Source organism: Alcanivorax sediminis, from assembly GCF_009601165.1.
Lineage (GTDB): Bacteria > Pseudomonadota > Gammaproteobacteria > Pseudomonadales > Alcanivoracaceae > Alcanivorax > Alcanivorax sediminis.
The window spans coordinates 2,580,185-2,637,617 of the sequence record NZ_WIRE01000001.1 but is presented as its reverse complement, the minus strand read 5'-3'; the positions used below and the strand labels follow the sequence as shown (position 1 = coordinate 2,637,617).

The following is a 57,433-nucleotide window of genomic DNA, read 5'->3' as shown; positions in this document are numbered from 1 at the left end:
CTGGAAAGAGGCGAATTGGTGCGCGTGCTGCCTCACTGGGCGCTTCACCGGGATATTATCCATGTGGTGTTTCCATCTCGGCGGGGCGTGTTGCCCGCAGTCAGAACGTTGATTGATAGTCTGGTGGAGTTCTATGAGTCCTTCGATGAGGAGTGAAAGACCGTCGGGCGAAGGGGGGACACCTTGCGGTTGCTGTACTCAAAGAGGACAAAACCAGACTTGGCCCGGAACACACCTCGGGGCCATCCTGGGTGAGGATGAATCGCATAAGCATCCTGTGGATCTGCTGATATTCATGGGAATACTCAATTTAACATAATATACATTATGCATGGTTGTATATGTGGTAGTGGTGAGGCAGATTTTCATCCTCACCCTTGTCTCCTGCACAGTCTATGGCACTATCAGTTCATACCAAGGATTGGCCAAGGCGTCTTATGCCTCTTTATCTCAAGTACCTCATCACGGCGGCCATCGTTGTGGCTGTTTCTGAAATTGCCAGGCACAGCGATCGTGCTGGAGCCTTGATCGCGTCACTGCCCATGGTCACTTTGCTCGCCATGTTCTGGCTGTATATGGATAACCAGCCGCAGGACAAGATCGCCAATCATGCCTGGTACACCTTCTGGTACGTGATCCCGACGCTGCCGATGTTTGCTCTATTTCCGATGATGATCAGTCGCTGGGGCTTCTGGCTCGCCATGGCTGGCGCCGTTCTTCTGACGATTGTCTGCTTTTTGGTCTTTGCACTGGTCGTACGTTCGTTTGGTATCAGCCTAATGTAAGGCTTCCGCCGGTAATCAGTTGGCTGGGACAATTTGTCCACATGAAACCTGCGGGTTTGTTGTCGCTATTTGGCTTATAGCTAAATAGTATAGCGATATGTTCATATGCCCCTGATAACTTCGGCAATCAGGGAGAGCGCCCTATAACGATCAAGGTACGAACAGCTCACAGAAACCCTTGATCTGTATCAAAAAGAGCCAGTGACGTGCCTGCTAGAGTCGCGGGCAGAATCAACCGGAAGGAAACGCACATGGAAAACGCTGTTGCTTCGCCGCCCTACAACTACAGGGTTGTCCGGCAATTCACCATCATGTCGGTGGTGTGGGGTATTGTCGGGATGCTGGTCGGCGTCATCATTGCCGCTCAGTTGGCCTGGCCTGCCCTGAATTTTGAAATTCCCTGGCTCACATTTGGTCGCCTGCGACCGCTGCACACCAATGCGGTTATTTTCGCTTTTGGTGGCTGCGCGCTGATGGGCACGTCTTACTATGTGGTGCAGCGTACCTGTAACGCCGTACTGGCTTTCCCCAAGCTCGCCGCCTTTACCTTCTGGGGCTGGCAGGCGGTCATCGTGGCCGCGGCCATTTCTCTGCCGCTGGGTTTCACCAGCGCCAAGGAATATGCCGAGCTGGAATGGCCCATTGATATCCTGATTACCCTCGTGTGGGTGGCTTACGCCATTGTGTTCTTTGCCACCATCGCGCGTCGCAAGCAGCCCCATATTTACGTGGCCAACTGGTTCTACGGTGCCTTTATCATTGCGATCGCGCTGCTGCACGTGGTGAACAACCTGGAAATTCCGGTTTCCGCCATGAAGTCCTACTCGGTCTACTCTGGCGCCATCGATGCCATGGTGCAGTGGTGGTACGGCCATAACGCAGTGGGCTTTTTCCTGACTGCTGGCTTCCTCGGGATGATGTACTACTACATTCCGGTCCAGGCCCAGCGTCCGGTGTATTCCTACCGGTTGTCCATTGTGCATTTCTGGGCGCTGATTGCCGTGTACATGTGGGCTGGCCCGCATCACCTGCACTACTCTTCCCTGCCTGACTGGGCTCAATCAGTGGGCATGGTGTTCTCTATTGTTCTGCTGGCGCCCAGCTGGGGTGGCATGATCAACGGGATGATGACCCTGTCTGGTGCCTGGCACAAACTGCGCACCGATCCGATCATCCGGTTCATGATCGTGGCTCTGTCCTTCTATGGCATGAGCACTTTCGAAGGCCCGATGATGTCAATCAAGACGGTGAACGCACTCAGCCATAATACCGACTGGACCATTGGCCACGTGCATTCCGGCGCGCTGGGCTGGGTGGCAATGATCACCATTGGTGCCATCTATGTGATGATTCCGCGCCTGTTCGAGCGCAAGCAGATGTACTCGATCAGCTGGATCAACACCCATTTCTGGCTGAGCACCATCGGCACCGTGCTCTACATCGCGTCCATGTGGGTGTCCGGCATCATGCAGGGCCTGATGTGGCGTGCGGTGAATACTGACGGCACCCTCACCTATAACTTCGTTCAGGAACTGGTTGAGCGTCATCCGTTCTATGTGATTCGTCTGCTGGGCGGGGTTATCTTCCTGGCGGGCATGGTGCTGATGGCGGTCAACGTCTACAAGACCATTCGTGGCAGCCGCGATGTGAGCGGTGCCGACAATGTGATGCAGGCTGCCTGAGGAGAACGACATGTCCAATGCCCATGAAAGAGTGGAAAAAAATGTCGGCCTCATGATCGTGCTGACGTTGATCGCGGTAAGTTTTGGTGGCCTGGCAGAGATTGTGCCGCTGTTCTGGCAGAAAGCCACAACCGAACCGCTGGAAACCCTGCGCCCCTATACCGCGCTGGAAATGGAAGGCCGGGATATTTATATCCGTGAAGGCTGTCATGTGTGTCACACCCAGATGGTGCGCCCGCTACGAGCAGAAACCGAGCGTTACGGTGCCTACTCTGTGGCCGGTGAAGATGTCTGGGAGCACCCGTTCCTGTGGGGCTCCAAGCGGACTGGCCCGGATCTGGCCCGTGTCGGCATCCGTCCGATTACCGAACAGTGGCATCGCGAGCACCTTCGCGATCCTCGTCAGGTGGTGCCTGAATCCAACATGCCCGCCTACCCCTGGCTGGAAACCACGCCGGTGAACTGGAAGCACACCGAGCGCAAGTTGCGGGTGTTCAAGGACATGTTCGGCGTACCTTACAGCGAAGATGACCTGAACCAGCAAATGGCCAAGATTGAAGGCGAGTGGGCTGATGCCACTGAAGAAGATGCCCTGGTTGCCTACCTGCTGTCGCTGGGTCAGGAACGCAAGGAGGCCATCCAATGAGCTACCACGCCTTGTTGACACTGGTGTTCTTCGTGACGTTCATCGTCATGGTGGGCTGGGTGTATCGCCCCAGCCGCAAGCAGGATTATGAAAAGCTGGGTGAGATTGCAATGGAAAAAGATCGCAATCACCAAGGGGGTGAGCAATGAGCGATTTCTGGAGTTGGTTCATTATCGTGATTGTTGCCATCAACCTGCTGGGTTGTGCCGGTTTGCTGCTGTGGAACAAGCAGATCTCCCCGGAGGAGGCAGCAAAGGAAACCACTGGCCATAGCTTTGACGGCATCGTCGAGCGCAACTCTCCCCTGCCCCGCTGGTGGCTGGGGTTGTTCATCGGCACGCTGATTTTTGCCTGTGTCTATCTGGCTTTGTACCCGGGGCTGGGCAAGTTTGAAGGTGTCCTGGGCTGGACCAGTGCCAACCAGTACGACAGTGAAGTTTCCTTGATGGAGCGCCAGACCGGTCCGCTGTTTGATCAGTATGCCCAGGTCCCTGTTGAAGAACTGATCAATTATCCAGAAGCGCTGGCGGTAGGTGGCCGACTGTTTGCCAACAACTGTGCCATTTGCCACGGTTCAGATGCCCGCGGAGCCAAGGGGTACCCGAATCTGGCGGATGATGACTGGCTATATGGCGGAGAGCCGGCCCAGATCGTCACCAGTATTACTGCTGGCCGCAAGGGCATGATGCCCCCCATGGCGGCAGCGATTGGTAACACTGACGAAGCGGTGCGGGATATGGCGATTTATGTACAGAGCCTGAGCCGTCCGGATCTTGCCAAGGATGCGGCCAAGTCTGCTGCCATTGAGCGTGCCAAGCCCAAGTTCATGATGTGTGCGGCCTGCCATGGCCCGGATGGCAAGGGTAACCAGATGTTGGGAGCGCCGAACCTGACCGATGCCGTTTGGCTCTACGGTCCCAGGATTGAGGATATTGAACACACCCTCCGCCAGGGGCGTAGCGGTAACATGCCCGCGCACGAATCCCTGCTCTCTCCGGAGCGGATTCACGTAATCGCCTCCTACGTGTACAGCCTCTCACAACCTGCTCAGCAATAGCGCAGGTAGGACAATCTGCCGCAGTGCCAGCGAGGCTGCACTGCGGCAGAATTGTTAGATATCACGTCCTTGGAGGTCAGCCATGTCAGACCCTCGTCGCATCGAGGTCAACGACGCCAGCCCCGACGGTGCCGTCAGTCTCTATAGCAAGCGGGAACGGATCCAGGTCAAGGCCACGTCTGGACGCTTTCAGACCATTCGCAACATCACCATCCTCAGCACGATGGGTGTTTACCTGTTGTTGCCGTGGCTGCGCTGGGATGGCCAGCAGGCCGTGTTGTTTGATCTGCCTGGTCGGCAATTTCGTATCTTCGGCATGACCTTCTGGCCGCAGGACTTTCTGTTCCTTTCCTGGTCGTTGATCATTGCCGCCTTTGCCTTGTTCTTCTTTACCGTACTGGCGGGGCGTGTGTACTGCGGTTATGTGTGCCCGCAAACCACCTGGACCCGTTTTTTTCAGTGGATTGAGCACTGGCTGGAGGGTGATCGGCATAGCCGCCTGAAGATGGATGCGGCACCCTGGACAGCCAGCAAGATCCTGCGCCGTGGTTCCAAGCATGTGCTTTGGCTGCTATTGGCATTTCTCACCGGCCTGACGTTCGTTGGCTATTTCTCGCCGATTACCGATTTGTCTGCCCGGATCCTGACATTTGGCTGGGGGGGCTGGGAATTGTTCTGGGTAGGCTTCTTCACCGTGGCCACCTATGGCAATGCCGGCTTTATGCGTGAGCAGGTGTGCCTGTACATGTGTCCCTATGCCCGCTTCCAGAGTGTGATGTTCGACCGCAACACCTTGATCGTGTCCTACGACGAGGAAAGAGGCGAACCTCGCGGCAAAGGTGCCAAGAAAAAACAGGCCGATACGGAGAATCCTTTAGGTGACTGTATCGACTGTGGCATGTGCGTCCAGGTCTGCCCCACTGGCATCGATATCCGTGACGGCCTGCAATATGAGTGCATTACCTGTGCCGCCTGTATTGATGCCTGCGACGATGTAATGGATCACATCAATAAACCCCGTGGCCTGATTCGCTACACCACGGAAAATGCGCTGGAGCACAAGCCTTCCAGCGTTATTCGGCCTCGCCTGATCGGATACGGGGCGGCGTTACTGGTGATGGGCACTCTGTTCATGGCCAGCCTGTATGGCCGGGTGCCACTGCAGGTGGATGTGCTGCGCGATCGCAACCAGCTGTATCGCACCACCAGCGCGGGCAACATCGAGAATATTTACCGGTTGGTGATTCTCAACAAGAGCCAACAGGCACAGCGTTATGAGCTGATTCTGGATGGCCCGGAAGGTTTGAGTATGGAAACCAACAAAACCTTCACGCTGCAGGGCGGCCAGACACTGAATCTGCCCGTCACGGTCAGTTACGATCCTTATGTGAATGAAGTCCCCTCCTCCACTATCTGGTTCACTGTCAGATCGCTGGATGACCCTGATCTGGAGAAGCGCCATGAATCACGATTCATCGCACCTGGACGGTGATGAAAAGGCCTGGTATCGCCATCCTTTCCTTTGGATGGCGATCCTGCTGCCTGCCACTGCGGTGGTTGCCGGCCTGATCACCCTCTATATCGCCATTGTGAACGCCGACGACCCGGTGGTGGATGAGTGGTACAAGGAAGGCAAGGCCATCAACCGTTCTGCAGAACAGGAGCAGCTGGCGGCAAGACTGGGTATTCGCCTTGAACTGTCACAGGTGGGTGCCGGGGTGCAGGCTCGCCTGCTGGCCGATACCGCGATTCCCATGCCCTCTTCCATCAAGGTGGCCATGCGTCATCCCACGCTGGCAGACCGGGATGTGGTGATTGAGCTGGTTAACCTGGAAGACAATCAGTACCGCGGGGACGGTGTTCTACCCCAGGATGGTCGTCGCAATGTCACCGTGACTGCTGAGGGGAATCACTGGCGTTTGTACCAGACCATCTTCACCGATAGTGACAATCTGCACCTGGGAGCCGTACCGGCTTCATGACCGACTCCTGCTGGCACTGTGGCAACCCTGCTCCATCCGGAGCGTTTGAGGCGCGCACCCCAGAAGGCGCGCGTGATGCGTGCTGTCCTGGATGTGCAGCAGCCATAGAAACCATCTACGGTCTTGGGCTGGATGATTATTACAGCGTCAGGGAAAGCGAAGCGCCTGTGCCGGATGAAACCCGTACGGCCCTCAACCGCGCACTGTTCCGCGTTCCGGAACTGGTGGCTCCGCACATCAGCGATATTCCTGGCGGGCAGCGTCTCAAGTTACAGCTGGGTGGCCTGACCTGTGCTGCCTGTAGCTGGCTCATCGAGAAAGCCGTTCGTGAACAGCCCGGTGTAACTGCGGTGTCGGTCAACCTGGCCGGAATGACTCTGTTGGTGGATTTCGATGGCAAGGCGGATGCCGAAGCCACCGCTGAGCGGGTGCTTCGCCTCGGCTATACCGTCACCCTGCCAGGAGACCCTTCGCAAACCCAACAGCAAAAACGCGAACAGCGCCAGCTGGTAGGCCGACTGGCCCTGGCAGGTTTGGGTGCCATGCAGGCCATGATGTACGCCACCGCACTTTACATCGGAGCTTTCGATGGCAAGGACGCGGTGTATGAATGGGTCTTTCGCATCGCCAGCCTGTTGGTGGCTACGCCGGTGGTGTTCTATGCGGGCTGGCCATTTTTTCAGGGAGCCTGGCTTGGCCTGAGGCGCGCGAGACTCACCATGGATGTGCCTATCGCATTGGCTCTGTTGCTCGCCTGGGGCGGGAGCCTGGTGGTGATGGCCACCGGTGGGCGACATGTCTATTTCGATTCCGCGGCCATGTTTGTGTTCTTTCTTCTGACCAGCCGCTGGCTTGAACAACGGCAGCGGCGTGCCATTCATGAGAGCTATCAACAATTGGGCGATACCCTGCCCCAGGCGGTTCGACGTATTGATGATGGTGGCCTGCCGGTCTGGATCAGTGTCCGGCAGGTGCAACCGGGCGATCAGCTGCAGTTGATTCAGGGTGATACGGTACCGGTGGATGCCGTTGTCGTGAATGGCGAAGCAGCGCTGGACGAATCGGCTTTCACGGGGGAATCCCTGCCGGTGCGCAGAAGCCTGGGAGATAGCATCCATGCCGGCACCCGCGTAGCCGAAGGGGGGCTGGTAGTAGAAGCCAGTGGTACGGTGTCGAGTAGCCTGATGGCGCAAATTGGCGAGCAGGTGGATCGTGCCCAGCAGGAACGTATGGAGGTAGTCAGAGACTGGCAACAGGTTGCCCCGCTGTTTACGGCTGGGGTGCTGGTGCTGGCGGCCTTCACCATGGCGTGGCACTGGTCATCGGGTCCCGCCGTTGCATTCGAGCATACGTTGGCCGTGTTGGTGGTGACGTGTCCATGCGCCTTGGCGCTGGCGGTACCGCTTACCCTTTCCGCCACCCTCGGGGCGGCACTCAAGAATGGTGTGCTGGTCGCCTCACCGAGGCAGTTACTCAAGCTGCCGACGGTGAAAGGTGCCATTTTCGACAAGACCGGTACGCTGACCACGGGGCAATTCTCCATAGTAGAAATCCGTAAATCAGTCACGACGGGGTGCGCGCTTTCAGAGGACGAGCTTCTCGCCATAGCCGCTGCACTGGAGTGGCAGAACCCTCACCCTTTGGCCCGTGCTTTTCAGCATGTGGTGCGTGATGCTGCGGTGCACGATGTCGTCACCACACGGTCCGGGGCAGAGGGAGTGCGTCATCATCAGCAGTGGCGCATCGGTGGTGATCCTGAGAGTGCTCGCGACGGCACCACCTGTCTCGCTCTTTATGCAGATAATCAACTGCAGCTTCAGCTTTTGCTGGAGGATACCCTTCGTGAGGAATCGGAAAGGGTTGTCAGTCGGCTGCGTGACCAGGGCATCATCAGCCGAATGGCCACGGGTGACAACGCCGGTGCTGCCAGCAAGATTGCGGCACTGGCCGGGATTGGGGAATGGCAGGCCGGTATGACACCGGATGACAAACAACGCTGGGTGGAAACACTGGAGCAGAGCGCGCCGCAGATGATCGTGGGTGATGGCATCAACGATGCCAACGCCATGCTCGCTGCGTCGGTGTCTGTGGCGACGGCCAATGCGACCAGTCTTACCCAGCGTGCAGCCGGTCTGTACCTGCTGCATGACCGCCTGGATGCCACTCCTGCCCTGCCCGCCCTGGCTCGGCGTTGCCAATCGCTGATTCGTCAGAACCTGAGTTGGGCGCTACTTTATAACGTGATTGCTGTACCGTTCGCCGTGGCAGGATGGATTCCTCCCTGGGCAGCGGCCATCGGCATGTCTGCCAGCTCTCTGTTGGTTACTTTTAACGCATCCCGGATAAGTCGATGGAAATTGTCATCCTCCTCATCCCGTTGGCGCTGATTTTTTTAGGCGGAGCCATCGCTTTCCTGTTCTGGGCCTTGCGTAAGGATCAGTTCGAAGATCTGGATAATGCTTCCTGGCGAGTCGTCTTTGATGACCGTGAGCAGCGCCGTGACCGAGGAAAACGCCGGCCAGACCCATCGGCTCAAAGCGACAGCCAACCCAGGGCGGACAGGCAAAACCATGATGAACCCTGAATCCTTGCTGGCCCTGCTAGCCAGCAGCGCCATCATCGCGGCGACCGGCAGTATCCACTGTGTGGGGATGTGTGGCGGTATCAGTAGTGCGCTGACTTTTGCGGTTCCGGAGCATCAACGCCAGGGGGCCGCGCTGTGGTGGTGGCAAGCGGTTCTCGGGCTGGGGCGGGTGACCACATATACGCTGCTCGGCCTCCTTGCAGGTAGCCTTGGCAACAAACTGCTCGGTTGGCTTCCCGGTCCTTCCATGGCGTTCGGACTGGCGCTTTCCGGTGTCCTGATGCTACTGCTGGCAATGCATTTATCTGGTAAGGGTGGCCTTCTTGCTCATCTGGAGCGGCTTGGCCAGGGACTTTGGCGAACCCTCCAGCCCCTCACACGAAAGCTCATGCCGCTGGATCATCCGCTAAAGGCCTGGTTACTTGGCATGCTATGGGGCTTTCTGCCTTGTGGTTTGGTCTATACCGCGTTGGCCCTGGCTGCAACCAGTGGTGAGGCATTCACCGGGGGCGCGGTTATGGCCGTGTTTGGTGCCATCACGGTTATTCCGGTAGCCACCACGGGGGTCGTGGCGTCACAGTTGCAGGCTTTTCGAGGGCCAAAAGCCCGCAAAATAGCCGTTGGACTGACTCTGGTGCTGGCGGTGCTGTTCCTGTTCATGGCGTGGCAGATGGCAAACGGTGAAGGCCATGCCATGCATCAGCATGCTGCCAAGCTGGAGCCCACCCTGGGGAATGACGCACTCCCCCAGGGCCATTCTGAGACTCATCACCATGACCATTGATCCATATCAAGGTTGGTGCTGGTTGGCAGCGTGATAATCCTCCCATCTTTGTGGGAGGAACAATTGTGGTCGAATGGAATGAATCACTGATCCATCAGTACGGCGGCCCCGGGCCCCGGTACACCTCCTATCCGACCGCCCCCAACTTCCACTCCGGTATTACCGAGGATGATCTGGTCGCCGCCGTGCAAGAAGGCAACGCCGCACGGCGGCCCCTGTCACTGTATTTCCATATCCCGTTCTGCAGCACGGTTTGTTACTACTGTGGCTGCAATCGCATTATCACCGCCAACCGCGCTCGGGCTGGAGAATACCTCAAGCACTTGAAGCATGAGATTCGCATGCGCTCGGCCATGATCGATGATCGACGTCAGGTGACCCAGATTCACTGGGGGGGTGGTACTCCGACCTATCTCAGCGATGCACAAATGACCGAGCTGGTTTACGACATGGCCCGGCACTTCAACTTGCGTGAGGATGACCGGGGTGACTATGCCATCGAGATTGATCCGAGAACTGTAGATCGTTCGCGGTTGGGGCTGCTGCGGGGGCTGGGGTTCAATCGTGTCAGCCTGGGAGTCCAGGATCTGGACCCCGGCGTTCAGGAGGCGGTAAACCGAATCCAGTCCTGGGAAATGATCCGAGACACCATGCACTGGGCAAGAGATTTCGGTTTCCGCTCCATCAATCTGGATCTGATCAGTGGGCTGCCACGCCAGTCAGAAGCCTCCATGATGCGCACCCTGGACAAGATCATTACGCTGAAACCGGAACGAATCTCGCTGTATAACTACGCGCACTTGCCAGACCGCTTCAAGGTACAACGACAGATCAACAGTCATGAACTGCCCTCCCCGGAGGAGAAAGTAAGGATGTATGTCCGGGCTGGTGAGATGTTGCAAAGTGCCGGCTATCGCTTCATTGGCATGGATCACTTCGCTCTGGAGACCGATGAAATGGCAGTGGCGCAGAAGAATGGGCTACTGCACCGGAATTTTCAGGGATACAGTCTGCATGGTGATGCAGACCTGATCGCCATGGGGGTTAGCGCCATTAGTCAGATTGGCGATTTATACGTCCAGAACGAGAAAGGCATCGAGCAGTGGCAAACCCGGGTCGAAAATGGCCAGATCCCTATTGAAAAAGGCTATCTGCTAACTTCGGATGATCGCATTCGCCAAGATGTCATCATGCGCTTGCTGTGCGACCTTCATCTGGATATCCCCGCCTTTGAGCAGCGTTGGGGCGTCAATTTTGCTGAAACCTTTGCCGACGCGCTCCAGCGCTGGGCTTTTTTCGCCGATCAGGGCCTGGTGACCCTGTCGGCGGATCATTTGAAAATCACCGATCAGGGCCGGCTGGTCAGCCGGGCCCTGGTGCAGCCTTTTGATCAATACATGACTGAGAAGCCGACAGTAAAATATAGCCGTATTCTCTGAGTGATTATTGACGCTGTTGGACTACACTGACAGTGTCTTTACGCAGCGTAAGATTTGGGAGTTACCCCGTGTCACAGCATGTTTCCTGTAGCGAATGCAGCCTTAGTCCGGTTTGTCTGCCTCTGGCTGTTGCCCCCGCCCAGCTGGACCAGCTGGACAATATTATTCACCGAGGCCGCCCGCTAAAGCGTGGCGAGCACCTGTTCCGTGCTTCGGACAGCTTTGAGGCGGTCTATGCCGTGCGATCCGGTGCCATCAAGACCTATGTGCTGAGTGATCAGGGGGATGAGCAGGTCACTGGTTTTTACCTGCCCGGGGAAGTGCTTGGCATGGATGGGATCAGTACCGCTCATCACATTTCCAATGCCAAAGCGCTTGAAACGGCCACAGTCTGTGAAATCCCCTTCTCGCAGCTGGAAGCGTTGTCGCAGAAAATTCCGTCTTTACAGCATCATTTTTTCAGTCTGATGAGTAATGAAATTCGGGCTGATCGTGAGCTACACATGCTGCTCAGCAAGAAGAATGCGGATGACCGAGTGGCATCCCTGCTACTTTCGCTGTCGGCTCGTCATCAGCGCCGAGGCCTGAGTCACCGTGCTTTTCGACTGCCCATGTCTCGCTATGACATTGCCAACTACCTTGGCCTGGCGGTTGAAACAGTGAGTCGCATTTTCACTCGTTTCCAGCAAAACGGCTGGTTGCGAGCAGAAGGCCGTGAGGTAGAGATTCTCGATCGTGGCAAACTGTGTGGTCATGATCCTGCCCTGGAGGATTCCCTGTGACACAGCCTGTCATGGTCGTGCTGGATACCGATCTCAAGTCGCCTCAGCCCGCTTTTGAGAAGGCCAAGCAGTTGGCCGCCGCCCGTGGCACCTCGCTCGTTATTGCCGTTAACGGTTATTGCTCCGCCATGGTGCGTGCGGTGGGTTATGACAAGCAGAGACTGGAGGCCGCCACGACCCAAATTCGTCATGCCTGGGAGAAGAGGATCGCGTCACTGGCCCACGGCATGACCTGCAGCGCGCACGTGCTGTGGGAAAAGCGTGAAATCGATGCGCTGCGCGACATCATCCTCCAATTCAACCCCGCCGTGCTGGTGGTGCACACCAGTGCCGAGAGTGGTTTGAAGCGACACTTGTTCACCCCGCGTGACTGGCAGCTGATCCGCAAGGCGCCATGTGATGTGCTTTGTATCCACAGCCAACCCTGGCAGAACCCGCCTTCTCTACTACTGGCGGTGGACCCTGAGACGGGCAAGGATGAGGTTGACTCATTGTCGGTGAAAGTCACCGCGCAGGCGCAGGCGATAGCGCAGCAGCTGGATGGCTCGCTGAAAGTCTGCCATGTCATGGATGCGGTAGACGACAGCCTGGTGCTGCTCATGGGGGAAGCCCTGTCCGAGTTCAGTGGCAGCCTTGAAGATATCAAGGAGAGCCAGAAAGCGGTATTCAAGCGGTTCGCCAGTGGCCAGGGTTTTGCCTCTGATCAATTGGTCATGCTTGAGGGGGCTGTGGCCCCTACCCTGTCCCACTACTGCAAAGATAACGACGTAGATTTGCTGATTGTCGGTACCGTGCACCGAAAGCTGCCAGAACGGCTGCTACTGGGAGCCACTGCCGAAGCCGTTATAACCCGGGCCAGCTGTGATGTGCTGGTGGTTAAGCCTGATGATTTTCAGACCCCCTGGAAATCCTGATTACGGAGAAGACCATGTCAGAGAAAAAGGACTTTGTAGATTCTGTCCGTCAGAAACTGGAAGACTGGGATTATCAGCGTGACCGCCTGGCGGCTCGCATTGGCGATCTCAGCCACGAGTGGCGAGAGGAAGCCGAAGAGAAGCTGTCGGAATTCAATGAACAGCGGAAAGAGTTTGAAGCCAAGCTGGAAGACCTGGAGTCCCGCAGCGAAGATGCCTGGCAGGACATCAAGGATGGTCTCGAAATTGCCTGGGATGGCCTCAAAACCGGTCTTCTGGCGGCCAGAAGCGAGTTTGAAAACAAGGACAAGGATAACTAATCGGTATTGAGTTGCGAGTGTTGAAACGCAAAGCCTGGTCAATGTCGGATTTTGCGTTTCCTGCTTGCACTCGTCCGCCTGCCTATTGTTCTCCTCTTCTGAATACCGGCTTGTCTGCCGTGGATTCGTCTTCGCAGTAGCGATAGCCCGCCACATCGAAATTCACCAGTTTTGCAGGGTCTTTAATCCCCTTCTTCAGAATCCAGGCGGCCATTAACCCTCGCGCTTTCTTCGCGTAAAAACTGATTACCTTGAACTTGCAGTTTTTCTCGTCCTGGAATACAGGCTCGATGATGCGGCCGTGTATATCTTTGGCTTTCACAGATTTGAAGTATTCATTAGAGGCGAGATTGACCAGGACATCCGTTTTCAATGCTTTCATATCCGCATTGAGCTGATCAGTGATAGTGTGGCCCCAGAATGCATAGAGATCCTTTCCTCGATCATTGTCGAGCTTGGTGCCCATTTCCAGGCGGTACGGCTGCATAAGATCGAGTGGGCGTAATACACCATAGAGGCCTGAGAGCATGCGGAAATGACTCTGCGCCCGCTCTAACTGGGAGTCGGTAAACGTTTCGATCTCAAGGCCAGTGTAGACATCGCCCTTGAACGCAAACGCTGCCGGGCGAGCATTTTTTTTGTTGAAGGGGCGCTGCCATTGAGCGAACCGCTCCACATTCAGGTGCGCGATTTTGTCACTGACCTTCATCAGGCTGGCCACATCCGCCGGTGATAGCTGGCGCGCCCGATCGATGAGAACCTCGCTGTCATCGAGCATGCGAGGCTGCGTGGTTTTCAAGGTGGGCAAAGGGCTTTCATAATCCAGCGTTTTGGCCGGGGAAACTACGATCAGCATGATGTTCTCCTTTACATGTCGCTGTGGGATTATATGAATCAAAGCAGCGCAGGTCTGCACATGAGGAGGTGAAATGCGCCTATTGCTGTTATTAACGATGTTGATCGCCGTGGTCACGCTGTTGCTTGCCAGTTGGCAGCGAGGCAAGCGAGTGTTTGCGGTCACCGCGACAATCGTCGCCATAGTGTCGTCCGTGGTGATATACGGGGTTGTCAATCCAGGCAAGCGTGATCAGGTCACCCTCCCGCCGGAGGGCATCCGCGTGGAAGTGGCTGACATGGTGAGCTCCGAATCGGGGGTGCGATTCACCGGGACGATATTTAATGACAGTGACCTGGATCTGGCAGGCATTACCCTGCAGGCAAGCGCCTTTGCCTGCAGCAATGGCGCCTCAGGAGCAAGCGATTGCGACGTTATTGATCAGCAACAGCAGTTACTCCAGCTCTTCATCCCTGCGGGCAGGCATTACTCTTTCGCATTGGTTGCGCGGCATCCGGAGGCCGGCAAGAAGCCGGATAAGTGGGATATTACCCCCCTGTCGAAACTGGCCTACCCCTCTCTCTGATTGGCCCGGACTGGCAAGATGGCGTGATAATGGTCACAATTCGCCTTCCTGACACCCTGGAGTCGTTATGGCGTCCTTGATACCAGGCCAGGCCACACCCATTGGTTCCCATGCCTGGCGAGTGCTGGCTCGTAATCCCGGCATGATGACCGGACCTGGCACCAACAGTTATCTGTATGGCAAGGACAGCCTCACAGTGATTGATCCCGGCCCTGTGGATCATGATCACCTGCAGGCATTGCTCCATGCTGCCGAGGGTCTGGCTAAGCCCATTACCCAGGTGATTGTCACCCATACTCATCGCGATCATTCTCCCGGTGCACTAGCGCTGGTTGCAGCTACCGGGGCCCGCTGCCTTGGCCCTTTTGTGCCCGATGACGGGCTCCAGGATGAAAGCTGGCAGGCGGATACCCTGCTTACCGAGGGTGACATCATTGATTGCGGTGGCGCCCGCCTGGAAGTCATCGAGACGCCAGGACACGTTTCCAATCACCTGTGTTTTCTCACCGAAGATGGACTACTGTTCACAGGCGACCACTTGATCCAGGGTTCCACCGTGGTTATTGCTCCACCCTCTGGCTCAATGGGCGCCTACTTTGCATCGCTGCGAAAGCTGCAGAACCGCGGCATTACCATGATGGCACCCGGCCACGGTGATGTGATCGAAGATCCGGAAAAAGCCCTCAGCCACACCTTGGCCCACCGGCAAAAGCGCGAAGACAAAGTGCTTGAAAACCTGACAACCGCCCCAGAAGGCCTGAAAGAGCTGGTCAAAACCGTCTACGACGACGTCCCCACCTTCCTTCACGGCGTCGCCGAATTCTCCCTCCTCGCCCACCTGATCAAACTGGCCGAAGACGGCAAAGCCAACGAATCAGAGACCGGCTGGCACAGAAGCGAGTAACGAGCAGCGAGTTTCGAAAAGCCAAACCCCGCAGCTGCGGGGTTTTTACCTTTGACCTTAGCTACTAACTATTAATTGCCCTTTAAAGCCACCCTTTGCGCTTGAAATACCAGTACGGCGCGATACCAGAGAGGATCATCAAGCCGATGGCCATGGGGTAGCCAAACTCGAAGCTCAGTTCCGGCATGACCCGGAAGTTCATCCCATAGATACTGGCGATCATGGTTGGCGGCAGGAATACCACGGCGGCAATGGAAAAAATCTTGATGATCTGGTTCTGCTGGATGTTGATGAAACCCTGGGCAGCATCCATCAGGAAGTTGATCTTGTCGAACAGGAAGGTGGTGTGGGATAGCAGTGTGTCGATGTCGTGCTGGATTTCTGCACAGGTGCGTCGGCGGTATTTGTCGGAACGGACGTAGCGCTGGATGAAGGATATGGCTCGCTGGGTATCCATCAGGCACAGGCGGATCTTTCCATTGGTGTCCTCCAGCCGGGCCAGCCGTTCGATATCCTGATCCAGTTCACCATTCTCCTCTTCCAGTACGCTGTAGCCCACCTGCTCCAGGTCGCGGTGTACATCTTCGATCGCGTCGGCCAGGTTTTCGACCTTCTGATCAAGGATGCTGAGAAGGATATCCATGGGTTGGGAAACCTTTACCCAGCCGCGGCGAATGCGCATGCGCATCAGCCGGAAATCGGCCATGCGTACATCATCGCGGAACGAAATCAATCGTTCTTCCTGAACCACGAAGGCGACAGTGGAAGTGCGGGAGCGGCCGTCGGACTGATGCAGAAACAGGGAGTGAACATGCAAACCATGCTCATCACTGAAATAACGCGCTGAAGATTCAATTTCTTCTTTGTCATCAGCGGGCAGCGTGTCTTCAAAGAAGGATTCAACCTGACTCAGTTCCTGCTCGTCGGGTTCCACCACATCGACCCAGGTTGCCTCCTGCGGGTGGCCCGCAGCGATACCCTCGCCAGCGTTTTCCTTCTCCCTGAGCACGCCATTTTCAATGGCGAAAAGATGAAGCATGATGGTCCTTCCTTGTCGAACCAGTAAGGCCGACCTTGATATTCTTTGGTTACTGATGATGACTGCCAATCACGAGCCTTGCCAACCCGAAATTGTTACTTTGGATCAGGGTGCTGTGCTGACCTTGTGGCAGAGCGCATTGCCGCCAGAGTGGGCATGTAATCTGTTTGCGGAGCTTCGTGACTCCTTGAGATGGCATCAACCTCAGGTCCAGGTATTTGGCCGAAAACATCTCACCCCAAGGCTGACAACCTGGCAAGGTGAGCCAGGCATTTCCTACCGGTACTCCGGCCTGACGGAAACCGCGGAGGGTTGGCCGGAGGTGCTGAAGCCGGTACTGCATCAAGTGGAGAGCCTGACAGGACATCGCTTCAACAGTGTGCTGGGTAACTATTACAGGAGTGGTGCAGACAGCATGGGGTACCACAGTGATGATGAGCCCGAACTGGGGCCGGAGCCCTGGATTGCTTCACTCAGTCTTGGGGCCAGTCGTGATTTCGTGTTTCGCCGACGTGAAGGAGACCGGAGCCAGTGCGCTCGGCTGGTTTTACCGGATAATTCCCTGTTGCTCATGAGTCCCCAGGTTCAGGCACGTTTCCAGCACGCCCTGCCCCGTCGCGCTCGCGTGCAGGAGGGTCGGATCAACCTCACCTTTCGGCTGATACATCAGCCCCAGAACGCGTAGCTGACCAGAATCGCGGTCACCAGCCCCGCCGCATCAGCGGCCAGGCCACACCACAGTGCATATCGAAAGTCCCGTATTCCAACACTGCCGAAATAGACCGCAAGCACATAAAAGGTGGTTTCCGTAGAGCCCTGCATAACGGCGGCCATGCGGCCGGCCAGAGAGTCGACTCCCTGGGTCTGCATGACATCTATCATGGCGGCACGTGCACCGGAGCCACTGAGCGGTTTCATCAGGGCCACCGGCAACGCTTCCACAAATCGGGTATCCATGCCGACGGATGTGGCCATGGCCCGCAGGGCAGACAAGCATAATTCGAGCACACCGCCGGCACGGAGCATGGCGATGGCCGCCAGCATGGCCACCAGGTACGGAATGATCCTGACAGCAGTAGTAAACCCCTCCTTGGCGCCCTCAACAAACACATCGTAGCTGTCCACGCGGGTTCGCCAGGCAGCGATAAAGAAGACGGCCAGCACCAGCAGCAAGATGCCATTGCCAAGCAGGCTGGAGAGCGTATTGGCCACATCCGGTGGTGACAACCAGACGACCAGTCCAAGGGCTGAAAGCAGTGCCAGCCAGCCACCCGCCACCAGCAGTATCAAGGGCTGAAAAAGCGGGATCTTCTGAATTCGACTGGTTATCCACACGCCCACAAAGGTGGATATGGTGGTCGCCATCAGTAATGGCAGGTATACCGCTGCCGGATCCGCAGCACCCTGCTGAGCACGAAACAGTAGTACCGTCACGGGCACCAGAGTGACAGAGGATGTGTTGAGCACCAGAAACATGATCTGGCTATCTGTGGCTGTTCGTGGTGCCGGATTGCCGGTTTGCAGGGCCTCCATGGCCTTGAGGCCCAGTGGCGTCGCGGCATTGTCGAGCCCGAGCATGTTGGCAGCCAGATTCATGGTGACGGGCGCTGTTGCCGCCTGATTTTGTTTCAGCCCTGGCATCAGACGGCTCAACAAGGGGGTTAACCACAGGGAAATCCTGTCAGCCAGACGGCTGGCTTCAGCCAGTCTGAACAGACCGCTCCACAGGGCAAGAACCCCGATCAGCCCCAGCGAAACTTCAACAGCCAGGTCAGCTGCGGCCCACAGGGCATTGACTAATCGGCCCGGTGCCTCCATGTCTCCCATAACAAGCTGAACACAGGCGCCGGCGACACCCGCGAGGAAAAACAGGCTAAAGAGTCTGTGCAAACCTTCCCCCTTGCGCTAGGGTTTACATGTAACTATATGAAATTTAGGTAGTTGGTGGTTCCTGATCTGTCAAACCGGGAACACCGCTGACAAAGCCGGGTCTATGATAATAGCTGTGTTGGTCATGACTAGCTGTTTCCCGGTCACAAAAAGGCAATCCATTGAGAAAACGCATGTCATTAGTCCGAAAGATGTTTCCTGCTGCGCTGTCGGTTCTTTTGCTGGGTGGCGCCCTTCAGGTCACCGGCAGCCTTCGTGCTGCACCGGAGATTGAAGGGGCCCTCAAGCCGACCAGTGAGCAAACTGATGCGGCCGAGGAAATTTCGGACAAGCTCAAATACCACTACCGCAAGCTGGAATTCAATGATGCGTTATCCAGTCGGGTGCTTGACCAGTACCTGAAGGACCTGGATCCCAATCGCCTTTACTTCGTTGCCAGCGACATCAAGGAATTCGATCGCTATCGCAAGCTGCTCGATAATCAGTTGAGTGATGGCGAACTGGAGGCCGGTTACACCATTTTTAACCGTTTCCAGACCCGTATCGAAGAACGCCTGAATGCCATGCTGGAAATGGTGAACACTGATCTTTCCGAGCTCAAGTTTGATGGTGATGAAAGTGTGCGTGTTGACCGCGAAGAGGCGGACTGGGCCGCAGATGAAGATGAGCTGAATGCCATTTGGGAACGTCAGTTCAAAAATGCCGTTCTGACCATGCGTCTCAACGATACGGACGACAAGGACATTCAGACCCGACTGACCCGTCGCTATGAAAGCCAGCTGAAGCGCATCAAGCAGAACACCCCTGAGGATGTGTTCCAGGTCTACATCAACGCTCTCACACAGACCTTTGATCCGCATACGACCTACTTTACACCGCACAATTCCGAGAACTTCGATATCAGCATGAGTCGTTCCCTGGAAGGCATTGGCGCAGTGCTGCAGTACGAAGATGGCTATACCAAGGTCGTGCGCCTTGTGCCTGGTGGACCAGCGGCCAAGGGTGGGCAGCTGAAGCCCGCTGATCGTATTGTGGGGGTTTCCCAGAATGAAGATACTCCTGCTCCGGTGATCGGCCTGCGTCTCGATGAGGTGGTCGACCAGATTCGTGGGCCGAAAGGTACCAAGGTCAATCTGGAAATCATTCCTGCCGGAAGCAATAGCGAACACGACACCCGCATTATCAGTATTGTGCGCAACAAGGTGGTACTGGAAGAACAGGCAGCGAAAAAGGATATCATCGAAATCCAGCGTCATGGCGAGACCCGCAAGCTGGGCATTATCGAAATACCGGCGTTCTATCTGGACTTCGCCGCCTTCCACCGTGGCGATCCGGACTACACCAGCACCACCAGTGATGTGGCCAAGCTACTGGTTGAGCTGCGTAAAGAGAATATCGATGGTCTGGTGATCGACCTGCGCAACAATGGTGGCGGCTCTCTGCTGGAAGTGAACAAGCTCGTCAGCCTGTTCATCAATCGCGGACCGACGGTTCAGGTGCGCGAATCCAGTGGCCGGGTCAGTGTCGAGGCGGACAAGTTCCCCGGAGTTCTGTACGCGGGCCCCATGGCGGTGATTGTTAACCGTTACAGCGCTTCCGCTTCCGAGATCTTTGCTGGTGCCATGCAGGATTACGGTCGTGCGCTGATCGTGGGCGACCAGACCTACGGCAAGGGTACCGTTCAGACCTTGCTGGATCTGAACCACGGCAAGCTGAAGATGACCAATGCCAAATTCTATCGGGTGTCCGGCTCCAGCAACCAGAACCTGGGTATTGTGCCTGATGTGGACATGCCGTCCCTGATCGACAAGGCAGATGTGGGGGAAAGCTCCCTGCCTAATGCCATGCCCTGGGACGAGATCGATTCTGCAAGCTATCAGCGCGTGAGCGACATGGTGCCCTACCTGCCCATGCTTCGTGAGCGCCATGATAGCCGCATCAAGCAGGATCCCGAATTCGTCTATGTGGAATCCCTGCGTGCCTTGCTCGATCATAACCGCAACATGGAAGAGCTCTCCCTGAATATGGAAAAGCGGGCCTCCATGCAGAAAGATTTCGATGAGCGGCGTCTGGCCATTGAGAACAACCGACGCAAGGCACGGGCGGAAGAGCCCCTGTCAGATATCAAGGCGCTGCGTGACCTTGAAGAACAGCGCGCCCTAGACCCCCAAAGCCATGATGAGGCCATGGATGAAGACCCCTATGTACGAGAGACAGGCGAGATACTGGTGGATCTGATTGACCTGATTACCGACCATCAGGTGGCGCGTAAGGGCTGATACTTTCTGCGCGCCAAAAAAACGCCGGCACTACGCCGGCGTTTTTTTATGTCCATTTTCTTCTCAGGCCAATGACTTGAACCCCCAGCGAGCGGGATTCCCGCCCAGCCCTGCCTGGAGAGTACGGCGCCCCAGCTTGTGATTGAAACCCTCCAGCGCCCGTTTCGCCGGGTCCGGTAGCATTCTCATACTGATGCTGGCCGCACTGATCGCGGTTTTTACCACATGTACCGCTGAACTTGAGGAAACGGAGCTGTGGATGTTGAGATCATCCGCGACGCTGTCGCCAATCAGGTAGCGGCTGAAGGCCAGCAGAACGTCGTAAGGCAGATTAAATGGTGGCTTGCCTGCCATATCCTTCAGGAGCGCTTTGGCCAAAGACTCACTGTCCGGCGTCGGATCATAGAGGTGCGAGGTGAGCTGAAGCGCCAATATTTCCTGCTCCTCCAGAGTGGTGGTAAGCAGGGCCTCATCGACACCCAGTAAATAGCCCGCATAGCGCCAGAAATAATGCATGGATTCGTGTTCGCGGCGACTGATACGGACCCCCAGGCGCTTCAGGCCACGCACCACCATGAAGTCGAATTCAAGAATGGTCCCTGCCATGTCCTCCTGGTTAATGGGCATGTCGTACTTGGCCTCATCCCAGCGTGGATTGTTACGCAGAAATTGGCGTACAGCCGCATGAAGCAGTCGCACCTCCATAATGGTCCGGTGCCCCAGTCCGCCCGGTTTCAGCCCGTCATCACCGACGATATTGTGCAGCATCTGCCCGGTTTCATAGATCCTTCGGGAAACATCTTTCTGAAGCCGGCCGGTGGCCACCAGTACCTGGGAGGGTTTGTTGTGTGCATAGCCTTCTACAAGGCTGGAGCACATCAGCACCAGCCCCTGCAGCGCGCCGTTACGGCGATACATCCGCCGCCCCAACTCCATCTCCTCAAAGTCCACCCAGGAAGGCACCGTGTAACAGTGATCAAGGAAGGCCTGAAAGTCTCCGCCCTCCTCTTTGGCCCTGCGCTCTACTTCTTCAAGGAGCCCCGAAGGGCGAGTGAACTTGATTTGTGCGGCGCAGCGGTCGGCCAGCGGATCCTGAATGCGACGCCAACGGTCCAAATTGGCATGGGAGTAACGGTCCCACAAGATACGTTCTTGCGGGTTTTGCGGGCCTTTCTGATAACGGGAAAGCTCCTGCGGCGTGGCCATGGGTTACCTCACAACTTTTGTTTTTATCAGAACCGATGAGTTCTGAATCAAAGGTAAGGCCCGCAGCCAAGGTGGTCAATACACGAATATGTGCTTTATGTTACCCCTTCAATCAGGGTGTTTATCAGCCATTGAGGCGCATCCAGAGGCAGGTCATGGCCAGCCTGGGGGTGGACCTTGAGGGGCAGCTGCCACGCTTCTGCCATACGACGGGAACAGCTGGGGCTAACCAGTCTGTCCCCTCCCCCACAGATGATCATGGCAGGCACAGAGCCAGGCAAGCTTGCCGGGGCATGAAAACGCATGGCGGCAAGAAGCTGTCGCAGGCTGTTTGTCAGGCTCACAGGCTGTAGCCTGGCATATTCCACCCATTTGTCAGCCAGTTGATGGAGGTAAGCCTGGTCGTGAAGGTTGGAGGTGATTTCCAGAATGGCTCTTTCCTTGCGAACAGGATCCCTGACCAGGATGGCCTCCCGAATCAGTCGGACGTAGTTCGCAGGCCTCAGCCGCTGCCAGAATGGACTGAACCGGCTTGAAGAGGAGTTGATCAACGCGGCAAAAGCCACTTCATTTGGCGCCTGGGAAAGCCATTGGACCGCGGTCATGGCGCCAAGGGAAAGGGCGACCAGATGATAAGGCCCATTATGCCCCTGTGATTTGAGTTGTTCTCTTGCATGAATCACCATGCCGCCGATGCAGGTGGGACTGGGCTGATCATGGAAAATCCCGTTACCGGGCAAATCCAGTGTGACAACGGTGTCGTTGGGCAGCGCAGCCTGCATTTTTGCTGGAAAGTCTTCCCAGTGCTTCTGCTCACGGACCAGGCCACGAAGCAATACCCAGGTTCTTGCCATTCTTTTCTATCCTTCCCGTTGTGGTATCCCGACTGTAACCCCGGCGGTTTGGACAATGACCGGGTGAGGTTTACCCGCTAGAATGCCACCGGCACTCAGGATGGCAAATGGAGTTTCCTCGCCAATGACACGAAAAACGGTAAAACGGGTAAAAACTGGCTCAGTTGAGCGCCGCTTCTCCATGGCGAAAGCGGGCTTTATGGCCGGGGCCAAGTACGCCACGGCCAGCGCGGGTACATTTTTTACCAGCAAGGACAAACGTGAAGAGCGGCGCAAGGAAATTCTCTCCGCCCGGGCTCAGGAGCTCGTCGAAGAGCTCGGCAAGCTGAAAGGGTCTGTTGTCAAAATTGGCCAGATGATGGCGCTCTTTGGAGAGCACTTCCTGCCTGAGGAAGTCACTACGGCACTGCATACTCTGGAAAATCAGACCACCGCGCTCGAGTGGTCGTCAATCCAAAAGCATCTCCAGCTACAGCTGGGCGAGGTCAAACTCGCAGAGCTGGAAGTAGATCCCATTCCTCTGGGTGCTGCGTCTCTCGCCCAGGTACATCGTGCTACTCGCAAGTCTGACGGGCGCCAGCTGGTGTTGAAGATCCAGTATCCCGGCGTGGCGGATGCCATCGACTCGGATATGCGTGCACTGGTTCGGCTACTTAAGCTGAGTCGGATGGTGCCGATTACCGAGCAGTTCAACATGTGGCTTGCTGAGGTCCAGGAAATGCTCCGTCGAGAAGTCGACTATGACCTGGAGGCACACACCACCCGTCACTTCCGCAACATTCTTGCCGATGACCCGCGCTTTGTGGTCCCGGAAATCATTCCCGAATACTCCAGCCACAACATCATGTGCATGACCTTTGAGGAAGGTATCGGGGTGAGTGACCCCGCTGTGCTTGGGCTGTCACAGACTCGGCGTAACTTCATTGGGCGAGCCATCATGGAATTGTGCTGCCGTGAAGTATTTGAGTGGAACAAGATGCAAACTGATCCTAATTTCGGCAACTATTTGCTGAGAATTGGTTCAGAGCCGGAACAGGATCAGATTGTGCTGCTGGATTTCGGCGCCATTCGTGATTTTGATAACGAGGTGCTTGGCCCCGGCCGCGAAATGATTCGCGCCTCCTATCATCACGATCGCGATCGACTCGTCCGAGCCTTGAGCGCGCTGGACTTTCTCGCCCGTGGTACCCCAAAACGGATTCTCGATGATTTCGCCGCCCTATGCTTCGAGGCTGTTGAGGTGCTGCAGGATCCGGAACGCTTCCCCCCGCCGTCCAACCTGCTCAATGAGCAGCTGGAATATCGCTGGGGTCAAAGTGACCTCCCCTCCCGCATCATGAGCAAGGCAGGCAAGAATGCCCTTTCTGTGCACTTTGATGTGCCGCCGAAGGAGTTTATCTTCCTGTTCCGGAAGTTGCTCGGGGCTTACACCTTCCTGCACGTTATCGATGCGGAAGTAAGGGGAAACACGATCCTTGATCCATTCATCCAAATGCAGGAGCAGGAGGATATCCTGCTGGTTGATCAGAAAACAATCAGCCCGGTGGATTGACGGGCAGCGTTCATCAGCCCACGATAGCCGCAACCTGAGGGATGAGGGGCACAAGATGCCCCTCTTCCATGTCTTTTTCTGTCATATCAGGCCACAACAGTGACTGAAAAGCGTAATCAGGTGTAATCAGCCTGTTACCCGCTTATCGGTACGATAACCATTTGTCATTTGCCAAGCTGGTAGGTGCGCAATATGGTTAGCACCCTGCTGAGGCCCTGCACCCTTGTCTGACATCTTGTCAGCTGGCTGCGGGCCTTACTTTACGCGGCTTTCAGGGAATTGGGTTGCCCTTCATTCCTCTCAGAAAGTCGATTATTTGCGAACCACATACGGGGGTAACGCAGGTGATTATCGGTGTTCCCAAAGAAATTTGCCCTGGCGAGCAGCGCGTTGCTTTAACGCCTGCCAATGTCAGTGCACTTCTGAAAAAACAAGGTGTCGAGATCAAGGTCGAGCGTGGCGCTGGCGAAATCGCTGGCTACCCGGACAGCGCTTTTGAAGCTGCCGGTGCCAAACTGGTTGATCGTGACGAGATTTTCTCTTCTTCCCAGGTTGTTCTTCAGGTTCAAACGCCAGGCAGCAACACCGCTAACGGCAATGAGGACCTGGACAAGCTGTCAGAGGGCCAGACCCTGATCGGTATGACCGATCCGCTGGCTAACCCGCAATTTGCCCAGGCACTGGCTGAGAAGAAGGTGTCTGGTCTTGCGCTTGAGCTGGTACCGCGTATTACCCGCGCCCAGGCGATGGACGTTTTGTCTTCCATGGCCATGATTGCCGGTTACAAGTGTGTACTGCTGGCTGCCACCGAGTCCCAGCGCATGTTCCCCATGAACATGACCGCTGCAGGCACCCTGAACGCCTCTCGCGTTTTCATCATGGGTGCGGGCGTGGCAGGTCTTCAGGCTTGTGCGACGGCCAAGCGTCTTGGCGCGGTGGTTGAAGCCTATGACGTTCGCCCGGCGGCTCGTGAGCAGATCCTGTCTGTTGGCGCCAAGCCGGTGGAGCTGGATCTGGACACCGGCGAAGCGGAAGGTTCTGGTGGTTACGCCAAGGCACAGGGTGAGGATTTCCTCAAGCGTCAGCGTGAATTGATGACCGAAGTCGTCAAGGAAATGGACGTGATCATCACCACTGCTGCTGTTCCTGGTGCCAAGAGCCCGATTCTGGTTACCGAAGACATGGTCAAGGCCATGAAGCCCGGTTCCATCATTGTGGATCTGGCTGCCGAGCGTGGTGGTAACTGTGAAATCACTGAAGCTGGTAAAACCGTGGTCAAGCATGGCGTTACCATCATGGGTCCTGAAAACGTCCCCTCTTCTGTGGCATTCCATGCCAGCCAGATGTTCGGCAAGAACATGGAAAACCTCCTCAACCTGCTGCTCGACGACAACGGCGACCTGCAGCTGGACTTTGAAGATGAGATCGTTGCCGAAACCGTGATCAGTCACGGTGGCGATGTTCCCCAGGCCCGTTTGCGCGATTTGCTGGGTCTGCCTGCTCTGGCCAAGCCTGAGCCTGCTGCTGAAGAAGCGGCTGATGCAGACAGCAAGGAGGAAAACTAATGGATTTCGTAGCTCAACTCACTTTGTTCGTGCTGGCGATTTTCCTCGGTGTGGAGCTGATTACCAAGGTTCCGCCGACCCTGCACACCCCGCTGATGTCTGGCTCCAATGCTATCTCCGGCATCACTGTCGTGGGCGCGCTCATCGCAGCCGGTTCTGATTCTGGTCTGCTGATCAATGTGCTGGGCTTTGCCGCGGTGGTTCTGGCCACCATTAACGTGATTGGGGGCTTCATGGTCACCAATCGAATGCTGGCAATGTTCAAGAGGAAGTAATTCATGCACGTTTCCCAGAACTGGATTGATATCGCCTACTTGATTGCCGCTGTTCTGTTTGTTGTCGGCATCAAAGGCCTGACCAAGCCTAAAACTGCGGTCCGAGGCAACCTGCTGGCTGCTGCCGGTATGGGTGTGGCTGCTGTCGTGACCCTGCTTAACGAGCACATCGTTACCTATGAAATCATCATCGCCGGCGTCGTTGTCGGTGGCCTGATTGGCGCCATCATGGCCAAGAAGGTTCAGATGACGTCCATGCCGCAGATGATTGCCCTGCTGAATGGTTTTGGTGGTGGTGCTTCTTTCGCCGTTGCCTCTGCGGAATTCTTCCGTGGCTCAGCCAATGACACTGTGTCCATCATCGCCACAGGTGCTGCTGTACTGATTGGTTCGGTTACCCTGACTGGCTCTCTGGTGGCCTTCGCCAAGCTGCAGGAACTCATCGATGGCAAGCCCATGGGCTTCCCGGGCATGAAGGTGGTTAATGCCATCCTGTTCGTTGGTTCCCTGGCTGGTATTGGCTACCTGGTGGTTAACCCTGGCAACGAAGCTGTCTTCTGGGGCCTGGTGGCTGCTGCCATGCTACTTGGCCTGTTGCTGGTACTGCCTATCGGTGGTGCTGACATGCCGGTGGTGATCGCCCTGCTGAACTCCTATTCCGGTGTGGCTGCTTCTGCCGCTGGTTTTGTGATGGGCAATAGCGCCCTGATCATCACAGGTTCGCTGGTTGGTGCTTCTGGCCTGATTTTGACCAGCATCATGTGTAAAGCCATGAACCGTTCTCTCACCAACGTCCTGTTCGGTGTGATGGCGGAAGCTGGCGAAGCCATGGACGAAGACGAAGTCTACGCTGGCAAGGTGAAGTCCACCTCTGCTGAAGAAGTGGCCATGCTGCTGGAAACAGCTCAGCGCGTAGTCATCGTCCCGGGCTTTGGTCTGGCTATGGCTCAGGCGCAGCACGCAGTACGTGACATGGCTGACACCATGGAAGCCATGGGTATCGAAGTGGAATACGCTATCCACCCGGTTGCCGGCCGTATGCCTGGTCACATGAACGTTCTTTTGGCTGAGGCTGAAGTGCCCTACGAGCAGCTCAAGGACATGGATCAGATCAACCCCACCTTCGAGCAGACGGATGTGGCGATCGTGCTGGGTGCCAACGACGTAACCAACCCGATGGCCCGTGAAGACAAAGGCAGCCCGATTTACGGCATGCCGATTCTGAACGTGGACAAGGCCAAGACCGTTGTTGTGGTCAAGCGCTCCCTGAGCTCCGGTTTTGCCGGCCTGCCCAACCCGCTGTTCGCCAAGGACAACACCCTGATGTTGTTCGGTGATGGTAAGGGTGCTGTGCTGGATATCACCACTGCCCTGAAAGAAGGCTGATTGCTGGCCTGAAGAAAAGGGAGCCCGCCGGGCTCCTTTTTTTTGCCTCCCAATACCGCAATGCCTGCAGTCAGACGCCGAATGCACTCTGCCCTGCCCCAAATCGTTACTCTCATCACCCCGCAGGAGAGCCGGCCTGCAGGCGATCAAAGCCTTGGCGAGTGGCATGTTTCGGGTTACGAGTATCGAGTATCGAAATGCAAGCTGACAAAACCCTGATTCACCAAGGGGTTGAATTTCGAAACTCGCAACTCGCTTCTTTACCTGCCCTGGCGAAGATCGGCGCAGCCAGGTATCAGGTGCCCCGGCATTAGACAGCGGCCATAAAAAAGCCCCGGTCTCTTTCGAGCCGGGGCTTTTCTTCGTCTGACAGTCTACTTCATGGTGTAAACCAGACCAACCGAGAAGGTGTGATCGGTCTCTTTGGTGCCTGCCGGCACTTTAGATTCATGCTCCAGCAAGTGACGCAGACGGAGCGCAAAATGCGAGTTGATGGCCGTGGTCAGACTGGTTTCGGCACGGCTGCTGCTGCCACCGTCATCACCAATCTCACTGGATGCATCTTCCCGAAACACCGTGTTTTCGCTGATTTTCAGATCATACTTCAAAGCGACACGAACAATGCCACTCTCTTCGGAGTCGTCGCAGCTGAAGTAGGTGTCCTGTGGTTCAAGACACTTCACCCGATAACCCGGACCTGCTTCGAGATCCAGGGTTTGTTTGTCGGATTCAATCCAGCGTCGACCAAGACCGATAGCGTAACTGGCCTGATAGTGATTGCCGGAAAAGGCATCTTTCTCGTAGGTCGCCACATTGAACAGATAATTGGCGGAATTTTCACCCAACTTGCGATCCAGCTTGTAGGAAGAAAAATATTTTTCTTCGGTGCGGCTGTATTGCTCGGTATCGGGATCCTCTTCCTTCTCGTTATTGGCTTCAGCCTTGAAGGTATGACGCCAGTAACTACTGTCACGGCTGGCATTGACGTTACTGTTGACCGAGTCCGAATTGGTATTGCCTCGCTTGAACAGCAAGCCCACACCGATATCACCGGTCCACTTGGCCGCTTCTTCACTGGCTCCCTCTTCGGCTGCCGCTGACAGCGCCGGCAAGCCGGCGGCAATCAGCATGGCAGCGAAGTATGTGCTGCGCATTGACTTCTCCTTGCTAGATCTTTGCATTGCAGATGACTGTCACTTATTCGCTTTTGTCCAGATGCACGTCCATCTGCGGGAACGGAATGCCAATACCCGCCTCATCAAAGCGACGTTTGACAGTCTCGGTGGTTCCCCAGAAAACACCCCAATAATCAGCACTGTTCACCCAGGGGCGGCACAACAGGTTTACTGAACTGTCCGCCAGCTCGGCTACGGCGATCACGGGAGCCGGATCCTTCAATACCCGCTCATCCTCGGCCAGGATTTCCTCGAGGATCTTTTTCACCTGGGAAAGGTCCGCATCGTAGGCAACACCAAACACCATATCCACACGGCGGGTAGGCATTTCGGAATAATTCACGATGTTGCTACCCATGATGGCACCGTTAGGTACGGTAATGACCTTGTTGTCAGGGGTATTCATGATGGTGGCGAAAATCTTGATTTCCTTCACCGTGCCTGCAGCACCGCCTGCCTCAACATAGTGGCCAACACGGAATGGCTTGAACAGAATCAGCATGACCCCGGCTGCAAAGTTCCCCAGGGAATCCTTGAGGGCCAGGCCAACAGCCAGGCCGGCGGCACCCAGAATGGCAACCAGGGAGGTGGTTTCGACACCCAGTTGATCCAGAGCGGCAATGATGACAAAGGCGAACAGGATGATGTGAACGATGTTGCCAATGAACTTGGCCACAGTAGCGTCGATACGCTTGTCCATCATGCGGTTAACGCCCTGGGCGATTTTAGAAACAATCCACTTACCGATGATAAAGATGACCACCGCCGCCACGATATTCCATGCGTAGGGCATCAGGTTTTCGTTGGCAAATGATTGAATTTGTTCGAGATATTGATCCATTAAACGTACTCCTCATCCAGTGAGCGCGAATTATGCCTTGATTTGCGTGAACCCCAAGTGGAAAGGCGATTTCTGGCCGTCAATTTTACAAAGGTTTCACCTGCACGAGAGTGCAACCATGACCACCGGGGTTGTAATGCCCGCATATGATGCTTGCTTGAACGGTAGTTGGCCAGTAAACGACAGGCTAAATAACCGTTTTATAACAGTTATTCCATGCATTGTTGGGTATCTGCATGTGCCACCGGTATAATGCTCGCCCTCACATTTGTTGTCCCTGTCGGAGCTTTTCATGACCTCAAGCCTGCGCGCCAAGCTTACTGCCCAGCTGCAAGAACGTATTCTGATTCTTGATGGCGGGATGGGCACCATGATTCAGCGCTGCAAATTCACTGAAGAAGACTATCGCGGCACCCAGTTCGCGGACTGGGCCTCGGACCTGAAGGGTAACAACGACCTGCTATGCATTACCCAGCCAGACCGGATAAAGGCGCTTCATAAGGGCTATCTCGACGCTGGCGCGGACATCATCGAGACCAATTCTTTCAATGCCACTTCCATCGCCATGGCTGACTACGACATGCAGCATCTGGCGCGGGACATCAATGTGGCCGCAGCCCGGATGGCGCGCGAGGCTGCGGATGAGGCTTCCACACCGGAAAAGCCCCGTTATGTAGCGGGAGTACTTGGCCCGACCAACCGGACAGCCAGCATCAGCCCGGACGTCAATGATCCCGGCTACCGGAACACCAACTTCGATGCGCTGGTAGCTGCGTATCTTGAGGCGCTGGATGGCCTTGTGGAAGGCGGTATCGACCTGGTGCTGATCGAAACCATCTTCGATACCCTCAACGCCAAGGCAGCGGTGTTCGCTGTAGACCAGTACTGCTACGAGAACAAACTTGAGCTGCCGGTCATGATCTCCGGCACCATCACGGATGCCTCTGGCCGTACCCTTACTGGTCAGACTACCGAGGCCTTCTATAACTCCCTTCGCCATGCCCGGCCGATCAGCTTTGGCCTCAACTGTGCACTGGGGCCCATGGAGCTTCGCCCCTACATCGAAGAGCTCTCGCGTATCTCCGAGACCTTTGTCTCTGCGCATCCCAATGCTGGTCTGCCCAATGAAATGGGTGAGTACGATCTGGATCCGGCCACCATGGCCAAGGAGATCCGTGGGTGGGCAGAAAAAGGCTTCCTGAACATCATTGGCGGGTGCTGCGGCACCACTCCTGAGCATATTGCCGCAATGGCTGAAGCCGTAGAGGGGCTTGCTCCCCGAGTGCTGCCGGATATTGAAGTGGCTTGCCGCCTGTCCGGCCTTGAGCCCTGCACCATCGCCAAGGACTCCCTGTTCGTGAACGTTGGGGAGCGGACCAATGTGACCGGGTCCAAGCGCTTTTTGCGACTGATCAAGGAAGAAGAATACGATCAGGCGCTGGACGTGGCCCGGGACCAGGTGGAAAACGGCGCCCAGATCATCGACATCAACATGGATGAGGGGATGCTGGAGTCCGCCGAGTGCATGGTGAAGTTTCTCAATCTGGTGGCTTCAGAGCCGGAGATTGCCAAGGTGCCGATCATGATTGACTCCTCCAAGTGGGAGGTGATCGAGGCTGGCCTGAAGTGCATCCAGGGCAAGGGCGTGGTGAATTCCATTTCCATGAAGGAAGGCGAGGAAGCCTTCCTGCACCAGGCGCGGTTGCTACGTCGCTACGGTGCTGCCGTTATCGTCATGGCATTTGATGAAGAAGGCCAGGCAGAAACCCGTGAACGAAAGGTAGAGATCTGTACCCGCGCCTACAAGCTGTTGACAGAAGAAGTGGATTTCCCGCCGGAAGACATCATCTTCGACCCCAACATCTTTGCCATCGCCACCGGTATTGAAGAGCACGACAACTATGCCGTGGACTTCATTGAGGCTGTGGCGGATATCAAGCGCACCCTCCCCCACGCCATGATTTCCGGGGGTGTGTCCAACGTGAGCTTCTCGTTCCGCGGCAACGACACTGTCCGGGAAGCCATCCACGCAGTGTTCCTCTACTACGCCATCAAGAACGGCATGGACATGGGAATCGTGAACCCCACCATGCTGGCGGTGTACTCCGACATCCCTGAAGAATTACGGAATGCCGTAGAGGATGTGGTGCTCAACCGTCGTGAAGATGGTACTGAACGACTGCTGGATCTTGCCGAGAAGTATCGCGGCAGCGGCGGTGAGAAAGCCAAGAAGGAAGATCTTGCCTGGCGTGAATGGCCAGTTGAAAAGCGCCTTGAGCATGCTTTGGTCAAAGGGATTGCGGATTACGTGGAAGAAGACACCGAGCTGGCCCGGCAGAATGCGGCCCGGCCGCTGCACGTCATCGAAGGCCCGTTGATGGATGGCATGAACGTAGTCGGTGACCTGTTTGGGGAGGGAAAGATGTTCCTGCCCCAGGTAGTAAAGTCTGCGCGTGTGATGAAAAAGGCGGTGGCGTATCTACTTCCCTACATGGAGAAAGAAAAGGAAGAGATGGGCACGCAGGATGAAGCCAACGGCAAGATCCTGATGGCCACCGTGAAAGGCGATGTCCACGATATCGGCAAGAACATTGTCGGCGTCGTGCTTCAGTGTAACGGCTACGACGTGGTCGACCTCGGTGTGATGGTGCCCTGCGAGAAGATCCTTGAGGTGGCCAAAGCGGAGAAGGTCGACATCATCGGTCTCTCAGGGCTGATCACGCCCTCTCTCGAAGAAATGGTTCACGTGGCCAGTGAGATGCAGCGCCTCGACATGGATCTGCCACTGATGATCGGTGGTGCCACCACCAGCCGCATCCATACTGCCGTGAAGATTGATCCGTCCTATCAGCATGCAGTGGTGCATGTGGCTGATGCTTCCCGTGCGGTGGGGGTGGCCTCCAAACTGCTCTCCAAAACGGCCAAGGCGGATTATGTCGCCGAGCTCAAGGAAAGCTATGAGGGGCTCCGAGTACGTCGCAAGCAGCAGCAAGTTGATCGCAGCCTTATTTCCATCGAGCAAGCCCGTCAGCATCGCTTCCAGCCGCAATGGGAGGGTTACACCCCGCCAGAGCCGAAGGTGAAAGGGCTGAAGGTCTTCGAAGACTATCCGCTGGAAGATCTGGTGCAGCGCATCGACTGGACTCCCTTCTTCCGCTCCTGGGAACTGGCCGGGAAATTCCCCAATATCCTTGAAGATGAAGTGGTGGGAACCGAGGCTACCCGGCTCTACCGGGATGCCCAGTCCATGCTTGAGAAAATAGTTAAGGAAAAATGGCTAACTGCCCGTGGTGTAATCGGTTTTTGGCCAGCAAATTCAGATATGGATGACATCGAGCTGTACCGGAATCCGGGTGACAAGGAGGCCTTCATGACCCTCCATCACCTGCGTCAGCAGCTGGATCGCAGCAAGAACGACAAGCCGGACTACTGCCTGAGCGACTTCATCGCGCCAAAAGAGACTGGCCTCACTGACTGGCTGGGAGGGTTTGCCGTCACCACAGGCATTGGTATTGATGAGCATGTGGCCCGCTTCGAGGCCGATCATGATGACTATTCATCCATCATGATCAAGGCGCTCGCTGACCGCCTGGCAGAAGCCTTCGCCGAGCGTATGCATGAGAAGGTTCGCAAGGAATATTGGGGCTATGCCGGCGCCGAAGCGCTGAGCAATCAGGACATGATCAGTGAGAAATACCGTGGCATCCGCCCTGCTCCTGGTTATCCGGCTTGTCCGGACCACACTGAGAAAGCGCTGTTGTGGGAGCTTCTCGAACCTGAGAAAAATGCCGGCATGACCCTTACAGAGAGCTACGCCATGCTGCCCGCGGCGGCTGTGTCTGGTTGGTACTTCTCCCACCCGGAAGCGAAGTATTTTGGGACTGGCAAGCTCGCCAAGGATCAGATGGACGACTATGCTGCTCGTAAGGGTGTGTCTAGGAAGGAGATTGAGCGAATGGTGCCCCATCTGCTGGGGTACGTTGAAGATCAATGAACAAGTAACAGTGAACAGTTAACAGTGCGCGCCAGTGCATTGTTTTTAACTGAAACGCAAGATGTCGCGCCCGGAAGATGGACGCGGCCTCTTGCGTTTGAAAACAAAGAAAAGTCGACGCGCGCTGTTAACTATTCATTATTCACTGTTCACTGTCTTCAGGCGGGAGCTCAAACCGGGCATCCCACTCCGAGGCATCAATCGATTCCCGGTAGGCATGCCAGGTGGCATAGCCCAGAACCGGCAGTAATACCATCAGTCCCAGATAGGCTGTCAGCAAACCGGCCAGCAGGCAGACTCCGATCAAACTGGCCCAGACAAACAGGGCAAGCTTGTTTCGTAGCACTGCATTAGCGCTGGTGATGACACCGGTCACCATGTCTGTTTCCCGATCCATGATCATGGGCAAAGAGAAAGCGCTGGCGGTGAAGACGATCGCGCTGAACATGGCCCCGACACTGCTGCCAACGCCAAAAAACAGCAGAACATTCTCAAGGTGCCACTCGTTTACCGGATAAAAAATGTAAATCAGGTTGGCCGCCCTCGCCCAAACGAGAAAGACCACGATCATGATGACGGTAAAGGTCAGCCCGTCTCCGATGCAGGCCCTGACCTGCCGGAAGCTTTCCCGCAATGAGGGTTCCTGGCCCTGCTGTAGCTGGATGCTGATGCCATACAGGTTGAGGGCGAGGATGGGACCAAGAAAAACGAAGCCGGTAATCAGGGAGAGGTAGAGTCCCATGTTACCGAAAGTCAGCGCGGCTCCTGTAATCAGGTAGCTGAGCGCTACCATGATCAGTCCGTAGATCAGGCTGACCCTCGGTGCTGCACAAAAGTCACGCCAGCCCTTGCGAAGCCAGCGTAACGGTGCGGCGCGATCAATGGTTCTGCAGGGAGCCACAAAAGGCCGGGTATCCTCAGGCAGACCGTTGGCTTTAGTGCGTGGTTTTTCGTCCATGGCATCATTCTCACGCTCTCTGAAGTAGCAGCACTGATCCAGATCATATATTCAGAGAAAACTCTAAGGGCTATTCATCCTCTTCGCCAGTGTCTACGGGGTGGCTGGTTTGTAACTCGAGGGTGCCCTGCTCTGCGTCAAGCGTGGCCGTTCGTTCGTCCTGAACACTGTGCATGACATCGCTGGCTGACCAGATGGCAGGGATGCCGAATTCCACGGCGAGACTCGCTGCGGGGTTGGCCGGATCCTGCTGACTGATCACAATCCCTCCAGCCTGGAGCAACCAGGGCAACCACGATGCATCCACCTGATCCACCACCACAATGTCACCGGGCTGGACACGGTTAAGCATCCAGGCGCTGCAAACCCGTCGAATCGGCCCTTCAACCTTGCCTGCCACCAGGGTCTGACCGCGCATCAGGGGGCTGATTCGCTGACCGCCACCAAATCCATAACCAATCTGGTCCATCTTCCAGTCAGGCGCCCCTTGCAGGCTGTCATCAAGATATCGGAGCTTTCGGTCTGCAATGGTCTCGTGGCTGGCGCTGGCAGGAAGCCGCAACCCCATCCAAAGCTGCCACAGTTCATCAAAATAGAGAAAGTAGATGTCATCCGGGTGCTGCAACAGGCCGTCGTTGACAACCAGGGCTCCCATGTCACGGAGCAGCACCCGAAAGCGGTTACCCAGAGCAATGCGGAGTGCCCTTGCCTGTCTAAGCAAGGCCACAGGTCCGGAAATGTCTCGGCTGCCCGCCAGCAGGCGGCGTTCACGACGACACGCATTCAGGCTGGAAGCCTGAGCCGGCTTTTCTACCAATGGCGCATGCACGGGATCGCTTCCAGGGCGAAGTGAGGATTGCTTCGCCAGCAACGAGTTTCCTGCTGCAAGATCCAGCAACAGATTTAACTCGGTGCGGGTCGTCAATGCCTGCAGCGGTAGTGGCGCCTGTTCATTGACCAGCATGTCAGGTACAACCAAATAGGACAGTCGTCCCTCAATTTTGCTGAGGCGCTCGCCCAGTGCATCAAGCTGCATCAAGCTGTGCCAGAGTGCTTCCTGGGTCGCATCCGGCTTTTGCCAGTGGCGCACTTTTCGGGCGATCGCTGCCAGGCTGACGCTATCCAGAGTGTGCTGAAAGCTACTGTATAGGGGGGCTGTTGCTGCCGGCTCAAGACGCTGCCAGGCAGGCGGGACATGCCGGAAGGCCCCGGGGTGCCCATCCTGCAGGGCAAGAAAATAGGCACAATTAGTATAGATATGACTGTGCTGGCGCCGATAGGGCTCGATCTTGTCGAGGCGATCCCAACCACGCTTTTGAACAAGTGGTTCCCAGAATGATGACTTGAACCAACGCGCGGCAAGCGTGTACCACAAGGGGCTTTCAGCCTGAACGAACAACCCTGTACCCGCCCGTCGGGTCCAGGCCTCACGGGGAGCGGGAAGAGAACCTACGGGTAGTGTTTGTAGTAACCAGAGCCGATGACCGTCGTACACCCACTCTCCTGCCTGCGGCCGGTCAAAATTCTGTTTGAGCGCGTGATGAAGGGCCAGTATCTGCTGATGCGGTATCGCCTCCGCTATTGAGCCTCGATCATGGCTGGCGTGAACAAGGCGCCCCTGTTCATCAAAGATGATGCGCTGGCGTTCACTGTTGCCGTCAGCAACCCCCTCTACCACCATGTGGGGCAGATCCTGGCGAAGAGGATGACGGGTAAACAGGACCCCTGCGGCCTTCTGGTGCGGTAGCGCCTGAATGATGACATGCTCGGGAGCTTGCTCCCTGCGAAAGATGGCCCTGAGAGCTGCCGCAAGTGCGTTGTCAGAGTCAAGATTGAGCAGACTTTCCCTGCAAGACCCCGGATTCATTGGCCCTTGCTGCAACACCCAGTAGCGATCTTCATCAAACATGCGAGGCAAGGCACGAAGCTTCTGCACCAGGTCATCACTGTCGACGTCGAGAACATCTTCGCGGTGCAGACGCCAGCTTGGAGGAACGGGTAGCCCCATGGCGGCCCAGCGTTGCAGATTTTCACTTCCCTGCTTGTCTGCCGTCAGTACTTCTATGCTCATGAACGATTCTTTTGTCGTTGTATTTTTGCCGCTGCGACCAGACCGAGCCAGTAAAAAGCTGGCAGCAATAACAGCGCCCCCAAGGCGATAACGGCCGCAATGCCCCCAAAAAGCACTGGCGCCTTCATCAGGGTACTCATCAGGGAGTCCTGCCAGTAAAAAAACCATTGGTGATCGGCTGGAAACAACCAGAGGTGAAACTGATAGAAAACCTCAGTCGGGCCAGCAATGCCAAGCCACGCTAACACAGCACCTGTGGCGATGACAGCAGCTGCGAGCCGGTGTTGCATGGGAGGCATGCCAAGGCGACAGGCCGCCATGGCCACGGGTATCCAGAGGATCAGCAGTACCCAGAAGAGTGTTCGTCCCCGATCGATCAGATTGGCCACATCCTGAAGGTGTTGAACCTCCGCAGCGTGCAGCAGTGGCCGCGGACTCCAGCCCGGTGGTTGATAGACAATGCCTGTCAGCCCCTTTCCATGTTGATGGACGGCAACGCGAATTTGCTCAAATGCCTTCCAGTGCTGTTCTGCAGGCAATAGCTCAAGCCCGGTTTTGAAGCGATTCTGTGGTCCGTATTGCTGAATATGCTCCCCAATCTGGAGCTGTTGATACCAGAATGGGTAGCCATAGTTCGCCTTGCTGTACAAGGCCCAGCTGCTCAACACTGCGAGCATTACGGAGATGACAGCATATGCAAACCACACTAAAGTGGCAGCACTCTGGCCTTTGATTGCCGGTTTTGTCATTTCATCCCCCTCGATAACGAACAGAATAATAAAAGAGGAAGTTGCGTCATGCGAACGCTCTCCACATCCGAATGCCATAACATGGTGAAAACCGTGACAGTGCGCGCGGTGAAGCCACTACGTTTCCTACTGCTGATCCCCGTCCTGGCCTCGATGCTGATGGCTTGCTCCACTACTCAGCTGCCTGTGACCAATGCCACCCGCGCGCCCTCTGCCCAGGAGGCAGATTATTTTCAGGTTCGCATTCATACCCGTGATGGCAAGAAGCTGGCGGCCACCGTTTACCAGCCAGCGCTGCAGGCGGGCCAGAGTGCACCTTTGATTATCGCCACCCACGGATTTGGTGGGTTCCGGGCGAAACGTCCCTTGTCTATCTATGGCAAGGCGATACTGACGGGGGAAGCAGCCATCGCGGCTTGGAAGGCGGGCTATTGGGTCGTTTTCTATGACCAGCGAGGCTGGGGACAGTCACAAGGCCGCGTGCACATGATGGATCCTGAGTTTGAAGTGGATGACCTGAGCAAGGTTATCGACTGGTCTCTGTCCCATTTGCCCGGTATTTCCCGTCTTGCCGACGGCAGTCCTGCCATTGGCATGATCGGTGAATCCTATGGTGGTGGGCTGCAAAGCCTTGCCAGCTTCACTGAGCCTCGCCTTAAGGCGCTGGTTCCGCTTGCCAGCTGGCATGACTTGAACAGCATTGCTCCCAATGGAGAATTCCGTACCGCTTGGGGAGCGGTCCTGCTCGGCGCGGGAGGGATCACCAGCGGCTTCGATATCGGCGAGATGTTTGCCTCCCCCTGGAATAGTGCCTTTGACGGTACGATCAGTGCAGACATGGCGCAGATGATGTACGAGCGCAGCCCGGCGAGCTACTGTGACAAGGGTCAGGCTCCTCACGCCGACGCCCTCTTTATCCAAGGATTCACAGACACCCTCTTCCCTTTCCAGGAGGCGGAAAAGAACTACGATTGTTGGCGCAATGCGGGCCGCGACGCCCGTATTATTGGCCTGCAAAGCGGCCATGCGATGCCATGGCCGCTTCAGAAAATACGTGGCGGCGTCCCCTTCTTTCACACCGACGACATGGTCCATTGCGGCGAGTATGAAGCCACTACCGTGGACACCATTGTCGGTTGGTGGGATGAGAAGTTGCGGGGTGCGGAAAGTACCGTTCCTGAATATTGTGTCAATATCACCGAAGACCGTGGCCTTGCCATCGTGGACGAGCTCCCGGCCGCTAACCAGTTCTCTGTACCCCGTGAAAAGGTTACCGTCCCTCTGGCAGGGGCTTTTGAGTGGCTGATGGTTCCCTTTGATACGGGTTCTGACATTTTTCGTGCCATGTGGCCGGGGGTCGATCTACGGGAACTGAAGCCCAATGGTGGTTTCGGACGGCCCAAGTTCATCCCGCTGTATGTGGCAAGGGGGGATGATGAGCTGCTGCTGGGCAAACCCCGAATTGATCTTCGCGTCGCTGGCGCCAGCGGTGGAAAAAGCATGCCGATGTTTGTTGGCATTGGTGTTCAGCACGCCAATCGTCGACGCGTCCGGGTAGCCAGCGAGCAGCTGACACCACTCACTGAAAAGGGGATCCATCGCCTGGAGCTGGCTGCGGTCAGTCAGCCACTGAAAGCGGGTGATCGTGTTGGTGTGGTGGTGTACGGGTTTACCGCGCAATTCCCGCTCAACTCTGCGTTTCTTGCGCGCAACGCAACGGTGAAAGGTGATATCTGGCTACCGCTAACCCGGGAAGAAGATGTAGCGCTCGTTCCTGAGCGACCTTTTTAGGCACTGATTAAGGGGCTCTTCCGGCCTTCGGTTGGGCCCCTAACCTTCCTGCTCCAACACCTTCACAGCGACATCTCTTGACCGCTGGTCTGCGTACTCATCAGCCTGAAAGCCTCGCATGCTGCTGTCGAAGTACATACTGACTGTAAAACGCAATTCCCTCTGTTCCGGCCAGCCCTTGAGCATGTAACCCAGGTTCGGTACCTGGCCGGTGAACTGTTCCGGATCCACAGCAAGTTGGCTGTCGTCCTGGTAGATGAGTCGGAGCGGGACTGACATCAACTCCTCAGGAACCGTCAACTCGGTTAACAGGGTAAATGCCTTGTCACTGTCAAAAAGTATCCAGTTCTCCGCCATGCTAATGGGTTGGCCGGCAAAGTTAAGGTCGTCGTCGACCCCATTAACCGTCACCGGGGCATCCGCGAAATTATGGGTATACACCTTCGCCCCGAGCTGATTGTTGCCATCGACGGTTACCGACACTTCCGGTTCCTTCAGCGTAGCTCTGTACAGCTCCGGGACTTTGGCATAGGTATGCGCCTCATATTGGGCGGCGTAGCGCATGGCCTGGACCTGGATCGTCATCACAGGGATCCCAGCCAGAACCACACGGGTACGCAGATGCATGACGGATCGGATCGGCCCTACCCTGTGCCCGACCAGTTGTGGTCTGAGGTTGTGATTATCCAGAGTCATTCGGGTGAACCTGGAGAGAACTCCGGCACTCATGCGCATCTTGAGGGTGTCAATAATGGAGCCATCACCCTGGTAGTTCCGATAACTGAGATAGCGCCAGTTCAGTTCGTTTTCCGGGTCTACATCCAGTTGGTAAAGCGCAGTACGGGTTTGTCCCGTATTGGTATCGTGTGAGACATAGTAGTTTTCACTGCGCTCCGGATTTCCCTTGACCAGATAGAAATGGCAATCGTTGGCCACCTCAAGATCAGCAAGAACCTCGCCTTGATCAGGCTCCATATCATCGGGACGACGTGGCCCGGCGTCCGTCAGCATAGCCAGCAGCCGATCTTCCCCATCAAGTACATTGACCTCGCCCTTGCGGTCGAAGCCGGAAGCATCAAACCAGACCATGTCGTGGTCCGACATTTCATCGAACTGGAAGGCAACGGGGGTCAGCCGGCCATTTTCGACGCGCATGAGGGAAAGCTCAGCCAGTGGCAAGCCATTGGCTGAGTCAAGCTGGGTCGCAGACAGCTGCATTACCTTTCCCTGATCCAGTGGATCAAAAAGGCATTGGGCACTTGCGTTGGCTCCCCAAAGCAACAATGGAAAAGGCAGTAATCTGAATAGTGTCATTATTGTTGTAATGTGGCGCGTACGGTGGCCGTTCCTGATTTATCGCCCGGGGTCATTTCCAGATTGGTAATTTGCACCCCTTTTTCCTGAAGGGATTGCAGCCAGAGGATACTCTGGCCCGCTGGCTGTTCTTCCATCTGGATGCGCACAGAGGTGTTACCGTCGGGAGTAAAGTTCTTGAGCGTCAGGCCGTAAGCATTGGCACTTCGACTCACCTCCCCCACCCAATTGCGGGGCAATGTAGACGCTTTACCCCCGGAAGCAGCTCTGATCGCTGCAGCGTTGGCATTAATCCATTCCAGTGTTTGCGTGTTCGATACATAGCGCTGAAGCGCCTGGTCGCGGGCATTCACCGAGGGGGCCCAGATTAGCCAGTAAATCAATACGACAACGAATACTGCTGCCAGTAACTGAAGCACTTTTTGCTCGCGGGGCTCACGGCTCTGATACCACTGCACCAGGGGAGTCAGCCGCTGTTGAAGTTGCTGCTGATAGGTCGCAAGACTCATCCTGGCTGCTCCACTTTGATTCTCGCGTTTACACCCTGTGCGGCATTACGGTAATTGGCAATGGACGCTTTTGCTCCCTGCTCCCTCAAGGCGTTCTGCAGTGCCTCCAGCTGAGCGTAATCCTTGGCACTGACATCAAGAAGCAAATTGTTCTGGCGCTGATCGTATTGCAGCCTCTTGGGCTCAACGCTGCTCTTCTTGAGCACTTCGGCCACGGGCACCAGCATCGGGAAGAAAGAGGTGCCGGCAGCCCCTCCGCCACTGGAAAGGCGAGAAAGACGGCTTTGGAACTGACGGGTCAATGCCGAGGTGGCCTTGTCGCCCGGAAATAGTTGTTCGTATTGCTTCATCGCATCCGCAAGGGCGGTTTCAGCAGCAACGTTATAACGCCACGCCTGAACTCGTAGCCCGACAACGGCCAAAAACAGAATTGAGGCGGCAAGAATAAGTAACGGGCGCCATTCGGCAAGTGCCCCGGGCTGCCCACTCTGCTTTCGCGGAGCATAGGCCCCGGTCATTAGTTGCGGGCCCTGATGCTGCCGCAACAGGTCAAACAGGCTGCCATCAGAGTCAATTTGGGTAGCGTCTGCCAGGGTGTCGCCAAAAAGTGGCCCCAGCTCATTAAGTGCGTGCTCATCGACCACCAGATACGCATCTCTGCGGGTAGCAATCAGGTTCTTGCCTTCTGGCAACTGCACGACCATCGGCAGAGCCGAAGCAAGGCACTCGATGTCGACTTCTACGGATTGCAGGTTGGCACCGGCAACAGACGCCCGCTCGCGCAGGGTATTCATCAGATCCTGCTCGATCGCGGTCACCAGGTATTCATCCCCCTCCCCCTTGCGCGCATTAAAGAAAAGCGCATCGGGACTATCCAGGAGATTTTCTTCAAGCAGGTAGGGCATCACACGGTCAAGGTGACGGGCCTGTTTGCGACTCAATTCCACCTGCGTCAGGCGCACCATGGAGGCGCAAAGTATGATTCTCAGCGGGCCGCCAGTTTCTGCTGCAGCGCCACAGGCTCCATCCAGTGTGGTGAGCACCGCAGAACTGCCCCTTGCTGACTGAAACAGCGCCGGGCTGCCTCCCCCCAGGGGCAACTCATCAATGTCGTAAAGATAGATCAATGGAGCTTGTGACACTGATTTTGATCCTTTATTCGTTATTGTTGGCCACAATAGCCGTTATTCTGCATTGTAGAAAGGATTACAGGCGGGTTCGAGTGGTGTCAGCAATGGGCTGACCTGGCGGCTGATGACGGCCGTTGGCTCACCCTCACCTCCCCCGCGATAGAGTCGTGTTACCAGCCTGCTTAGCTGGCCATCCACTTCCACATCCACCATCACCTGAAAATACTCACTGGCCACCCCAAGACGAGCTTTCAGTGCATTCTTCTGGTCTTCTTCCAGTTCAGCAAAGGCCGGTAAGGCAAGGACCGTATCGATACTGGCAATAGGCTCCTCAGAACGTGCTTCCATAATCGCTTTCGTGCCTTCCTGACCTGCCATTGAGCCTACCACAGCATCGAGCACCTGTTGCGAGGCCGTATTGACATTAAGGGTCGTGCCGGGCGGCAAAGCGGTCAGCAATCCCCACAGCATTGGGTCTTCCGGCATATCGGTAGCGCCAAAGCTCAGCAATGCACGTAATTCACTCTCATGAGCGGCGGGCATGTTGGGGGTGCGGCGGTCACGGTACTCCGGGTCCTCCGCGCCTTCCGCCTCATCCACGATATTGTTGCTGTCCAGCCAGTCGGCCATTTCACTGGCCAGTCGGCTGGCTTTGGACTGTTCAGGAAGCATGACGGCCAGTAACTGTTCCAGCTCCTTGACTCTGTCTGGTTGCCTGGTGAAGCCATCAGCCTCTGCGGCCACCAGCCAGTTGAGATTGAAGCGCCCCTGAAGATCTTGAACACTGGCACTCAGAAAGGCATCTTCGTAGGGGGTTGGCGGAAGCTGAACGGCCCATTTTTCTTCAATGCAATCATCAAGTTGCGAGCTGTTTTTAATGTCATCTTGCAAGTCATCGATTAGGCCTTGCTGGGCCACAACTTCAGCGGCCATGGCGTACTGGTGGCGCTTGTCCCACTGGAGCAGGTTGTCGGCACGGTTCAGGAAACGATTCTGACGGAACAGAATTTCCATCGCCAACGTAGCAATGATCGCAAACAGCATGAGCACGATGATCAGCGCCATACCGCGTTGGTGGTATCGCATTATGCCCACGGGTTCACCACCGTACGATAGAACCGGTGGATCACATCACCGTTCTCCAGTTCAATCTCGATTTCGATACTTTTCGGCAGGCGCTGAGACCAGACAGGTTGTGCTGCCAACGCAGCGTCAGGCCAAAGCTCGAGCCATTGCCAGTCGCCTTCTGGAGTCAGGTCCAGGTAGCGGACCGTAAAACGGGCAACATCCTTGAGAAGGACATCCTGTTGATATTGAGTCGCGACGGTTGTATCCAGGACCGGCCAATAACGTCTGTACAAGTCGCCATCTTCCAGCGTGTATATGACCCGCTGCATTTCGCTACGCTTGCGCAGCCCAAAGGGGTTTGACCAGCCAAGCCGGGTGAACTCCACATAGTTGTCACGGCCAACAATGGCCGGCTGAGGGTCGCCGTAGGGATCCCGTACAGGGCGGCTGACCAACTGTTCAAAATCCAGGGTAAGGAACGTGATGGCACGCTGGCTGCGTTCCATTTTGTCGGCACTCTGAGTGAGCTGCTCCCTGCCACTCAGGGCGCTACTCAGGAATGACGCTGCCCAGACATAGATAAAGGCAAAAATGGCAATAGTGACTACCATTTCCAGCAGTGTGAAACCGTAAGAACGCCTCAGATTCATCATGACGCTGGCTTACCAATCAGGCTGGCCAAGTGGTACGCCAGCCCTTCTTTGACATCATCGCGGAGCAGACCCACATTGATATCGACCCGACGCGTATCAGGATAGGGACCTTCGGTGACAATGGTTTCTATCCACCAGTCCCTGCCATTACGGGTGACTTCGGTGTCAGACTGACCAGTGGGCGGCCATTGTTGGTATACCTGCATTTCCACCAGCTTGTCGGAAGCCACCAGGAAGCCGAGATGGGTTTCGTTGATATTGGAGTAGGCGCGTGCACTGGCCCCCAAGGTTTGACCGAGGGTGACCATGACGAGGGCAAGAATGGAGACGGCAATGAGCACTTCGATGAGCGTAAAGCCACGGTGACGTCGGAGCATCATTACCGCTCCTCCCCGAACGGATCCTCGTCATCTTCCTCTTCATCCTGAACAGCATCAGGGTCTGTAACCTGGCCGAGTGCGCTGATCTGCCAGCGTCGAAATTTCTCCAGCTCTTCATCGGAAAGAACGGAAATCGTTACCGGTGTCACTTCCCCGCTGGGGAAAAAAAAGACCTGCGGTAACTCCTTGTCACGTCGGGAATCACTTTTGTTGTCGGAGCGCAACTCGCCCTCCCCCGTTTCGGCCTGATCGCTAAGGTCGTCAGGCGTCGCCATCATGTCTTCCTTGACGAGATTTTCGGCCACATCGGAAAGGGAAACCTCATCATCCTCAAGCGCATCGACCTGCCACTCAAGGGTCAGGCTGGGCGCAAGGGTGCGAGACTTGAGCGTAGTGTCATCTATGGGCAGGAAATCACGCTCATTCCGATCGTAGGCGAGCGGCGTCCAGCCATCGGCTCGCAGCTTTAGCGCCAGAAGCTGTCCTGAGAAAAGGCTGCGTTCGTTGAGTAATTCCAGCGTGTCTTGGAGCCTTGAGGCCTCTTCGTCCAGGCCGTCCTCACTCAGGGTCCAGTTACCCTGCCCGGCGATGACCGCAGTGAGCAGCCCGACGAGCATAACCACCACCAGAATTTCCAGCAGTGTGAAGCCTGATTGTCGGGCCGGTGCAGGCATGATTACTGAACGTCACGCCAGTTGATGTCGGCGTCGTTACCCTCGCCGCCCTCGGCGCCATCGGCACCCAGGGACAGGAGATCGAAGGGGCCATCCACACCTGGGCTCAAGTAGATGTAATCGTTATTCCAGGGATCCTGGGGCACCTTGGGCAGATAGCCGCCTTCCGGCCATTTCCTGGCGGAGGACGGGCGCTCCACCAGGCCGTTAAGCCCTTCTTCGGTGGTTGGGTAGCTGCCATTGTTGAACTTGTACATGTCCAGCTGCTGGACAATCTTGCCCATGTTGGCTTTGGTCAAATCCACCTTGGCCGCCTCGCCCTGACCGATAACGTTGGGCACGATCACCGCAGCGAGCAGGCCGATAATGGCCACAACCACCATGATTTCCAGCAGGGTAAAACCAGACATGGCCTTTTGATGTTTCAGGGTCTTCATTGTTATCCACCTAGCATGTTGTTCATTTGCATGATTGGCATCATCACCGAAAGCACAATCATGACCACAATTCCTGCCATTACCAGCAACATGATGGGCCCTAGCAGCCCCACCATAGTATTGACCGTGCTGGAGAGCTCCCGTTCCTGATAGTCTGCCGCCCGGGTGAGCATATGGTCCAGCTCGCCACTGGCTTCCCCACTGGCAATCATCTGCACCAGCATGGGCGGAAAGTAGCCGCTGGCATCCAGCGCGCGGCTCAGGTTACCCCCTTCGCGCACCTTGACAGCGGCCTGCTTGACCGCATCCCGAATGGCAAGATTGCCTACCACCTGTGCGGCAATGAACAGTGCATCAACCAGCGGGACTCCGGAGCGCCCCAGAATCCCAAGGGTGCTGGCTAGTCTTGCGCTGTCCGCAGCCCGCATCATGGTGCCCACCATAGGCATGACCGCCATGCGGCGGTGCACGCGCATTCGAAATGCCGGACTGCGCATGGCCCGGACAAACGCCACGGTGCCGAGAATAATGACGAGCAACAGTAGCCAGCCCCAGTCACGAGTGAAGTCGCTGAGGGACATGACAATACGGGTCAACAAAGGCAAGGCCTGATCCCGGCCCTCGAAGACTTCAACCAGCTTGGGCACCACAAACGTCATCATCAGCATGATAACCAAAGACGCAAATACCATGATGAAGGCAGGATAGATCATGGCCTGAGCCACTGAGCGGCCCGTGTCATGCCGGGTTTCCAGGTAGTCCGCGAGTTGCTCAAGAACCTGTTCAAGGTGCCCACTCTGCTCACCGGCAGACACCGTCGCCCGGTACATCTCAGGGAACGCTCGGGGAAAGGACTCAAAACTTTTGGCGAGGCTGTAGCCCTCACGTACCCGGGCGCGTACTGCCAGCATGATCCGTTCGATGCGGTCGTTGGCGGCTTGCTTGGCAACAGCGGACAGGGCCTGCTCGACCGGCAAGCCGGATTTCAGCAAGGTCGCCAGCTGGCGTGTAATCAGGGCCTGCTCTGCCCCCTTGAGCTTGCCGGAAGCAGAAAACATGGCCATGCCGGCAGCGGGTTCACTGTCCCGGGTTTCGTTGACCTCAATTGGCACCCAGCCCTTGTCACGCAGCTGCTGACGTACCTGCCGGGCACTGTCGGCTTCCATGGTGCCCTTGCGGATTTTTCCCTTGTGATCGAGGGAGCGGAACTCAAATGCAGGCATGAACGGGTCCCGTTAGTCTTCTCGGGTGACGCGCAGCACTTCTTCCACGCTGGTTCGGCCGGCTAACACCTTGCGCCAGCCATCTTCACGGATGCTGCCTGTCATGGTGCGCGCGTGACGCGTCATGGCCAGCTCACCGACCTGGTCATGGATCAGCTGACGCATGGTTTCATCAACCAGCACCAACTCATAGATCCCTGTTCGGCCGCGGTAGCCCTGATTGTTGCACTTCTCACAGCCGTTGGGGTGGTAGAGGGTGTGTGTCTCGTCCTCTGGCAGGCCCATCATGCGTAATTCACCCGCAGAGGGCTGATAAGGTGTCTTGCAGTCGTCACACAACACCCGCACCAGTCGCTGGGCCAGCGCGCCTAGTAGAGAGCTGGACAGAAGGAAGGGCTCGATTCCCATGTCCTGGAGACGGGTTACCGCGCCCACAGCCGTGTTGGTGTGCAGGGTTGAGAGCACAAGGTGCCCGGTAAGAGACGCCTGCACAGCAATCTCGGCGGTTTCGAGATCGCGGATTTCGCCCACCATGACCACATCCGGATCCTGGCGCAGGATGGCCCTGAGACCACGGGCGAAAGTCATATCGACCTTGCTGTTCACCTGGGTCTGGCCGATGCCTTCCAGCTGGTATTCGATGGGGTCTTCCACCGTCAGAATGTTTCTTGAGCTGTCGTTTAACTCAGTGAGGGAGGCATAGAGAGTGGTGGTTTTACCGGAGCCGGTAGGCCCCGTGACCAGAATGATGCCATGGGGTTTGCTGATCAGCTCCCGAATCATCCTGTCGTTCTGTTCTTCCATGCCAAGATGGGCCAGATCCAGGCGCCCTGCCTGCTTGTCCAGCAAACGCAGCACAACCCGCTCTCCATTGCTGGACGGCATGGTGGAAACCCGCACATCCACGTCGCGGCCACCAATTCGTAGCGAAATACGGCCATCCTGAGGGATCCGCTTTTCGGCGATATCCAGCCGCGCCATTACCTTGATACGGGAAACCAGTAGCGGAGCCAATTCCCGTTTCGGGGCAAGAATCTCCCGTAGAACCCCATCAACACGCAGGCGCACAACGAGCTTGCGCTCGAAGGTTTCAATGTGAATATCGGATGCATCTTCCCTGATCGCTTCCTGCAGCAAGGCGTTGATAAGCCGAATGATCGGCGCATCGTCTTCCTGTTCCAGCAGGTCAGAGGTTTCCGGCAAGGAATCAGCCAGGCTAGCCAGATCCAGTCCCTCCAGATCATCTGCAGCCTCCGCTGCAGCCCCCCTCTGTTGCTCGTAGGCGAGCGCCATGGCGGCAGTAAAACTGGTTTCATCCATGGCCACGAGGCGAGGCAGCGAGCCCGTCTTGCGCTGCACCTCGCTCAGGGCTGAAACTGGCACATCCTGTTTGTAACATAGCTCACGCTGACCATCGCGTTCACGCAACAGTACGCCAAACCGGCGTGCAAACCCGTAAGGCAGTAAATAAGGCGGAAGCGTTTGAGCTTCGCTGTGTTCCACATGATCCGTCATGTTCAGTATTTTTCCATCAGGTCTTCGATCACTTTCCGGGTCATGCCATTGAGATCCACAAACTGGAATCCCACCTGGAACTCACCGGGAGCGTCTAGATTTTCACACCAGATGGACTTTGCATCAAAACTGATAGTATTAACACCTGCGATCTGGTCCGGGAGTACCATTCCCATGTGCAGTCGCTCCCCAGGCGGAATGTCTCGCCGGGCGAAAAGCTTGAAGCCGTCCACGCTGATATTCATCAAGCGCCCCACATTACCACCGGTGCTGCGATCAAACACCACCATTTCACGAAACAGCTTCTTGCGGGGGTGACGGCGATGATCCTTGCGGCTGTCGCGAACTTCATTTTCATCGTCGGCCTGACGTACCACCAGGACTACGCCGGTGAAATCGCCATCGTCATCGGTAATGGCGTTGGCCCGAAGTGACAGGGAAACCAGGCCATTGCCATCGTCCGCATAGAGCGGATGCTCGTTCTTCCAGCCCTCCCCTCGCTCACAGGCAAGGCGCACGGGATTATCCTTCCACTGCCAACGCTGCTTTCCGGTGTCATCATTAAAGAGCAAGGCAGAGATATCCTGACCGACAAGATTGTCGCGGTCACGGTTGATCAAGGCGCAAGCCGCCTCATTGCAAAACGTGATCTGCCCCCGGGCATTGGCCCCTATCAGGGCCTCCCCCAAGGCGTGTAGAAGGCGCTCATTCTCGTCTTTGAGGCGTTTCATCTGGACTACGGCTTTCTGCAACTTGCGTCGCTGCATGTCCAGCTCCAGGAAGACGTTCACCTTGGCTTCAAGGATTTTTTGATCGATGGGTTTGAACAGATAGTCCACAGCGCCACATTCATAGCCACGGAAAACATATTTCTGTTCTTTCGATATGGCAGTAACAAAGATGATCGGGATGTTGCGGGTCTTCTTGTTTTGTCGCATCAATTCTGCGACTTCAAAACCGTCCATGTCCGGCATCTGGACATCCAGCAGTGCCAGCGCAAAGTCATGTTTGAGCGCAAGATTAAGCGCTTCATTGCCGGACTGGGCCATTACAAGGTTGCGACTATCCCCTTCCAGAATTGCTTCAAGCGCAATCAGGTTTTCCTTATGGTCGTCCACAACCAGAATATTCTGCTTCATTGCATTAACTACCCTGCAACCTTTCCGCCAAATAAGGGCCGATCTGTTCCAGATCAAGCACCTCGGAAACTGCACCTGTTCTTATTGCCGCCTCGGGCATTGCTGGTGCTTCCGAACTTACTGGAGACTGCGCAATTGTGAAGCCTCCTCGCCGGTGAATATATTCTATGCCTGCTGCGCCATCGTCATTGGCCCCGGTAAGAATCACCGCGGCCAAACGGTCGCCGTAAACCACGCCTGCTGAAAAAAACAACTCATCCACGGAAGGCCGTGAATAATGTACAGGGCGTGCAACGGAAAAAGCTACTCTTTCACCCTGATCAACCAACATGTGATAACCGGGTGGAGCCACATAGACGTGGCCGGGAAGTATGGGCTCTTTGTCTTCCGGTGCAATGACCGGAAGGCTGCAATAACGTCCCAACAACCAGGGAAGACGATTCTCCGAGCTGGGATGCTGGTGTTGAACCAGTAGAATTGCCGCCGGGAAATTAGCCGGCAAGGCAGCAAGAATCTGGGTGTAGGCGTTCAGCCCGCCCCAGGATGCGCCCATAACAACAGCCTTCACTGGCCCCATGCATTCCCTCACTTGTCTTTGCCATCACCTCCGTCACGGCTTGCCTTTCCGGCTTCATAGGCGGCGCGATGTGCCTGTGCCTCTCTGAGCTTTTCCTGCAATTCGCGGCGTTGGCGGTCTAGCCCGAGGAAGAAATCTACTTTGCTTTTCAGGATCAGTGGATCCAGAGGTTTGAACAGATAGTCAACAGCCCCTGCCTGATAACCTTTGAATACGTACTTTTTTTCCTTACTGATGGCGGTAACAAAAATAATCGGGATGGTCTGGGTATCTTTGCGTTGACGCATCAACTCCGCTACTTCAAAGCCGTCCATGCCGGGCATCTGTACATCCAAGAGCACAAGGGCGATATCTTCCTTGAGCAATACCTTCAGTGCTTCCTGCCCGGAATGAGCCTTGATCAGCGTGCGCCCCTCGCCTTCCAGTACCGCCTCAAGGGACACCAGATTCGCAGGTTGATCGTCGACTAACAGCAGCTTCTGCTCAATCATTAAAATTCTCTACTCAATCGTCAGGAGTGACGAATCTGTCGCTTTCGGAAGATTCTCAGCGACGGGTTAATCATGTCAAAGGCCTCTTCCTGACCTGTGAATTTCAAACTTTCCTTGGTGCCAAGACACAGGTAACCACCCATATCCAGGCTATCAACAAACAGTCGAATAACACGCTCCTGAAGAGCCCTGTCGAAATAAATAAGCACATTCCGGCAAAGAATAACGTGCATCTCGCCAAATACCTGATCAGTGGCCAGGTCATGATCCGCAAAAACGATATTGCGCTTCAGCCGCTGATCCATGATCACGCTGTCATACCTTGCCGTGAAATAGTCAGAGAGGGAGTGACGCCCCCCGGCACGGCGATAATTGTCACCGTACTGTTTCACCGCCTCAATGGAATAGATGCCCTTCTTGGCGGCGGCCAGGACATTCTTGTCGATGTCAGTGGCATAAATCATGGCACGATCGTACAGGCCTTCCTCTTCAAGAAGAATGGCCATGGAATAGATTTCTTCGCCGGTTGAGCACCCTGCATGCCAGATCTTGATAAATGGATAGGTCTTGAGCACAGGTATGACTTCATCGCGGAAGGCTCTGTAGAACTCCGGATCACGGTACATTTCAGTGACGTTGACGGTGAGATCATTGAGTAACGTCACGAAAAAACGGCGATCACGAAGCACCTTGTCGGTCATCTCCATAATCGTGGAGAAACCCGACATGCCTAACCGGTGCATGATGCGCCGGCGAATGGATGCCTTGCTGTACGACCGGAAGTCATACCCGTACATCTGGAAGATCGCTTCCAGAAGCAAGCGGATCTCGATGTCTTCCACATCGATTTCATCATCATCTATCGGAAATGACTCCGCCATTAGCTTCTCCGGGCTCTTATTTATGCAGCCAGACGCGCAGCAGTGATGTCAGTTTGGCCATATCAATGGGTTTGGAGCAGTAATCATTAGCTCCGGCTTCGATACACTTGGCCCTGTCGTCCTTCATGGCCTTGGCGGTCAGTGCCAACATGGGCAGCTTCTTGAAGCGGCCCTGTTCGCGGATAAGGCCCATGGCTTCGTAGCCATCCATTTCCGGCATCATGATGTCCATCAGGACGATATCCATGTTCGGGTTTTCATCAAGGGCGGTCAGTGCTTCCTTGCCATTATTGGCGATGGTGATTTCAAAACCCAGCTCTTCCAGCTGAGCGGACAGCGCATAAATATTACGCATGTCGTCGTCAACCAAAAGCAGCTGCTTACCCTCGAAAATGTCATCACGATGCTCGATGGACGTTTCCTTCTGAGCGGTTTGACGACTGCCTGGCAGTGTCGACTCCAGCCAATGCAGGAACAGAGACGCCTCATTGAGCAAACGCTCGTGGGATCTTTCCGTCTTGAGAATGATTCGGTCAGCGTACTTGCGAAGCTTTGCCTCCTCGTCACGGGTCAAATCCTTGCCGGTGTAGATCACCACGGGAACGCTGTCATAGTCTTTGCTGTTGTGGATCAGCTCCAGTAGTTCGAAGCCGCTCATGTCAGGCAAGGTCAGATCGAGAATCATGCAGTCGAAGACCGTGGAGCGGAGTGCTTCAAGTGCTTCCTGACCGCTGGTGGCCGCGGTGATTTCCACTCCTTTCTGATCAAACAGTTCGCGGATGCTTTCGTGTTGGATTTCACTGTCTTCTACTACCAGCAGGCGACGAACATTGGTCTCGATAGCCCCTTCAATCTTGGCGAAGGCAGACAGGATGTCTTCCTGGTTGACTGGCTTGGTCAGGAGGTCGATCGCGCCAAGCTCCAGGGCCTTCTTGCGTTCGTCACGGCCCGACAGGAAGTGAACCGGGATATCCTTGGTACGCGGATCTGCCTTGAGCTTTTCCATGACTTCCCAGCCATCAATCCCCGGCAAGCCAATATCAAGGATGATCGCACTGGGGCGGTAGTGGCTGGCATATTCAAGACCGGCTTCACCATCGTGGCAAATGTGCCCCTCCAGACCGTAGTCAGCCGCCAGTTCCAGCAGGACGCCGCCAAACTCCTCATCGTCTTCGACGATCAGAACGGTCTTCTCACGGACAACGAAGTCATCTTCCCCGGGCTTATCCTGCACCATGGCAGCGGTATGCGCCTCTGCATTGAAGCCAATATCCGCTTCCCCCATGCCGGCCTGTTCCAGAACCTCTACTGAATCAGCAGTCCCCTCCGGGAGGTATAAGGTAAAGGTAGACCCCTGCCCTTCGCCATCACTGTGCAGGCCAATTTCACCCCCAAGTAGACGGGCCAGCTCACGGGAGATGGTCAAGCCCAGACCCGTGCCGCCGTATTTGCGGCTGGTGGTGCCGTCTGCCTGCTGGAAGGCTTCAAAAATGAGCTTCTGCTTCTCGGCCGGGATGCCGGCCCCGGTATCAGTGACCGACAGTTTCACCGCATTGCCCGGATTGAGCTGCTTCGGCAATGGATCCGAGGCGTCTGGCCTGGCTATGCTGAGGGTCACAGACCCCTGCTCTGTGAATTTGAGGGCATTGGAAAGCAGGTTCTTGATGATCTGCTCAAGGCGCTGTCGATCAGTATAGAAATGCTCCGGGACGCCTTCTTCGACGTTAACGTGGAAATCGAGCCCGCGGTTCTCGGCCACATGGGAGAAGTGGCGACGGAAGTGTTCGCCAAGCTCTGTGGGTGACAGGTCATCAATGACCACATCCATCTTGCCTTCTTCGATCTTCGAGATATCGAGAATGTCGTTAATCAGGCTGAGCAGATCCGAGCCCGCAGAGTGGATAACCTGAGCATGTTCAACCTGTTTCTCATTCAGGTTGCCTTTCTTGTTCTGTCCCAGAGCGTTGGACAGGATAAGGATGGAATTGAGCGGCGTACGCAGCTCGTGGCTCATGGTAGAAAGGAATTCTGACTTGTATTTAGACGACAATTCGAGCTCACGCAGTTTTTCTTCCAGCTCGTGATGGAGAAGCTCCAGCTCGTCGTTCTTCTGCGCCATTTCAGACTTCTGCTCGGTGAGCAGCCGCGCCTGGGCTTCCAGCTCTTCGTTGGTGACGCGCAGTTCTTCCTGTTGTGCCTGAAGGCTTTCTTCAGAAGCGCGCAGAGCCTGGGTCTGGGACTCCAGCTCTTCATTAATGGCTTTTAGCTCCTCCTGCTGCTGCTGGAGGCGCGATTCGGAGGCTGACAGCTCCATGGCCTGCTCTTCCAGGTCATCGTTAACCTGAGCCATTTCTTCTTTCTGTTTCTCCAGCTCAATCGCCTGGTTGCGTGTCTGCTCAAGCATTTCCGCGAGACGCATGCGACTCACGGCGCTATTAACAGAGATAGCGATCACCTCGGACGACTGATCAAGGAAGGCCAGATCATCATCAGTGAACTGACGGAAGGCGCCGATCTCCAGCACCCCTTTCAGCTCTTCTTCATGAATAACAGGCATGACCACCACGTTGCGGGCCTCACCAGCCCCCGTGCCGGAGCTGATGCTGATATACCCTTCAGGTACCTGCTCAAGAAGAATGGTCTTGCGCTCCAGGGCACACTGACCTACCAGCGACTCACCAAGACCGAAGTCATTACCCAGATGCTTGCGACGCTGCATGGCATAAGAGCTGCTCAACGACAGGCGCTGTGTCTCCGGGTTGTAGCTGTAGAAGGCGCCTACCTGGGCCTCCAGTACCGGCACGAGGAAGCTCAGCATGTTATTGCCAAGCTGCTCGTAGGTCATTTCACCGCGCATCCGGTTATTGAGCTCAGCGAGATGATTCTTGATGGTTTCCTGGCGACGATCTTCCTTGTACCGGGCCACCAACGCATCGCGCATTTTTCTGATGGCATGCAGCAGTTTGCCGGTTTCGTCACGACCGGTGACCTCGATCGTGGTATCCCACTTGCCGTCGGCTATGTTGTCGGCGGCGGTTACAGCACCCTCGAGGGGCAAGGTAATGGCGCGGGTAACCCGCAAGGCGATCAGCGCCAGCGCTGAGAAGGCAACCAGCCCGAGGAAAAGGCCGATTTTTTGAGTGCCCTCATTGTCGTCTCGACTCTTGTAAAGCGACTCCCTGAAGGCCTCATAGCGTTGGGTCTCGAACGCCTTTTGGGCCTGTTCATAGTTGCTCTGCAGCTCGCGCACGTGAGTGACGCGAGTGTAGAGGTCGTCGTTACCACTGGAATCATTGATCAGGCCACGAGCCAGTGTATTTGCCGCGTTGATGTAATCGCCAAAGCTGTCTTTCAGCTCCCCTACGCTCTCCGCAAGCTCGGGATCTTTGCGGCTGATGTCTTCGAGGCGTTGCTCGAACTTGTCTGCACGATCCAGGGCTTCCTGCAGCAAATCGGGGTCTGCCTGGGTGATGGCCGCAATGAAAGACTCGCCAATCGCAATGAAGTCCACATTGTTCGCATTCACCAGCTCCAGAACCGGGAAGTCCTGATCCTCAATGCGTTCAAGGTGTTGGATGTTCGTTTCAGCGATGTACCAGCTGTAGGCCGCGTAAACCACAAAAAGCGCAATACCCAGTCCTGCCACAGACAGAATCTTCAACCTGACAGACAGGTTCTGAAACCAGTTCATTCTGTTGCCCCTCGTGCCATCACGGCCTTATTGTTCTGATGTCCCGTATTACGAGACTAAGACTAAGACTAAAGTGTGAGGCTAACAGAAAGGCAGGGACAACGGCAATAAACAGCCTTAACAGGATTTACCATCCTATTGATTTTATTGACTATTGGACTAGGAAAGTCGACAGAAGGAAGGATTTATTGGTGCCCGGGGCGGGACTTGAACCCGCACGACCAAAGGTCAACGGATTTTAAGTCCGTTGCGTCTACCAATTTCGCCACCCGGGCGGTGACCGTGCGGGTTGGTAATTGGAGGCGCGGGTCGGAATCGAACCGGCGTACACGGAGTTGCAGTCCGCTGCATAACCACTCTGCCACCGCGCCTTTAAACTGCTAACAACAAAAAACCTCGGAGTTGCCGAGGTTTTTCTGGAATCTGGAGCGGGAAACGAGATTCGAACTCGCGACCCCGACCTTGGCAAGGTCGTGCTCTACCAACTGAGCTATTCCCGCATTGTTGCCAGAAGCGACGTTCAAACTGTGCTTCGTTGCGGGAAAGGATTCTACTCATCACCCTCAGGGTGTCAACCCGCAATCCGCTATTTTTTCTGATATTTCAGGACTTTGACTGACTTTTGAGCAATTGCGGCGCTGCTGCACGCAGATAGGACATCATCGACCACAATGTAAGCGCGGTGGCCAAATACAGGAGCCCGTAGCTCAGCCACAGCCACGGGGTCATCATCATATCCCCTGCCATGTCGAAGTCTGGCTTCTGTGCCAGCAACAAGGTGATCGCCGTCATTTGGGTAACCGTTTTGATCTTGCCCAGCTGACTGACTGCCACCTTGGCGCGCTGCCCCAGCTCAGCCATCCACTCTCGCAGCGCAGAAACCGTGATTTCGCGGGAAACGATCACCATGGCAGGTACCGCGAGCCAGGCATTGGCATGCACTTGCACCAACATCACCAGAGCCACCGCAACAATCAGCTTGTCGGCCACAGGATCAAGGAATGCGCCAAATGGGCTGGTCTGGTTGAGCTTGCGTGCCAGATACCCATCCAGCCAGTCAGTGATGCCCGCCGCCAGAAAAAGTCCGGCTGCGCACAGGTCGCTCCATTTGAACGGCAGATAAAAGACAAGAACCAGTACAGGAATCGCCACAACTCGAATCAAAGTCAGGATATTGGGCAAATTCAGTACCGGGTGATTCTTCTGCATAACACCTACCGCTCTGTGATTAAGGTGGCAGTATAGCGAAAACCGTCCACAGACTCATGGGCGATTTTTTGTCAGGGCACCATCAGATGGGCAAACTCAGTTGTGGAACCAGTCGTAGAGCGTTTGTGCCATCTGGGCGTTAATCCCTGGCACCCTTGCCAATTCAGCCACAGACGCGTTCTTTAGCTGCTTCAGGCCACCAAAGTGAGTGAGCAGCGCCTTGCGACGCTTTGGCCCAATGCCGGGTATCTCATCCAGCGAGGAAGTCTTGCGCGCCTTTCCGCGTCGAGCTCGATGCCCGGTGAGCGCAAAACGATGTGCCTCATCCCTCACCTGTTGCAACAGGTGCAGCGCAGAATGTGAAGGGCCAGGGGTGAATTCCCGTCCATCAGGCAGATACAGGACCTCGAAACCCGGCCTCCTGCTTGGTCCCTTGCCGATCCCCATCGCCAGCATGCGTCCCTGCAGACCCAGCTCCCCCATTACCTCCCAACCTCGCTGAAGCTGCCCTTTTCCGCCGTCAATAAGCAACAGATCCGGAAGTCGACCCTCCTCGTTCAGCACACGCTGGTAGCGACGGCGTATGGCTTCTTCGAGGGATGCGTAGTCATCACCTGCCTGCTCAGGATTGACATTGAAGTAGCGATAATCCGGCTTGCGAGCACCCTGCTGGTCAAAGACCACACAGGAAGCCACCGCTTTTTCGCCCTGTGTATGACTGATATCAAAACATTCGATCCAGCGGAGCGGCCGGTCACTTTCCAGCAGGCTTTCCAGCGCAAGGAAGCGCTTTTCCATGTGCTCTCGAGCAGCGAGCTCCGTCGCCAGGGATTGGGTCGCGTTGGTGCGTGCCATTGTCACCCAGGCAGCCCGGTCGCCCCTTACCCGCCAGGCCACGCGCACTTTCTTGCCCCAATGGGTGGCGAGGGCCTGCTCAAGAGGCTCAGCGCCGGCAATCTCATGACTGAGCAGAATTTCGGGAGGATTGACCGGGTCTTCCCGGTCCCCAAGGTAGTACTGACCAACAAAGGCCTCGAGGATTTCTGCGAGATCCTCCTCGCCCCGAGTATCCGGTCGAAAAGTCCGGTGACCAAGAATACGCCCACCGCGGATCATCAGGACATCCACCACCGCCAGACCATGCCGGGCCTCCACTGCCACTACATCAAGGTCCCCCTGCCCGGTTTCCGCATACTGCTTCTGCTGAACTGCCTGTATGGCGGCTAGCTTGTCGCGCAGCACGGCGGCCTCTTCAAACGCCAGGTTCCGGGACGCCTCCTCCATCTTGAGGCTGAGATGCTCCACCACATCGCGGCTGCGACCATCAAGAAAGTCCATTGCCAATTTCACTTGCTGGGCATACTCCTCCGGGCTTGTCAGGCCAACACAGGGCGCGGTGCACCGTTGAATCTGGTGCTGCAGGCAGGGGCGCGTACGGTTGCGGAAGTAGCTATCGCTGCAATTGCGGACCTGGAACACCTTCTCCACCAGAGAAACCGCTTCACGTACGGCTCCGCCACTGGGATAGGGGCCAAAATAATGACTGCCCTTACGCCGGGTTCCGCGGTGGAAGGTAATCCGTGGGAACGTGTCTGACGTGGTAATGCGTATATACGG

52 protein-coding genes and 3 tRNA genes (2 of these 55 cut by a window edge) are annotated in these 57,433 nt (G+C 55.9%); 25 read left to right on the top strand and 30 right to left on the bottom strand.

The annotated features are described in order from the left end of the window. The 15 genes from GFN93_RS12060 to GFN93_RS11990 form a co-directional block, all read left to right on the top strand. Positions 1-156, top strand: partial view of a LysR family transcriptional regulator gene (locus tag GFN93_RS12060; protein ID WP_153501315.1) — the final stretch only. 750 nt of this gene lie to the left of the window's left edge; the window shows 156 of its 906 coding nt (coding positions 751-906); the start codon falls outside the window, past its left edge; it ends in the stop codon at positions 154-156. A 281-nt stretch (positions 157-437) separates the two neighbouring features. Next, a complete protein-coding gene (locus GFN93_RS12055; RefSeq protein WP_153501314.1) occupies positions 438-785 on the top strand; it encodes a DUF3147 family protein in 348 nt (115 codons plus the stop codon). Between the two features lie 251 nt (positions 786-1,036). Then, entirely contained in the window at positions 1,037-2,467 is a 1,431-nt protein-coding gene (ccoN, locus tag GFN93_RS12050; RefSeq protein ID WP_153501313.1) for a cytochrome-c oxidase, cbb3-type subunit I, read from the top strand. Positions 2,468-2,477: 10 nt separating this feature from the next. Continuing rightward, positions 2,478-3,113 (top strand): cytochrome-c oxidase, cbb3-type subunit II, encoded by a 636-nt coding sequence (gene ccoO, locus GFN93_RS12045; protein ID WP_153501312.1) that lies wholly within the window; start codon positions 2,478-2,480, stop codon positions 3,111-3,113. Then, positions 3,110-3,262: a cbb3-type cytochrome oxidase subunit 3 gene (locus tag GFN93_RS12040; protein WP_153501311.1), complete on the top strand. Its 153-nt coding sequence runs from the start codon at positions 3,110-3,112 to the stop codon at positions 3,260-3,262. The genes ccoO and GFN93_RS12040 overlap by 4 nt, the downstream gene beginning before the upstream one ends. Then, a complete protein-coding gene (gene ccoP / locus GFN93_RS12035) occupies positions 3,259-4,170 on the top strand; it encodes a cytochrome-c oxidase, cbb3-type subunit III (RefSeq protein WP_153501310.1) in 912 nt (303 codons plus the stop codon). The genes GFN93_RS12040 and ccoP overlap by 4 nt, the downstream gene beginning before the upstream one ends. Positions 4,171-4,252: 82 nt before the next feature. After that, a complete protein-coding gene (gene ccoG, locus GFN93_RS12030; RefSeq protein ID WP_153501309.1) occupies positions 4,253-5,662 on the top strand; it encodes a cytochrome c oxidase accessory protein CcoG in 1,410 nt (469 codons plus the stop codon). Continuing rightward, complete coding sequence (locus GFN93_RS12025; RefSeq protein WP_153501308.1) at positions 5,631-6,152, top strand: FixH family protein; 522 nt, start codon at positions 5,631-5,633, stop codon at positions 6,150-6,152. Before ccoG ends, GFN93_RS12025 begins: the two co-directional genes overlap by 32 nt. Further along, positions 6,149-8,539 (top strand): heavy metal translocating P-type ATPase, encoded by a 2,391-nt coding sequence (locus GFN93_RS12020; protein WP_153501307.1) that lies wholly within the window; start codon positions 6,149-6,151, stop codon positions 8,537-8,539. The genes GFN93_RS12025 and GFN93_RS12020 overlap by 4 nt, the downstream gene beginning before the upstream one ends. Further along, positions 8,503-8,736 (top strand): cbb3-type cytochrome oxidase assembly protein CcoS, encoded by a 234-nt coding sequence (gene ccoS / locus GFN93_RS12015; RefSeq protein ID WP_153501306.1) that lies wholly within the window; start codon positions 8,503-8,505, stop codon positions 8,734-8,736. Before GFN93_RS12020 ends, ccoS begins: the two co-directional genes overlap by 37 nt. Beyond that, positions 8,723-9,520, top strand: a complete 798-nt coding sequence (locus GFN93_RS12010; protein WP_235901819.1) for a sulfite exporter TauE/SafE family protein — start codon at positions 8,723-8,725, stop codon at positions 9,518-9,520. Before ccoS ends, GFN93_RS12010 begins: the two co-directional genes overlap by 14 nt. A gap of 65 nt (positions 9,521-9,585) precedes the next feature. Further along, positions 9,586-10,959: an oxygen-independent coproporphyrinogen III oxidase gene (gene hemN, locus GFN93_RS12005; protein ID WP_328594588.1), complete on the top strand. Its 1,374-nt coding sequence runs from the start codon at positions 9,586-9,588 to the stop codon at positions 10,957-10,959. Positions 10,960-11,027: 68 nt separating this feature from the next. Further along, positions 11,028-11,741, top strand: a complete 714-nt coding sequence (gene fnr / locus GFN93_RS12000) for a fumarate/nitrate reduction transcriptional regulator Fnr (RefSeq protein WP_328594587.1) — start codon at positions 11,028-11,030, stop codon at positions 11,739-11,741. Further along, complete coding sequence (locus tag GFN93_RS11995) at positions 11,738-12,655, top strand: universal stress protein (protein WP_328594585.1); 918 nt, start codon at positions 11,738-11,740, stop codon at positions 12,653-12,655. The genes fnr and GFN93_RS11995 overlap by 4 nt, the downstream gene beginning before the upstream one ends. Before the next feature lie 14 nt (positions 12,656-12,669). Further along, the gene (locus GFN93_RS11990; protein WP_153501303.1) at positions 12,670-12,975 is read left to right on the top strand and encodes a sll1863 family stress response protein; all 306 of its coding nucleotides are present in this window, start codon (positions 12,670-12,672) and stop codon (positions 12,973-12,975) included. 82 nt (positions 12,976-13,057) lie between these two features. On the opposite strand, the gene yaaA is transcribed toward GFN93_RS11990, so the two are convergent. Beyond that, positions 13,058-13,831 (bottom strand): peroxide stress protein YaaA, encoded by a 774-nt coding sequence (yaaA, locus tag GFN93_RS11985; RefSeq protein WP_153501302.1) that lies wholly within the window; start codon positions 13,829-13,831, stop codon positions 13,058-13,060. 73 nt (positions 13,832-13,904) lie between these two features. Between yaaA and GFN93_RS11980 the strand changes: the two genes are divergently transcribed. Together GFN93_RS11980 and GFN93_RS11975 are read left to right on the top strand one after the other, a co-directional pair. After that, positions 13,905-14,396: a hypothetical protein gene (locus GFN93_RS11980; RefSeq protein ID WP_153501301.1), complete on the top strand. Its 492-nt coding sequence runs from the start codon at positions 13,905-13,907 to the stop codon at positions 14,394-14,396. Positions 14,397-14,463: 67 nt separating this feature from the next. Next, entirely contained in the window at positions 14,464-15,300 is an 837-nt protein-coding gene (locus tag GFN93_RS11975; protein WP_153501300.1) for an MBL fold metallo-hydrolase, read from the top strand. Positions 15,301-15,382: 82 nt separating this feature from the next. On the opposite strand, the gene corA is transcribed toward GFN93_RS11975, so the two are convergent. Continuing rightward, positions 15,383-16,339: a magnesium/cobalt transporter CorA gene (corA, locus tag GFN93_RS11970; RefSeq protein WP_153501299.1), complete on the bottom strand. Its 957-nt coding sequence runs from the start codon at positions 16,337-16,339 to the stop codon at positions 15,383-15,385. On the opposite strand from corA, the gene GFN93_RS11965 reads away from it, so the two are divergent. Further along, complete coding sequence (locus GFN93_RS11965; protein ID WP_235901817.1) at positions 16,338-17,024, top strand: alpha-ketoglutarate-dependent dioxygenase AlkB family protein; 687 nt, start codon at positions 16,338-16,340, stop codon at positions 17,022-17,024. The genes corA and GFN93_RS11965 overlap by 2 nt on opposite strands. Here the strand turns inward: GFN93_RS11965 and GFN93_RS11960 are convergent. After that, the gene (locus GFN93_RS11960; protein ID WP_153501298.1) at positions 17,006-18,229 is read right to left on the bottom strand and encodes a nucleoside recognition domain-containing protein; all 1,224 of its coding nucleotides are present in this window, start codon (positions 18,227-18,229) and stop codon (positions 17,006-17,008) included. The two genes, GFN93_RS11965 and GFN93_RS11960, sit on opposite strands and share 19 nt — an antisense overlap. Positions 18,230-18,402: 173 nt before the next feature. Between GFN93_RS11960 and GFN93_RS11955 the strand changes: the two genes are divergently transcribed. Then, on the top strand, positions 18,403-20,508 hold the full coding sequence (locus tag GFN93_RS11955) for a carboxy terminal-processing peptidase (RefSeq protein ID WP_153501297.1): 2,106 nt from the start codon (positions 18,403-18,405) through the stop codon (positions 20,506-20,508). A 63-nt stretch (positions 20,509-20,571) separates the two neighbouring features. Here the strand turns inward: GFN93_RS11955 and GFN93_RS11950 are convergent, their stop codons facing one another. Both GFN93_RS11950 and GFN93_RS11945 read right to left on the bottom strand, forming a co-directional pair. After that, the gene (locus GFN93_RS11950) at positions 20,572-21,714 is read right to left on the bottom strand and encodes an oxygenase MpaB family protein (protein WP_153501296.1); all 1,143 of its coding nucleotides are present in this window, start codon (positions 21,712-21,714) and stop codon (positions 20,572-20,574) included. 95 nt (positions 21,715-21,809) lie between these two features. Further along, positions 21,810-22,568, bottom strand: coding sequence for an alpha/beta fold hydrolase (locus tag GFN93_RS11945; RefSeq protein WP_153501295.1), 759 nt, complete (start codon positions 22,566-22,568; stop codon positions 21,810-21,812). Between the two features lie 124 nt (positions 22,569-22,692). Here GFN93_RS11945 and GFN93_RS11940 point away from each other — a divergent pair, with 124 nt between their 5' ends. The 4 genes from GFN93_RS11940 to GFN93_RS11925 all read left to right on the top strand — a co-directional run bounded on the left by GFN93_RS11940 (position 22,693) and on the right by GFN93_RS11925 (position 27,346). Continuing rightward, a complete protein-coding gene (locus GFN93_RS11940) occupies positions 22,693-24,120 on the top strand; it encodes an ABC1 kinase family protein (protein WP_153501294.1) in 1,428 nt (475 codons plus the stop codon). A 344-nt stretch (positions 24,121-24,464) separates the two neighbouring features. Beyond that, on the top strand, positions 24,465-25,685 hold the full coding sequence (locus tag GFN93_RS11935) for a Re/Si-specific NAD(P)(+) transhydrogenase subunit alpha (RefSeq protein WP_328594581.1): 1,221 nt from the start codon (positions 24,465-24,467) through the stop codon (positions 25,683-25,685). Further along, a complete protein-coding gene (locus GFN93_RS11930) occupies positions 25,685-25,960 on the top strand; it encodes an NAD(P) transhydrogenase subunit alpha (protein WP_035231055.1) in 276 nt (91 codons plus the stop codon). Before GFN93_RS11935 ends, GFN93_RS11930 begins: the two co-directional genes overlap by 1 nt. A gap of 3 nt (positions 25,961-25,963) precedes the next feature. Next, positions 25,964-27,346: an NAD(P)(+) transhydrogenase (Re/Si-specific) subunit beta gene (locus GFN93_RS11925; RefSeq protein WP_153501292.1), complete on the top strand. Its 1,383-nt coding sequence runs from the start codon at positions 25,964-25,966 to the stop codon at positions 27,344-27,346. Positions 27,347-27,720: 374 nt separating this feature from the next. On the opposite strand, the gene GFN93_RS11920 is transcribed toward GFN93_RS11925, so the two are convergent. Then, on the bottom strand, positions 27,721-28,500 hold the full coding sequence (locus GFN93_RS11920) for a DUF481 domain-containing protein (RefSeq protein ID WP_153501291.1): 780 nt from the start codon (positions 28,498-28,500) through the stop codon (positions 27,721-27,723). A 43-nt stretch (positions 28,501-28,543) separates the two neighbouring features. After that, positions 28,544-29,362 (bottom strand): mechanosensitive ion channel family protein, encoded by an 819-nt coding sequence (locus GFN93_RS11915; RefSeq protein ID WP_153501290.1) that lies wholly within the window; start codon positions 29,360-29,362, stop codon positions 28,544-28,546. A 292-nt stretch (positions 29,363-29,654) separates the two neighbouring features. On the opposite strand from GFN93_RS11915, the gene metH reads away from it, so the two are divergent. Further along, positions 29,655-33,356, top strand: coding sequence for a methionine synthase (metH, locus tag GFN93_RS11910; RefSeq protein ID WP_153501289.1), 3,702 nt, complete (start codon positions 29,655-29,657; stop codon positions 33,354-33,356). Positions 33,357-33,498: 142 nt separating this feature from the next. Here the strand turns inward: metH and GFN93_RS11905 are convergent, their stop codons facing one another. The 3 genes from GFN93_RS11905 to GFN93_RS11895 all read right to left on the bottom strand — a co-directional run bounded on the left by GFN93_RS11905 (position 33,499) and on the right by GFN93_RS11895 (position 37,212). After that, a complete protein-coding gene (locus GFN93_RS11905; protein ID WP_153501288.1) occupies positions 33,499-34,314 on the bottom strand; it encodes a DUF2189 domain-containing protein in 816 nt (271 codons plus the stop codon). Between the two features lie 70 nt (positions 34,315-34,384). Continuing rightward, entirely contained in the window at positions 34,385-36,385 is a 2,001-nt protein-coding gene (locus GFN93_RS11900; RefSeq protein WP_153501287.1) for a PEP-utilizing enzyme, read from the bottom strand. After that, entirely contained in the window at positions 36,382-37,212 is an 831-nt protein-coding gene (locus tag GFN93_RS11895; RefSeq protein WP_235901815.1) for a lipoprotein intramolecular transacylase Lit, read from the bottom strand. Before GFN93_RS11895 ends, GFN93_RS11900 begins: the two co-directional genes overlap by 4 nt. On the opposite strand from GFN93_RS11895, the gene GFN93_RS11890 reads away from it, so the two are divergent. Then, positions 37,183-38,925 (top strand): alpha/beta hydrolase family protein, encoded by a 1,743-nt coding sequence (locus tag GFN93_RS11890; RefSeq protein ID WP_235901813.1) that lies wholly within the window; start codon positions 37,183-37,185, stop codon positions 38,923-38,925. The genes GFN93_RS11895 and GFN93_RS11890 overlap by 30 nt on opposite strands. 39 nt (positions 38,926-38,964) lie before the next feature. Here the strand turns inward: GFN93_RS11890 and GFN93_RS11885 are convergent, their stop codons facing one another. The 20 genes from GFN93_RS11885 to uvrC all read right to left on the bottom strand — a co-directional run. Beyond that, positions 38,965-40,143 (bottom strand): hypothetical protein, encoded by a 1,179-nt coding sequence (locus tag GFN93_RS11885; protein WP_153501286.1) that lies wholly within the window; start codon positions 40,141-40,143, stop codon positions 38,965-38,967. A 95-nt stretch (positions 40,144-40,238) separates the two neighbouring features. Next, entirely contained in the window at positions 40,239-40,748 is a 510-nt protein-coding gene (gene gspM / locus GFN93_RS11880; RefSeq protein WP_153501285.1) for a type II secretion system protein GspM, read from the bottom strand. Continuing rightward, positions 40,745-41,890: a type II secretion system protein GspL gene (gene gspL, locus GFN93_RS11875; RefSeq protein WP_153501284.1), complete on the bottom strand. Its 1,146-nt coding sequence runs from the start codon at positions 41,888-41,890 to the stop codon at positions 40,745-40,747. The genes gspM and gspL overlap by 4 nt, the downstream gene beginning before the upstream one ends. Positions 41,891-41,932: 42 nt before the next feature. Further along, a complete protein-coding gene (gene gspK / locus GFN93_RS11870; RefSeq protein ID WP_194285794.1) occupies positions 41,933-42,964 on the bottom strand; it encodes a type II secretion system minor pseudopilin GspK in 1,032 nt (343 codons plus the stop codon). Next, positions 42,964-43,599, bottom strand: coding sequence for a type II secretion system minor pseudopilin GspJ (gspJ, locus tag GFN93_RS11865; RefSeq protein WP_153501283.1), 636 nt, complete (start codon positions 43,597-43,599; stop codon positions 42,964-42,966). Before gspJ ends, gspK begins: the two co-directional genes overlap by 1 nt. Then, on the bottom strand, positions 43,596-43,979 hold the full coding sequence (gspI, locus tag GFN93_RS11860) for a type II secretion system minor pseudopilin GspI (RefSeq protein WP_235901812.1): 384 nt from the start codon (positions 43,977-43,979) through the stop codon (positions 43,596-43,598). Before gspI ends, gspJ begins: the two co-directional genes overlap by 4 nt. Next, positions 43,979-44,653 carry a prepilin-type N-terminal cleavage/methylation domain-containing protein gene (locus GFN93_RS11855; RefSeq protein ID WP_153501282.1) on the bottom strand — a complete coding sequence of 225 codons (675 nt, stop codon included), beginning with the start codon at positions 44,651-44,653 and terminating at the stop codon, positions 43,979-43,981. The genes gspI and GFN93_RS11855 overlap by 1 nt, the downstream gene beginning before the upstream one ends. A gap of 2 nt (positions 44,654-44,655) precedes the next feature. Beyond that, on the bottom strand, positions 44,656-45,090 hold the full coding sequence (gene gspG / locus GFN93_RS11850; RefSeq protein ID WP_194285793.1) for a type II secretion system major pseudopilin GspG: 435 nt from the start codon (positions 45,088-45,090) through the stop codon (positions 44,656-44,658). A 2-nt stretch (positions 45,091-45,092) separates the two neighbouring features. Beyond that, positions 45,093-46,313, bottom strand: coding sequence for a type II secretion system inner membrane protein GspF (gene gspF / locus GFN93_RS11845; RefSeq protein ID WP_153501281.1), 1,221 nt, complete (start codon positions 46,311-46,313; stop codon positions 45,093-45,095). Between the two features lie 12 nt (positions 46,314-46,325). Beyond that, positions 46,326-47,828 (bottom strand): type II secretion system ATPase GspE, encoded by a 1,503-nt coding sequence (gspE, locus tag GFN93_RS11840; protein WP_153501280.1) that lies wholly within the window; start codon positions 47,826-47,828, stop codon positions 46,326-46,328. A 2-nt stretch (positions 47,829-47,830) separates the two neighbouring features. Next, positions 47,831-48,967, bottom strand: coding sequence for a response regulator (locus tag GFN93_RS11835; protein WP_153501279.1), 1,137 nt, complete (start codon positions 48,965-48,967; stop codon positions 47,831-47,833). Positions 48,968-48,971: 4 nt separating this feature from the next. Then, a complete protein-coding gene (locus GFN93_RS11830) occupies positions 48,972-49,544 on the bottom strand; it encodes a chemotaxis protein CheB (RefSeq protein WP_235901810.1) in 573 nt (190 codons plus the stop codon). An 8-nt stretch (positions 49,545-49,552) separates the two neighbouring features. Further along, the gene (locus tag GFN93_RS11825) at positions 49,553-50,035 is read right to left on the bottom strand and encodes a response regulator (protein ID WP_153501278.1); all 483 of its coding nucleotides are present in this window, start codon (positions 50,033-50,035) and stop codon (positions 49,553-49,555) included. A 20-nt stretch (positions 50,036-50,055) separates the two neighbouring features. Continuing rightward, complete coding sequence (locus GFN93_RS11820) at positions 50,056-50,916, bottom strand: CheR family methyltransferase (protein ID WP_153501277.1); 861 nt, start codon at positions 50,914-50,916, stop codon at positions 50,056-50,058. 16 nt (positions 50,917-50,932) lie between these two features. Next, on the bottom strand, positions 50,933-54,607 hold the full coding sequence (locus GFN93_RS11815) for a response regulator (protein ID WP_153501276.1): 3,675 nt from the start codon (positions 54,605-54,607) through the stop codon (positions 50,933-50,935). Positions 54,608-54,796: 189 nt separating this feature from the next. Next, positions 54,797-54,882 (bottom strand) — tRNA-Leu (locus tag GFN93_RS11810). A gap of 22 nt (positions 54,883-54,904) precedes the next feature. Then, a tRNA-Cys gene (locus tag GFN93_RS11805) sits at positions 54,905-54,978 on the bottom strand. Between the two features lie 53 nt (positions 54,979-55,031). Further along, positions 55,032-55,107: transfer RNA gene (locus GFN93_RS11800), tRNA-Gly, on the bottom strand. A 103-nt stretch (positions 55,108-55,210) separates the two neighbouring features. Further along, the gene (gene pgsA, locus GFN93_RS11795) at positions 55,211-55,816 is read right to left on the bottom strand and encodes a CDP-diacylglycerol--glycerol-3-phosphate 3-phosphatidyltransferase (protein ID WP_153501275.1); all 606 of its coding nucleotides are present in this window, start codon (positions 55,814-55,816) and stop codon (positions 55,211-55,213) included. A gap of 96 nt (positions 55,817-55,912) precedes the next feature. Next, a protein-coding gene (gene uvrC / locus GFN93_RS11790; RefSeq protein WP_153501274.1) for an excinuclease ABC subunit UvrC crosses the window boundary here: on the bottom strand, positions 55,913-57,433 show its 3' portion. It continues 303 nt past the right edge of the window; only the last 1,521 of its 1,824 coding nucleotides appear in the window; its start codon lies beyond the right edge, outside the window; it ends in the stop codon at positions 55,913-55,915.

What these genes read in the sequence shown, in the direction of transcription:
- GFN93_RS12055 (WP_153501314.1), top strand. Translation starts at nt 438, where the DNA reads ATGCCTCTTTATCTCAAGTACCTCATCACGGCGGCCATCGTTGTGGCT.
- ccoN (WP_153501313.1), top strand. Translation starts at nt 1,037, where the DNA reads ATGGAAAACGCTGTTGCTTCGCCGCCCTACAACTACAGGGTTGTCCGG.
- ccoO (WP_153501312.1), top strand. Translation starts at nt 2,478, where the DNA reads ATGTCCAATGCCCATGAAAGAGTGGAAAAAAATGTCGGCCTCATGATC.
- GFN93_RS12040 (WP_153501311.1), top strand. Translation starts at nt 3,110, where the DNA reads ATGAGCTACCACGCCTTGTTGACACTGGTGTTCTTCGTGACGTTCATC.
- ccoP (WP_153501310.1), top strand. Translation starts at nt 3,259, where the DNA reads ATGAGCGATTTCTGGAGTTGGTTCATTATCGTGATTGTTGCCATCAAC.
- ccoG (WP_153501309.1), top strand. Translation starts at nt 4,253, where the DNA reads ATGTCAGACCCTCGTCGCATCGAGGTCAACGACGCCAGCCCCGACGGT.
- GFN93_RS12025 (WP_153501308.1), top strand. Translation starts at nt 5,631, where the DNA reads ATGAATCACGATTCATCGCACCTGGACGGTGATGAAAAGGCCTGGTAT.
- GFN93_RS12020 (WP_153501307.1), top strand. Translation starts at nt 6,149, where the DNA reads ATGACCGACTCCTGCTGGCACTGTGGCAACCCTGCTCCATCCGGAGCG.
- ccoS (WP_153501306.1), top strand. Translation starts at nt 8,503, where the DNA reads ATGGAAATTGTCATCCTCCTCATCCCGTTGGCGCTGATTTTTTTAGGC.
- GFN93_RS12010 (WP_235901819.1), top strand. Translation starts at nt 8,723, where the DNA reads ATGATGAACCCTGAATCCTTGCTGGCCCTGCTAGCCAGCAGCGCCATC.
- GFN93_RS11990 (WP_153501303.1), top strand. Translation starts at nt 12,670, where the DNA reads ATGTCAGAGAAAAAGGACTTTGTAGATTCTGTCCGTCAGAAACTGGAA.
- yaaA (WP_153501302.1), bottom strand. Translation starts at nt 13,831, where the DNA reads ATGCTGATCGTAGTTTCCCCGGCCAAAACGCTGGATTATGAAAGCCCT.
- GFN93_RS11980 (WP_153501301.1), top strand. Translation starts at nt 13,905, where the DNA reads ATGCGCCTATTGCTGTTATTAACGATGTTGATCGCCGTGGTCACGCTG.
- GFN93_RS11975 (WP_153501300.1), top strand. Translation starts at nt 14,464, where the DNA reads ATGGCGTCCTTGATACCAGGCCAGGCCACACCCATTGGTTCCCATGCC.
- GFN93_RS11965 (WP_235901817.1), top strand. Translation starts at nt 16,338, where the DNA reads ATGATGGTCCTTCCTTGTCGAACCAGTAAGGCCGACCTTGATATTCTT.
- corA (WP_153501299.1), bottom strand. Translation starts at nt 16,339, where the DNA reads ATGCTTCATCTTTTCGCCATTGAAAATGGCGTGCTCAGGGAGAAGGAA.
- GFN93_RS11955 (WP_153501297.1), top strand. Translation starts at nt 18,403, where the DNA reads ATGTCATTAGTCCGAAAGATGTTTCCTGCTGCGCTGTCGGTTCTTTTG.
- GFN93_RS11950 (WP_153501296.1), bottom strand. Translation starts at nt 21,714, where the DNA reads ATGGCCACGCCGCAGGAGCTTTCCCGTTATCAGAAAGGCCCGCAAAAC.
- GFN93_RS11945 (WP_153501295.1), bottom strand. Translation starts at nt 22,568, where the DNA reads ATGGCAAGAACCTGGGTATTGCTTCGTGGCCTGGTCCGTGAGCAGAAG.
- GFN93_RS11940 (WP_153501294.1), top strand. Translation starts at nt 22,693, where the DNA reads ATGACACGAAAAACGGTAAAACGGGTAAAAACTGGCTCAGTTGAGCGC.
- GFN93_RS11930 (WP_035231055.1), top strand. Translation starts at nt 25,685, where the DNA reads ATGGATTTCGTAGCTCAACTCACTTTGTTCGTGCTGGCGATTTTCCTC.
- GFN93_RS11925 (WP_153501292.1), top strand. Translation starts at nt 25,964, where the DNA reads ATGCACGTTTCCCAGAACTGGATTGATATCGCCTACTTGATTGCCGCT.
- GFN93_RS11920 (WP_153501291.1), bottom strand. Translation starts at nt 28,500, where the DNA reads ATGCGCAGCACATACTTCGCTGCCATGCTGATTGCCGCCGGCTTGCCG.
- GFN93_RS11915 (WP_153501290.1), bottom strand. Translation starts at nt 29,362, where the DNA reads ATGGATCAATATCTCGAACAAATTCAATCATTTGCCAACGAAAACCTG.
- metH (WP_153501289.1), top strand. Translation starts at nt 29,655, where the DNA reads ATGACCTCAAGCCTGCGCGCCAAGCTTACTGCCCAGCTGCAAGAACGT.
- GFN93_RS11905 (WP_153501288.1), bottom strand. Translation starts at nt 34,314, where the DNA reads ATGGACGAAAAACCACGCACTAAAGCCAACGGTCTGCCTGAGGATACC.
- GFN93_RS11900 (WP_153501287.1), bottom strand. Translation starts at nt 36,385, where the DNA reads ATGAGCATAGAAGTACTGACGGCAGACAAGCAGGGAAGTGAAAATCTG.
- GFN93_RS11890 (WP_235901813.1), top strand. Translation starts at nt 37,183, where the DNA reads ATGCGAACGCTCTCCACATCCGAATGCCATAACATGGTGAAAACCGTG.
- GFN93_RS11895 (WP_235901815.1), bottom strand. Translation starts at nt 37,212, where the DNA reads ATGGCATTCGGATGTGGAGAGCGTTCGCATGACGCAACTTCCTCTTTT.
- GFN93_RS11885 (WP_153501286.1), bottom strand. Translation starts at nt 40,143, where the DNA reads ATGCAGCTGTCTGCGACCCAGCTTGACTCAGCCAATGGCTTGCCACTG.
- gspM (WP_153501285.1), bottom strand. Translation starts at nt 40,748, where the DNA reads ATGAGTCTTGCGACCTATCAGCAGCAACTTCAACAGCGGCTGACTCCC.
- gspK (WP_194285794.1), bottom strand. Translation starts at nt 42,964, where the DNA reads ATGCGATACCACCAACGCGGTATGGCGCTGATCATCGTGCTCATGCTG.
- gspJ (WP_153501283.1), bottom strand. Translation starts at nt 43,599, where the DNA reads ATGATGAATCTGAGGCGTTCTTACGGTTTCACACTGCTGGAAATGGTA.
- gspI (WP_235901812.1), bottom strand. Translation starts at nt 43,979, where the DNA reads ATGATGCTCCGACGTCACCGTGGCTTTACGCTCATCGAAGTGCTCATT.
- GFN93_RS11855 (WP_153501282.1), bottom strand. Translation starts at nt 44,653, where the DNA reads ATGCCTGCACCGGCCCGACAATCAGGCTTCACACTGCTGGAAATTCTG.
- gspG (WP_194285793.1), bottom strand. Translation starts at nt 45,090, where the DNA reads ATGAAGACCCTGAAACATCAAAAGGCCATGTCTGGTTTTACCCTGCTG.
- gspF (WP_153501281.1), bottom strand. Translation starts at nt 46,313, where the DNA reads ATGCCTGCATTTGAGTTCCGCTCCCTCGATCACAAGGGAAAAATCCGC.
- gspE (WP_153501280.1), bottom strand. Translation starts at nt 47,828, where the DNA reads ATGACGGATCATGTGGAACACAGCGAAGCTCAAACGCTTCCGCCTTAT.
- GFN93_RS11835 (WP_153501279.1), bottom strand. Translation starts at nt 48,967, where the DNA reads ATGAAGCAGAATATTCTGGTTGTGGACGACCATAAGGAAAACCTGATT.
- GFN93_RS11830 (WP_235901810.1), bottom strand. Translation starts at nt 49,544, where the DNA reads ATGGGGCCAGTGAAGGCTGTTGTTATGGGCGCATCCTGGGGCGGGCTG.
- GFN93_RS11825 (WP_153501278.1), bottom strand. Translation starts at nt 50,035, where the DNA reads ATGATTGAGCAGAAGCTGCTGTTAGTCGACGATCAACCTGCGAATCTG.
- GFN93_RS11820 (WP_153501277.1), bottom strand. Translation starts at nt 50,916, where the DNA reads ATGGCGGAGTCATTTCCGATAGATGATGATGAAATCGATGTGGAAGAC.
- GFN93_RS11815 (WP_153501276.1), bottom strand. Translation starts at nt 54,607, where the DNA reads ATGAACTGGTTTCAGAACCTGTCTGTCAGGTTGAAGATTCTGTCTGTG.
- pgsA (WP_153501275.1), bottom strand. Translation starts at nt 55,816, where the DNA reads ATGCAGAAGAATCACCCGGTACTGAATTTGCCCAATATCCTGACTTTG.